This is a genomic window from Nitratidesulfovibrio sp. 1201_IL3209, assembly GCF_036763125.1.
In the GTDB taxonomy this organism is placed as follows: domain Bacteria; phylum Desulfobacterota; class Desulfovibrionia; order Desulfovibrionales; family Desulfovibrionaceae; genus Cupidesulfovibrio.
In genome coordinates, this window is the sequence record NZ_JBAIYT010000030.1 from 1 (window position 1) to 48,981 (window position 48,981).

Annotated in this window: 36 protein-coding genes, 2 tRNA genes and 2 pseudogenes; 25 read left to right on the forward strand and 15 right to left on the reverse strand. The window is 67.6% G+C overall.

Annotated elements, in window-relative coordinates:
- Both V6B97_RS13235 and V6B97_RS13240 read left to right on the forward strand, forming a co-directional pair.
- Positions 1–121 (forward strand): annotated as a pseudogene (locus V6B97_RS13235) (IS1595 family transposase); the annotation flags it as partial.
- A 39-nt stretch (positions 122–160) separates the two neighbouring features.
- Positions 161–709 (forward strand): methylated-DNA--[protein]-cysteine S-methyltransferase, encoded by a 549-nt coding sequence (locus V6B97_RS13240; RefSeq protein WP_333506976.1) that lies wholly within the window; start codon positions 161–163, stop codon positions 707–709.
- 152 nt (positions 710–861) lie between these two features.
- Here V6B97_RS13240 and V6B97_RS13245 read toward each other — a convergent pair whose 3' ends face one another.
- The 4 genes from V6B97_RS13245 to V6B97_RS13260 all read right to left on the reverse strand — a co-directional run bounded on the left by V6B97_RS13245 (position 862) and on the right by V6B97_RS13260 (position 4,617).
- The gene (locus V6B97_RS13245; RefSeq protein ID WP_333506977.1) at positions 862–2,457 is read right to left on the reverse strand and encodes a DEAD/DEAH box helicase; all 1,596 of its coding nucleotides are present in this window, start codon (positions 2,455–2,457) and stop codon (positions 862–864) included.
- Between the two features lie 2 nt (positions 2,458–2,459).
- Positions 2,460–2,777, reverse strand: coding sequence for a GIY-YIG nuclease family protein (locus V6B97_RS13250; RefSeq protein WP_333506978.1), 318 nt, complete (start codon positions 2,775–2,777; stop codon positions 2,460–2,462).
- 283 nt (positions 2,778–3,060) lie between these two features.
- Complete coding sequence (locus tag V6B97_RS13255) at positions 3,061–3,801, reverse strand: metal-dependent hydrolase (RefSeq protein WP_333506979.1); 741 nt, start codon at positions 3,799–3,801, stop codon at positions 3,061–3,063.
- Positions 3,802–4,026: 225 nt separating this feature from the next.
- Positions 4,027–4,617, reverse strand: coding sequence for a UbiX family flavin prenyltransferase (locus V6B97_RS13260; protein WP_333506980.1), 591 nt, complete (start codon positions 4,615–4,617; stop codon positions 4,027–4,029).
- 504 nt (positions 4,618–5,121) lie between these two features.
- Here V6B97_RS13260 and V6B97_RS13265 point away from each other — a divergent pair.
- The 8 genes and pseudogenes from V6B97_RS13265 (at position 5,122) to V6B97_RS13300 (ending at position 14,065) form a co-directional block, all read left to right on the forward strand.
- Positions 5,122–5,198, forward strand: a tRNA-Arg gene (locus tag V6B97_RS13265).
- 895 nt (positions 5,199–6,093) lie between these two features.
- Complete coding sequence (locus V6B97_RS13270) at positions 6,094–7,749, forward strand: L-lactate permease (RefSeq protein ID WP_333506981.1); 1,656 nt, start codon at positions 6,094–6,096, stop codon at positions 7,747–7,749.
- 404 nt (positions 7,750–8,153) lie between these two features.
- Positions 8,154–8,618 (forward strand): annotated as a pseudogene (locus tag V6B97_RS17455) (glycosyltransferase); the annotation flags it as partial.
- Positions 8,619–8,935: 317 nt separating this feature from the next.
- The gene (locus tag V6B97_RS13280) at positions 8,936–9,304 is read left to right on the forward strand and encodes a glycosyltransferase family 4 protein (protein WP_442935491.1); all 369 of its coding nucleotides are present in this window, start codon (positions 8,936–8,938) and stop codon (positions 9,302–9,304) included.
- A gap of 3 nt (positions 9,305–9,307) precedes the next feature.
- The gene (locus tag V6B97_RS13285; RefSeq protein ID WP_333506983.1) at positions 9,308–10,594 is read left to right on the forward strand and encodes a lipopolysaccharide biosynthesis protein; all 1,287 of its coding nucleotides are present in this window, start codon (positions 9,308–9,310) and stop codon (positions 10,592–10,594) included.
- Positions 10,591–11,484: a glycosyltransferase family 2 protein gene (locus V6B97_RS13290; RefSeq protein ID WP_333506984.1), complete on the forward strand. Its 894-nt coding sequence runs from the start codon at positions 10,591–10,593 to the stop codon at positions 11,482–11,484. Before V6B97_RS13285 ends, V6B97_RS13290 begins: the two co-directional genes overlap by 4 nt.
- The gene (locus tag V6B97_RS13295) at positions 11,481–12,935 is read left to right on the forward strand and encodes an O-antigen ligase family protein (protein ID WP_333506985.1); all 1,455 of its coding nucleotides are present in this window, start codon (positions 11,481–11,483) and stop codon (positions 12,933–12,935) included. The genes V6B97_RS13290 and V6B97_RS13295 overlap by 4 nt, the downstream gene beginning before the upstream one ends.
- Positions 12,932–14,065 carry a glycosyltransferase gene (locus V6B97_RS13300; RefSeq protein ID WP_333506986.1) on the forward strand — a complete coding sequence of 378 codons (1,134 nt, stop codon included), beginning with the start codon at positions 12,932–12,934 and terminating at the stop codon, positions 14,063–14,065. The genes V6B97_RS13295 and V6B97_RS13300 overlap by 4 nt, the downstream gene beginning before the upstream one ends.
- A gap of 80 nt (positions 14,066–14,145) precedes the next feature.
- Here the strand turns inward: V6B97_RS13300 and V6B97_RS13305 are convergent, their stop codons facing one another.
- Positions 14,146–14,763 carry a LysE family translocator gene (locus V6B97_RS13305; protein WP_333506987.1) on the reverse strand — a complete coding sequence of 206 codons (618 nt, stop codon included), beginning with the start codon at positions 14,761–14,763 and terminating at the stop codon, positions 14,146–14,148.
- Positions 14,764–14,829: 66 nt separating this feature from the next.
- A tRNA-Ala gene (locus V6B97_RS13310) sits at positions 14,830–14,905 on the reverse strand.
- Between the two features lie 270 nt (positions 14,906–15,175).
- On the opposite strand from V6B97_RS13310, the gene lgt reads away from it, so the two are divergent.
- Positions 15,176–15,973 carry a prolipoprotein diacylglyceryl transferase gene (gene lgt / locus V6B97_RS13315; protein WP_333506988.1) on the forward strand — a complete coding sequence of 266 codons (798 nt, stop codon included), beginning with the start codon at positions 15,176–15,178 and terminating at the stop codon, positions 15,971–15,973.
- 292 nt (positions 15,974–16,265) lie between these two features.
- Positions 16,266–16,484: a translation initiation factor IF-1 gene (gene infA, locus V6B97_RS13320; RefSeq protein WP_007525542.1), complete on the forward strand. Its 219-nt coding sequence runs from the start codon at positions 16,266–16,268 to the stop codon at positions 16,482–16,484.
- Between the two features lie 194 nt (positions 16,485–16,678).
- On the opposite strand, the gene V6B97_RS13325 is transcribed toward infA, so the two are convergent.
- Both V6B97_RS13325 and V6B97_RS13330 read right to left on the reverse strand, forming a co-directional pair.
- A complete protein-coding gene (locus V6B97_RS13325) occupies positions 16,679–18,727 on the reverse strand; it encodes a sensor histidine kinase (RefSeq protein WP_333506989.1) in 2,049 nt (682 codons plus the stop codon).
- Between the two features lie 163 nt (positions 18,728–18,890).
- Positions 18,891–20,117 (reverse strand): MerR family transcriptional regulator, encoded by a 1,227-nt coding sequence (locus V6B97_RS13330; RefSeq protein WP_333506990.1) that lies wholly within the window; start codon positions 20,115–20,117, stop codon positions 18,891–18,893.
- Positions 20,118–20,532: 415 nt separating this feature from the next.
- Here V6B97_RS13330 and V6B97_RS13335 point away from each other — a divergent pair, with 415 nt between their 5' ends.
- Genes V6B97_RS13335 through V6B97_RS13345 form a run of 3 tightly spaced genes read left to right on the forward strand, consistent with a single transcriptional unit; the run spans position 20,533 to position 23,614 of the window.
- Positions 20,533–21,606: a TRAP transporter substrate-binding protein gene (locus tag V6B97_RS13335; protein WP_333506991.1), complete on the forward strand. Its 1,074-nt coding sequence runs from the start codon at positions 20,533–20,535 to the stop codon at positions 21,604–21,606.
- 9 nt (positions 21,607–21,615) lie between these two features.
- A complete protein-coding gene (locus tag V6B97_RS13340; protein ID WP_333506992.1) occupies positions 21,616–22,329 on the forward strand; it encodes a TRAP transporter small permease in 714 nt (237 codons plus the stop codon).
- Position 22,330: 1 nt separating this feature from the next.
- Entirely contained in the window at positions 22,331–23,614 is a 1,284-nt protein-coding gene (locus V6B97_RS13345; RefSeq protein ID WP_333506993.1) for a TRAP transporter large permease, read from the forward strand.
- Between the two features lie 27 nt (positions 23,615–23,641).
- Here V6B97_RS13345 and V6B97_RS13350 read toward each other — a convergent pair whose 3' ends face one another.
- A complete protein-coding gene (locus tag V6B97_RS13350) occupies positions 23,642–24,643 on the reverse strand; it encodes a LysR substrate-binding domain-containing protein (RefSeq protein WP_333506994.1) in 1,002 nt (333 codons plus the stop codon).
- A 191-nt stretch (positions 24,644–24,834) separates the two neighbouring features.
- Here V6B97_RS13350 and V6B97_RS13355 point away from each other — a divergent pair, with 191 nt between their 5' ends.
- The 3 genes from V6B97_RS13355 to V6B97_RS13365 all read left to right on the forward strand — a co-directional run bounded on the left by V6B97_RS13355 (position 24,835) and on the right by V6B97_RS13365 (position 28,880).
- Positions 24,835–24,966 (forward strand): hypothetical protein, encoded by a 132-nt coding sequence (locus tag V6B97_RS13355; RefSeq protein ID WP_333506995.1) that lies wholly within the window; start codon positions 24,835–24,837, stop codon positions 24,964–24,966.
- 415 nt (positions 24,967–25,381) lie between these two features.
- Positions 25,382–26,353: an AAA family ATPase gene (locus tag V6B97_RS13360; RefSeq protein ID WP_333506996.1), complete on the forward strand. Its 972-nt coding sequence runs from the start codon at positions 25,382–25,384 to the stop codon at positions 26,351–26,353.
- 10 nt (positions 26,354–26,363) lie between these two features.
- Positions 26,364–28,880 carry a S8 family peptidase gene (locus tag V6B97_RS13365; protein WP_333506997.1) on the forward strand — a complete coding sequence of 839 codons (2,517 nt, stop codon included), beginning with the start codon at positions 26,364–26,366 and terminating at the stop codon, positions 28,878–28,880.
- 85 nt (positions 28,881–28,965) lie between these two features.
- Here V6B97_RS13365 and V6B97_RS13370 read toward each other — a convergent pair whose 3' ends face one another.
- Entirely contained in the window at positions 28,966–31,158 is a 2,193-nt protein-coding gene (locus V6B97_RS13370; protein ID WP_333507011.1) for a peptidase U32 family protein, read from the reverse strand.
- A gap of 894 nt (positions 31,159–32,052) precedes the next feature.
- Here V6B97_RS13370 and V6B97_RS13375 point away from each other — a divergent pair.
- Together V6B97_RS13375 and V6B97_RS13380 are read left to right on the forward strand one after the other, a co-directional pair.
- Positions 32,053–32,922 (forward strand): dihydroorotate dehydrogenase electron transfer subunit, encoded by an 870-nt coding sequence (locus V6B97_RS13375; RefSeq protein WP_333506998.1) that lies wholly within the window; start codon positions 32,053–32,055, stop codon positions 32,920–32,922.
- 21 nt (positions 32,923–32,943) lie between these two features.
- Positions 32,944–33,870 carry a dihydroorotate dehydrogenase gene (locus tag V6B97_RS13380; RefSeq protein ID WP_333506999.1) on the forward strand — a complete coding sequence of 309 codons (927 nt, stop codon included), beginning with the start codon at positions 32,944–32,946 and terminating at the stop codon, positions 33,868–33,870.
- 102 nt (positions 33,871–33,972) lie between these two features.
- On the opposite strand, the gene V6B97_RS13385 is transcribed toward V6B97_RS13380, so the two are convergent.
- From V6B97_RS13385 to V6B97_RS13400, 4 genes are all read right to left on the reverse strand, one after another.
- Positions 33,973–34,512, reverse strand: a complete 540-nt coding sequence (locus V6B97_RS13385; RefSeq protein WP_333507000.1) for a GNAT family N-acetyltransferase — start codon at positions 34,510–34,512, stop codon at positions 33,973–33,975.
- A complete protein-coding gene (locus tag V6B97_RS13390) occupies positions 34,509–34,781 on the reverse strand; it encodes a type II toxin-antitoxin system TacA family antitoxin (RefSeq protein WP_333507001.1) in 273 nt (90 codons plus the stop codon). Before V6B97_RS13390 ends, V6B97_RS13385 begins: the two co-directional genes overlap by 4 nt.
- 226 nt (positions 34,782–35,007) lie before the next feature.
- A complete protein-coding gene (gene pruA / locus V6B97_RS13395; protein ID WP_333507002.1) occupies positions 35,008–38,049 on the reverse strand; it encodes an L-glutamate gamma-semialdehyde dehydrogenase in 3,042 nt (1,013 codons plus the stop codon).
- Positions 38,050–38,547: 498 nt separating this feature from the next.
- Positions 38,548–39,096: a periplasmic heavy metal sensor gene (locus V6B97_RS13400; protein ID WP_333507003.1), complete on the reverse strand. Its 549-nt coding sequence runs from the start codon at positions 39,094–39,096 to the stop codon at positions 38,548–38,550.
- A 513-nt stretch (positions 39,097–39,609) separates the two neighbouring features.
- Between V6B97_RS13400 and V6B97_RS13405 the strand changes: the two genes are divergently transcribed.
- A complete protein-coding gene (locus tag V6B97_RS13405; protein ID WP_333507004.1) occupies positions 39,610–41,856 on the forward strand; it encodes an ATP-binding protein in 2,247 nt (748 codons plus the stop codon).
- Positions 41,853–43,295 carry a sigma-54-dependent transcriptional regulator gene (locus tag V6B97_RS13410; protein ID WP_333507005.1) on the forward strand — a complete coding sequence of 481 codons (1,443 nt, stop codon included), beginning with the start codon at positions 41,853–41,855 and terminating at the stop codon, positions 43,293–43,295. The genes V6B97_RS13405 and V6B97_RS13410 overlap by 4 nt, the downstream gene beginning before the upstream one ends.
- A gap of 72 nt (positions 43,296–43,367) precedes the next feature.
- On the opposite strand, the gene V6B97_RS13415 is transcribed toward V6B97_RS13410, so the two are convergent.
- Positions 43,368–44,378 (reverse strand): glycosyltransferase family 2 protein, encoded by a 1,011-nt coding sequence (locus V6B97_RS13415; protein ID WP_333507006.1) that lies wholly within the window; start codon positions 44,376–44,378, stop codon positions 43,368–43,370.
- Between the two features lie 399 nt (positions 44,379–44,777).
- Between V6B97_RS13415 and V6B97_RS13420 the strand changes: the two genes are divergently transcribed.
- From V6B97_RS13420 to ald, 3 genes are all read left to right on the forward strand, one after another.
- Positions 44,778–45,350 carry a PaaI family thioesterase gene (locus tag V6B97_RS13420; protein ID WP_333507007.1) on the forward strand — a complete coding sequence of 191 codons (573 nt, stop codon included), beginning with the start codon at positions 44,778–44,780 and terminating at the stop codon, positions 45,348–45,350.
- A 70-nt stretch (positions 45,351–45,420) separates the two neighbouring features.
- The gene (locus V6B97_RS13425) at positions 45,421–47,199 is read left to right on the forward strand and encodes a sigma-54 interaction domain-containing protein (protein ID WP_442935492.1); all 1,779 of its coding nucleotides are present in this window, start codon (positions 45,421–45,423) and stop codon (positions 47,197–47,199) included.
- A 364-nt stretch (positions 47,200–47,563) separates the two neighbouring features.
- Positions 47,564–48,679, forward strand: a complete 1,116-nt coding sequence (ald, locus tag V6B97_RS13430) for an alanine dehydrogenase (RefSeq protein WP_333507009.1) — start codon at positions 47,564–47,566, stop codon at positions 48,677–48,679.
- Positions 48,680–48,981 lie beyond the last annotated feature (302 nt).

Here is a 48,981-nt window from a genome sequence, read left to right on the forward strand (position 1 = left end):
GGTGAAGAGGAACTTCGAATTACACCTCAAAGAATGTGAATGGCGCTACAACAAGCCCCTGCCCCAACTCATTGCCGAAATGAAACGGCTGGTAGCAAAAAACAAAGACCTGATGGTCTAGAGCCTTCCCTGTAACCGGCACGCAGTGCAAGGAGCGGCCATGTTCTATACCACGCGGTATTCGTCTCCCCTCGGGCCCATCCTGCTGGCGAGCGATGGCGACAACCTGGTGGGGCTGTGGCTGGAAGGGCAGAAATATTTCGGCGGCACCGTTGCGGAAGAGCGTGTTCCCAGGGACGACCTGCCCGTGTTTTCCGTGGCCGGGGAATGGCTGGACGAGTATTTCGCAGGCGGGAAGCCGGACATTGCAAGGTTGCCGCTGGCGCCGCGCGGCAGTTCCTTTCGCAGGGCGGTATGGGCGCTGCTGTGCGAGATTCCGTACGGCAAGACCACGACCTACGGCGAACTCGCCCGGATTGTTGCCGCCCAGACCGGCAGGACGGGCAAGGCAAGCATGTCCGGCCAGGCGGTGGGCGGGGCGGTGGGGCATAATCCGATCTCCATCGTCATTCCGTGCCACCGGGTGGTGGGGGCCGACGGCAGCCTGACCGGCTACGCCGGGGGACTGGAAAAGAAGATCCGCCTGCTTGAACTGGAAGGCGCGGACATGGCCCGGTTGTATGTCCCCACGAAAGGGACCGCCCTCTAGCTTGCCGGGCCCGCGCCGGACCTGCGCCGGAATGGCCCGGCTGGCATCGGCCCGACCGGCGACGGGTTCCATGAACGGCGCAAACGAAGGGGAGGACACGTTGCCGTGCCCTCCCCTTTTTGTTGTTCGTGCGGTTGCGTGAACCGGCGTGGCTATTCGCGTTCCCTCGGCGTGGCGGGCTCCACCCCCAGGCGGAAGCCCCGGATCTGGTTGCCGTTCATCACCGAAATGACTTCCTGGGCGTAGTCGGCGGGCACTTCGACAAAGGACACGCGGTCGCGGATGTCGATGGCCCCGATCATCCGGCCGGGGATGCCGGTTTCCCCGGCGATGGCGCCCACGATGTCGCGCGCGGTGACGCGCATCTTGCGGCCCACGTTCAGGAACAGGCGCACCATGCCGGGTTCGGCGCCGGTGCCCGCCGGGGTCTTTTCGCCGCCGGGCACGGCGTCGCCCAGTTCGCGGCGCATCAGCAGCTTGAGCAGCGCGGCGGCCATGTCCACGGTGGTCACGTCCTCGTCCAGGAACGATTCCACGATGTCGGTGTACTTTTCCAGCTCGCCCGCCTCGATGTGGCGGCGCACTTCGGCCAGCAGCTGGTTGGTCTTCACCGTGGCCACGTCGCTGGACGTGGGCACCTGGTGCTGCACGATGTGCGCCTTGGTGAACTTCTTGATGTCGCGCAACTTGTAGAAGTCGCGCCCGGAAACGAAGGTGAACGCCCGGCCGGAACGCCCGGCGCGGCCGGTGCGGCCGATGCGGTGCACGTAGTGCTCGACGGCGTTGGGGATGTCGTAGTTGACCACGGCCTCCACGTCGTCCACGTCGATGCCGCGCGCGGCCACGTCGGTGGCCACCAGGATTTCGATGCCGTTGCTGCGGAAGCGCGCCATCACCCGGTCGCGCTGCGACTGGTTGAGGTTGCCGTGCAGGCCGTCGGCCTGGTAGCCGCGCCCCTGCAGGTGCTGGGTCAGTTCGTCCACCCCGCGCTTGGTCGAGCAGAACACGATGGCGCGCTTGGGGTTGTACAGGTCCAGCACCCGGCACAACGCCTCCAGCTTCTGGAAGGGCCGCACCTCGTAGTAGATCTGCTCGATGCTGGGCACGGTGACCTGCTTCTGGGTCACCTTGAGGAATTCGGGCGTCTTCAGGAAGCGCTGGGCCAGCTCAAGGATGGCCGGGGGCATGGTGGCGGAGAAGAACACCGTCTGCGCCTCGCCCGGCACGTGGCCGAGGATGTGCTCGATGTCGTCGCGAAAGCCCATGTCCAGCATTTCGTCGGCTTCGTCCAGCACGGCCATGCGCACCGTGGAAAGGTTGATGGTGCCGCGTTCCATGTGGTCCATGACGCGGCCGGGGGTGCCCACCACCACCTGCGCGCCGCGGCGCAGGGCCTTGAACTGGCGGTCGATGGGCTGGCCGCCGTACACGGGCAGCACGTACAGGCCGCGCTTGCGCGAGGCCAGTTGGGTGAGTTCTTCCGCCACCTGGATGGCCAGTTCGCGCGTGGGGCACAGGATGATGCCCTGGATGTCCTTTTCGCGCGGGTCCACGCGCTCCAGCAGGGGGATGCCGAAGGCGGCCGTCTTGCCGGTGCCGGTCTGGGCCTGGCCGATGACGTCGCGGCCTTCCATGATGTGCGGGATGGCCAGGGCCTGGATGGGCGAGGCTTCCTCGAAGCCCATCTCTTCGATGGCCTTCAGGATTTCCTTGGAAAGGGACAATTCTTCAAAGCGTAAGGTTTCCATTCTCATTCCTTCGTGCGCGGGGCGCTCGGCCGCGCCGCGACGGGAAGTGCGCCTGCGTATCGTGCCAGCGCTTCCTGCTTCCTGTCGGGGGGCAGCCGTTTGACGTGATGCTCGGCCTTCTGTGCGCTGCCGCGGTCAGGGAACGGGGCGGTGGCGATCAGCGTGACCGGGCGGCGCGAGCGCGTGTAGCGCGCGCCCCTGCCCCGGTTGTGTTCGCCAAGGCGCCGTTCCATGTCCGTGGTGACGCCGCAGTACAGCGTCCCGTCGGCACAGCGCACCAGATAGACAACCCATTTGTATGTTACCGCCGCGTGTTCCATGGAGGTACCGAACCGGGGCGCTCGCCCCGTTCGCTCCGGACCTCCCGCGCACGATGCCAGCCGCACGCGAAACCGGAGGCGATGCCCCGCGCCCGTGGGCCGGAATCCGCATTCCGGCGCGTGGCGCGCGAGGCGTGTTGCAACGTTGACGATGCGGGTCCGTGGCCGCGCGCTCGCGGCCGGTGCCCGGTTTTTGCCTGTTACCCGCTGCGCACATTGGCGCGCGAGGATTTTTTGCGCACCGGCGGGGCTGCCCGCCAGCGGCAAGAAAGACCGCGTGCGGTCAGCAGTACGCGCAGCCCTTGCCCCCCTCGCCCATGTCCAGGGTGACGGTGTCGCCGGGCTTCATGTCGAACAGTCGGCAGTCGGGGGCATGGTTGCGCAACTGCTCGCGGAAGCGCTCGGTGTTCTGTTCCAGCACCGGAAAGGTGCCCCAGTGCATGGGCACCACCGAGCGGGTGCGCAGCATGGCGCTGGCCATGGCCGCCTGCCGCGCGTCCATGGTGAAGGTGCCGCCGATGGGCAGCATGGCAAGGTCGATGGAATGCAGCCGTCCCCACAGTTCCATCGACGAGAAGATGCCCGTGTCCCCGGCGTGGTAGAAGGTGAACCCGCCCGGCATGGTCACGATGTATCCCACGGGCGCGCCCGATTCGGACGAGTGGAAGGCCTGGGTCATGGTGACGCTGACGCCCTTGTGGGTCACCGTGCCGCCGATGTTGAAGCCGATGGAGTTCAGCAGCAGGCCGGGGCGCAGCCCTTCTTCCAGCAGGCGCTGGGCCGTGCCCACGATGCATCCCAGCAGCGCGCCGGTGGTGTTGCAGATCTGCACCGCCTGGCCCACGTGGTCGCCGTGGTCGTGGGTGACCAGCACGAGGTCGGGCGGGGCGATGCTTGTCCACGGGGTGGACGCCGAGGGGTTGCCCTCGAAGAACGGGTCCACCAGCACGTTGGCGAGCCCGTTGGCTCCGTCGCAGGAAATCTGGAAATTGGCGTGGCCGTGCCATGTGAGGCTGTACTGCATGGTATGATCCTGCCTTTCCGCAAAAGGTTTCCGCGTCGCCGTGCCCGGCCCCGGCGCGCATCCGTGTCCGGCACATCCGCATCCGGCACATCCGCGTCCGGGGCGACCGTCCGGCGATGCGGCCATGGGGAACGTGGCCCCGGTTCCCCGGTTCCTTGATACCCTGGTTCCTCCGGTATCGACGCAATACCGGGGGAACCGGCGTTTCCGCCTGACGCCGCGCGGCTATTCCCGTTCGGCGGCCTCGCCCCAGCGGGCGGCAAGGGCGTTGGGCACGCCGATCTGGTCCAGAATGCGCCCGGCAAGGTGGTCCAGGATGTCCTGCACGCTGGCGGGCCGCGCGTAGAAGCCGGGGCAGGGCGGCATGATCACCGCGCCCGCCTCGGCGGCGGCCAGCATGTTGCGCAGGTGCACCCGGCTCACGGGCGTTTCGCGCACCACCAGCACCAGCGGGCGGCGCTCCTTCAGGGTGACGTCGGCGGCGCGGTGCAGCAGGTTGCTGCCGGTGCCGTGGGCGATGGCGGCCAGCGTGCTCATGGAGCAGGGGCAAACCACCATGCCGTGGTGCGGCCACGAACCGCTGGAGGGCGGCGCGCCGAAGTCGCGCGCGTCGTGGACCACGTCGGCCAGGGCCAGCAGGTCCTCCGCGCGCAGGTCCGATTCCAGGGCCAGCACCTGCCGGGCCGCGTCGGACACCACGAGGTGCACCTGTGCGCCGCCGGGCAGGGCGCGCACGGCGTCCCGCAGCCCGCGCAGCAGGGTGACGGCCAGGGGCATGCCGCTGGCGCCGGATATGCCGACTACAAAACGCTTCATGAAATCTCCGGAACCGGGCCCGTCCCCCCCATGCGTCGTGCGCTGACGTCGTGCGCTGTTGTCGCGCGGCGCGCGGAGAACCGGCGCCCCGATGGTGCCCGGTAGCGCCCGATGGTTCGGACCAGACCGATACCGTACCGGCCGGGGCGGAAAAAATCGGACGGACGGCAGTCGGGGCGGGAGGACGACGCGATGGAGGTGGGGTGCGGATGTTTTTATCGAAAATGTGCACGGCGCGCCATGCCTGCAAGGCCGCCCGACACGATTTTTTTCAAGACCGTCACACATTGGCGGCCATGTGACGGCGTGGATGGCCATTCGGAGCGCGCCGGTCGCGTTGCCGCCCCGGCAGGGGAGAGCCATGCGTCCGGCGGACCCGTGGCCCGAGCCCCGGTGCGCGAGCCCGGTGCGCGACCCCCTGCCGGGCCGCCGTGAGCGGGCGTGCCCCGCGAACACATATGTCTTGACAGTGCCGGTGGGCAAGTGATAGTTGTTCCGTTTCGCGGGCAATTAGCTCAGATGGATAGAGCGTTGGCCTCCGGAGCCAAAGGCCACAGGTTCGAATCCTGTATTGCCCACCACGCGACCCTTGGGGGCGTTTCCGCAACATGGCGGAAACGCCCCTTTTGCGTGGCCCGCCCGTTTCTGGCATCGCCCCGTCCATCCTTCCGTTCGGTGCGCTTTCGCGCCCCTTCCCCCTCCTGATTGCCCGGCTTCACAAAAAAATAATGCCTCGGGCAAAAAAACATTTTCCGTTTTTCCGGACAAAAATGACTCGGCACACCTGCATGATGACGTGGCGCATTGTTGAAAAACAGTGATCAGGCACGTCATATTGCGTGGTATGGTTCGCGCCCGCGGAAGCCGCCGCACCTGCAAGCCGCCACGGCGCAAGGCAAATGGAAGGAGTGCCGTTTGCCCGCCGGGGGGAGCAACGCCATTGGCGTCCTCGTTTTCCGCCACGGACAAGCCTCGGAACCGCAGCGGGTTCACGTCCGTGCCGGGAGGATGCCGTACTTCCTGTCGTATTGCGTGAAATGCACCTCATATCTGCGGGTGAAACAAGGAAAAAGTGCATCTGCAAGTTGGTGTACTCCATCATATATAAATATATCATACCATAAAGAGTCAATATATTCATGCATTGATGTAGTTGAAGATGTTCATGAGTTGGCAGAACATGGGTAATGAAGATATATATTGATTATATTTTATGTATATGAATCTGTTTTTTGGCATGATTTTTATGCATGAAAAGTGATACATATTTTGTTTGTATAAACAGTTAGTAAATGTGCGTCCAATATTGCGGAGCAATGGTGATTTTTCCTTGAAAATATACATCAAGTCTGAAAAAAAAGATTCTCTTTCCCTTCTTGAAGTCGTGTATTCCTTGAGCTAATGCGACGATCAAGAACAAGCCCATGGGCTGGGGCCGGTGCAGGCCCTCATCATAATCCGTAAGGGAGGAGTTTCATGAACTGGGTGCAGAACTACGATCCGCTCTCGAACATCCTTTTGTCGGCGCTGGTCGCGGCCGTGCCGCTGTATGTTCTTTTCTACATGCTGGCCGTGCGCCGCGCGAAGGGTCACTTCGCCGCCGCCCTCGGCACCACCGCGGCCGTGCTGCTCGCCATCCTGGTGTGGGGCATGCCCGTGAACCTGGCCGTCAACGCGACCCTGTACGGCGCCGCCTACGGGTTGTTCCCCATCGTCTGGATCGTCATCACGGCGGTGTGGATCTACAACATGACCGTTGAGTCCGGCGAATTCGAAATCATCAAGGATTCGCTGGCCCGCCTCACCGACGACCGCCGCCTGCAGGCCATCTTCATCGCTTTCGCGTTCGGTTCGTTCATCGAAGGCACCGCCGGCTTCGGCACCCCCGTGGCCATCACCGCCGCCATGCTGGTGGGCCTGGGCTTCAACCCGCTGTACGCCGCGGGTATCTGCCTCATCGCCAACACCGCCCCGGTGGCCTTCGGCGCCATCGGTATTCCGATCATCGTGGCCGGCCAGGTGTCCGGTCTCGACACCATGCACATCAGCCAGATCGTCGGCCGTCAGCTGCCGTTCCTGTCGATCATCGTGCCCCTGTGGCTGTGCGTGACCATGTGCGGCTTCAAGCGCTCGCTGGAAGTGCTGCCCGCCGTCCTCGTGGCCGGCGTGTGCTTCGCCGGTTCGCAGTACGCCTTCTCGAACTTCCACGGCCCGACCCTGCCCGACATCATGTCGGCCATCATCACCATCATCGGCATGGTGCTGCTGCTGCGCGTGTGGAAGCCCGCCACCACCTGGCACTTCCCCGACGAAACCCCCTCGGCCCTCACCGGTCCCTCGCCCTACTCCTTCGGTGAGATCCTCCGCGCCTGGACGCCCTACATCATCCTGGCCGTCATGGTGTTCTTCTGGGGCCTGCCGGAAATCAAGCCCTACCTCGACGGCGCCCTGGGCGGCGGGTTCACCCCGCTGGCCGCCAAGGGCTTTGCCTGGCCGGGCCTGCACAACGCCATCGAAAAGACCATGCCCATCGTGGCCGCCAACGCTCCGTACGGCGCCATGTACAAGCTGAACATCATCTCCGCCGCCGGTACCGCGATCCTGTTCACCGGCCTGCTCGCGGTGCCCATGATGCCCAAGTACGGCTACGGCCAGGCCATCCCCTGCCTGTTCCGCACCATGCATCAGCTGCGCTTCCCCATCCTGACCATCGCCATGATCCTTGGCCTGGCCCAGATCATGAACTACTCCGGCATGAGCTCGACCATGGGCCTCGCCTTCACCAAGACCGGCTGGCTGTTCCCGTTCTTCTCGCCGCTGCTGGGCTGGCTGGGCGTGTTCCTGACCGGTTCGGACACCTCGTCCAACGCGCTCTTCAGCGGTCTGCAGCGCACCACCGCCACCAGCGTGGGCATGGATCCGCACCTGGCCGTTGCCGCCAACTCCTCGGGTGGCGTCACCGGCAAGATGATCTCGCCCCAGTCCATCTCGGTCGCCACCGCGGCCACCAAGATGGTGGGCCAGGAAGGCCAGCTGTTCCGCTTCACCCTGTGGCACTCCGTGGGCATGACGCTGTTCATCTGCGTGCTCACCATGCTCCAGGCCTACCCGCTGAAGTGGATGCTGCCGTAGCGTGACGGACTTTCGTCCGAAAGCGCGGGGCGGGCATGAATGCTCCCGCCCGCCCCGCGCCCCGCGTGCACCCGCCGGGCGAAAAAAAGCACCCCCTGGACCTGGTCCGGGGGGTGTCCTTTTTGGGAGCGCCCTGTACCATGCGGGCGCGGGGCTCGGTGCGGTTGGCCGGCGACGTTCCGTCTCGCATGGCGGGCATGTCGTGACGGGCCGCTGTTTCGTCATTGTTGACCAATGCAAGGGGATGTGTTTCTCAAGCGGTGTGTGGCCGTTGCACAAGCATCCGGGCGGATTGTCCGCCAATTCCGGGCCGCTCGGCCCGTCGCCAGGGGAGTCGGTGCGTCGCGGGCATCGCCATTCGTTCCGCCCGAGAATCAGCAGCGGCACGCCGGACACGGTTTGACATGCATATCCTGCACATAGTGGAATCCTTCGCGGCGGGCTGCCTGACGGCCCTCTCCACGCTCTGCCATGCCGTACGGCCGGGGTTTCGCCATTCCGTGGCCTATGCCCCGCGCGAGGAAACCCCCGCCGATTTCGCCTCGCTGTTTCCGGACGACGTGGCCTTCCATCGCGTGCCCATGGGCGTGGGCATCGCCCCCGGGGTGCTGGCCTGCCGGGAACTGCACGCGCTGATCCGGCGCATCCGGCCCGACGTGGTCCACTGCCACTCGTCCAAGGCGGGCGTCTACGGGCGCATCGTCGCCAGATATTGCGGCGTGCCCTCGGCCTATACCCCGCACGGGTATGCGTTCCTGCGCACCGACATTTCCGCTCCGGTCAGGGCGGCCTTCAAGGGCATCGAATGGCTGGTCGCCCGCGCTGGGCAGGCCATCGCCGCCTGCGGCGCCGAGGAATACGTCTTCTCGCGCCAACTGGCGGGTGCCGGACGCACCGTGGTCTTCGTGCGCAACGCCGTGGACCTGTCCGCCCTTGACGCCATGGCGGCACGCGCGCCCGGAAGTCCCGTCGGCACCAGGGTGCTGGCGGGCACCTGCGGCCGCGCCGTGCCGCAACGTGCCCCCGAACTATTCGCCGATATTGCCTGCCGCCTGCGCGACGAGGTGGACTGGACGTGGATCGGCGCTGCGGAAGGGCCGCCGATATTGCCTGCCGCCTGCGCGACGAGGTGGACTGGACGTGGATCGGCGCTGCGGAAGGGCCGCCGACATGCCTGCCGCCCCATGTGCGCCGCACCGGCTGGCTGGATCGGGCCACGGCGCTGGGCCGGCTGGCGGAACTGGACATCTACGTGCAGACTTCGCGCTGGGAAGGGCTGTCCTACAGCATCCTCGAGGCCATGGCCCTGGGCAAGCCGGTGGTAGCCACCCGCATTCCCTCCAACGAGGTGGTCATCGAGGACGGGGTGACCGGCCTGCTCGGGCACGACCCGGATGAACTGGCCGACCACGTGCGCCGACTGGCCGCCGACGCCGACCTGCGCCGCAGGATGGGACAGGCCGCCCGCGCCTGCATTGCCGACCACTACGACGCGCGGCGCACCTACCATGCCTATGCCGACCTGTACCGTCGCCTGGCCCGGGTCAAGGGCTAGCCGGTGAATATCCTGCGGCGTCTGGCGGCCCGGGTGCCGCGCCTGTCCACCCTGGCCTCGTTCGGGGCAATCCAGGCGGCGCAGATGGTGCTGCCCCTGCTGGCCCTGCCATACCTTTCCCGCGTGCTGGGCCCCGGCCCGTTCGGAACGACGCTGTACATGCTCACCGTGTCGGCCGTGGCCGCCATGTGCGTGGAGTGGGGCTTCGCGCTGGGGGCCGTGCGCGAAGTGGCCGTGCTCCGCGAGGATCCGGTGGCCCTCGGCCGCGCCGTGGGGGACATCCTGAGCGCCAAGTGCCTGCTGGCGGTGGCCTGCGCGGTGCTGGCCGTGGCGGGCTGGCTGGCGCTGTCCCCGGCCCGGCAGCATCCGTGGGGCTATGCGTTGGCCGTGGCCAACGGCATCACGCTGGGGTTCAACCCCCTGTGGTTCTACCAGGGCATGGGCGCGGGCGTCGCGCGGGTGGCCGCCTGGGAAGTGGGCGGGGGGCTGGCCGTGCTGCTGCTCATGCTGCCGCTGGTGCGCCAGCCGGAGCACTGGACGCGCTACCTGCTGCTGTTGCTGCTGGTGCGGGCGGGGGGGTATGGGTGGCTGACGGCACGTATTTTCAGGCAATTGGGGCCGCATGCCGGCGGAATGCGCCTTGTCGATGGGTGGCGCGCCCTGCGCGCAACCCGCCATCTGTTTCTCGCGCACCTTGGCGCCATGGCCAAGACGCACGGGGCGCCCCTGCTGCTGGGCGGCGTGCTGCCCGCACGCGACATGGGCATGCTCATCGCCTGCGACAAGATGGCGCGCGGACTGGTGAGCCTGACCATGCCCGTGACGCTGACACTGTTCCCCGAACTGTGCGCGGCCCGGAGCCACGGCTGCGGCGGCAGCCTGTTGCGCCGTACGCTGGCGTGGGCCGCCGTGATCATGGGAGCAGGGGCCGTGGGCGTATGGTGGCTGGCGCCATGGCTGGTCACCCTGGCGTTGGGCCGCGAATACGCGGAGGCCGCGCCGCTGCTGCGCTGGCTGTGCCCCTTGCTGGTGCTGCTGCCCCTCAATTGCGTGCTGGGAACGCTGGGGCTCGTGCCCCGGGGCCGCGAGAGGGTCCTGACCCTGGCCATCGGCATCTCGGCGCTGGCCGGACTCGCCGTGGCCATCCCGTTGGCCGGCATGTTCGGGGCCGTGGCCGGGGCATGGCTTTCGACGGGGATGGAGGGCATCATCTGCGCCATCCTGTTCGTGGTCATGTACAGGGTCGACCCCGGCCTGCTGCGTATTCCCTTCCGCAGGAGCCGTTCATGACCGTGGCCGTCAGCGTCATCGTGCCCGTGCGCAACGCCGCCGCGTATCTTCCGCAGGCCATGGAGCGCCTGCTCGTGCAGACGATGGCCGCTGCGGAGATCGTGCTCGTGGATGACGGCTCTGCGGACGGTTCGGATGCGTTGTGCCGGGCCTATGCCCGGGAGCATCCCGGCCGGGTCAGGCTGGTCGCCAACGCCGTTTCCGTGGGCACGGGCCGGGCGCGACAGCTCGGCATCGCCGCCGCGTCGGGCGAATACGTGGCCTTTGCCGACGCGGACGACATCCCCGCGCCGGACATGCTGGAGAACCTCCACCGGGCGGCGTTGCGGCGGGATGCCGACATGGTCATCGCCAGCTACGTGGTGAGCAGGCGGTCGACAACATTTTCCGTCCTGGCCGATGAACGGCCCGGCATTCCACTGCGCAACCGGACCGACATCCTTGCCCCCGTATGGAACAAGCTGTTCCGCAAAAGCTTCCTGCTGGCCAACGGCATCGCCTTTCCCGCGTCGAGGATGTTCGAGGACGGGGTGTTCGTGTACAAGGCGCTGGGCTGCGGACCGCGCGTGGCGCTCTGCCCCGAGGTGGTCTATACCTACATCCGGCGTGACCACAGTGTTTCGTCGGATGTCATGTTGCGTTGCGACGCCATGGACAGCCTTGCGGACATGCGCGCCTTTCTCGGGGGGCGCGGGGTGTTCCGGGAATTCCTGCCCGTGTACGCCAAGCTGGTGTTCCTGCACTGCGTGTACTATCCGGCCTGCCTCGTGTGCATCGATTCGGTGTGGCACGGGCACCGCCGCCAGGAGAATCTACGTAACGTCCTGCCATACCTTCGGGAGCTGCTGTGCTTCATCATGACGGGAAGGCGCCGTGGGGCAAAGCCATGACGTCTCCCCTTTCCCTGTTCGCCCTCTTGCTCATCCCCGTTGCGCTCTGGCAGCGCTGGATTTTTACGTTCATTCCCAATTACAATATGCAGCATCTGCTGTTCTACGTGGCGCTGCCCATGCTGTGCTGGGCCTGGGTCCGCGGGCTGTGGAGCCCGCGCCGGGCATGGGCGCGGATGGCGCCACTGCTGCCGTGGGTGATGCTGGTGATGGCGGTGCAGGCCGTGGCGGTGTGGAACAGCGCCTTGAGCTTTCCCGTGGAGGGTATGCCTGCCTGGCGGTCTGTGGCTGTTTCGCTTGGCAAGCTGGCGATGCAACTGCCGTTCATCGTGTTTTTCATGGAACTGTGCCACCTGCTGATGGAGCACTCCACCAGCCGTCGCAACGTGGTGCGCGGGGGTATTGCCGGATTCGTCGCGCTGTGCGTGCTGTGCCTGTTGCAAGGCGTGTATGCCTACGGCGTGGGGTTCGGCCTGGCAACGCCGGAGGGGATGGCCTGGTACGGCGACATGTTGCGGCACATTGCCGCCGTGCTTGAATCGCGCTGGGGAGAAGCCGTCCACGATTTCTACGGCAAGGGCAGCTACACGCTGACCATCCGGCGCATCAACGGCGTGTTCGAAGAGGCTTCGGCGCTGGCGGTCATGCTGGGGGTGTTCTTCGTGCCGCTCGGGTTCGGGCTGATGGGCCTTGGCGGAGCGGAGCACCGTGGCGTGCGGCGGATCGGGTTGGCTGTGGTGGTATCCGCCGCCGTGCTGATGGTGCTGGCCCTGACCAGTACGGGCATGGTGCTGGCGCTGGCGGTCATGGGCCTGCTTGCCGCCGTGCTGTTCCAAAGGCATCGGCGTCTTGGCGTGGCCGTGCTGTGCGCGACGCTGGCGTGCGCCGTCGCCATCGCGGTGGCCGTGCCGCGCATGCCGAAGTATTCGAGGATCCTGGTGGAACGGATGGTGCTGACCAACGTGGACCGCCTGCCCCGGTATGTTCTGGGCCGGGAGTTGCTGCGGACGGCGACGGACCACCCCGTCGTGGGAGTGGGGCGTGGCTGGTCCTCTCCCTACGTGCTCGAACGCGAGAGCTACCAGGCGGCCGCGAAAAAAGACAAGGAACTGTCCACGTGGCTGGCGTGGGGCAAGCTGCCCATCCTGTCCGCCCTGCCGGAACTGCTGGCGGAATACGGCGTTCCCCTGGTGCTGGCCGCATGGGTCGGTCTGTGCCTGCTCTGGCGCCGGTTGCGGCACCTGCGCGACCAGGCGCCCGATTCCGCCGCGTTGTCGTTCGCCAGTGCGTTCTGCGGACCCTGGCTGGTCATGCTGCTGGTGGCCTCGCTGGGCTCCTTCGACATCCGCAATCCCCTGATCGCCCTGCCGTTCTACTGCATGCTGGCGCTGGCCAGGGGTGCATCCCGCGGGGGCGTGAAAACGGCACGCACGGAAGGGACATCGCCGTGATCCGCTGCCAGTTGCTCATGCACAGCCATGGCGGCGGAGCCGAGCAACTTGCCCTGCTGCTGGCGCGCCAGTTGGATCGCCGTCGCTTCGCCCCCACCGTGGCCTGCCTGCGCCATCTGCCCGGTCTCGCGGCCGAGGTGCCCGTCGGCGTGCCGCTGCTGATGCCCGATGCCCCTTCGGCGGGAGCGGCCCTGCGCAACCTTGTGCGCATCCGGCAGGATTGCCTGCGCAGCGACGTGGTGGTGGGCACGCTGGAACTGCAAAGCCTGCTGGCCGCCGCGCTGCTGGCCCCGCGCGGGCGCGCCGTGGGCTGGCTGCACAAGGATATCCCCGGCTACCTGAATCAACGCGGCAGGGCTTACGGTCGCCTATACACCGCCCTGCTGGGCCTGGCCGCGTCGCGGTGCCGCAGGCTGGCCTGCGTCAGCGATGGGCTGCGGGCGTCCACGGCCGCGCTGCTGCCGAAGAGCAAGGACATCCTGCGCGTGATGTGGAACCCTGTGGACCTCGACCGGATACGGCGCGGTGCCGAAGAAGCCTTGCCCGAGGCGTTGGCTTCGCATTTTCGCGGCCCCGTGCTGCTGGGGGTGGGACGGCTGGTGGAGCAGAAGGCCTTTCAGGTGCTCATTGCGGCGCACGCGTTGCTGCGGCAGCGCGGCGGACGGCAGATCCTGTGCATCGCCGGGGAAGGACCGGAGCGCCCGTTCCTGGAGGCTGAGGCGCGAAGGCTGGGTGTGGCGGACTCCACGCTGCTGCCGGGTTTTCTGAATCCGTGGCCGCTGATGCGCCATGCCCGGGCGTTGGGCGTGAGTTCGGCGTTCGAGGGGTTTTCGCTGGTGCTCGTGGAGGCATTGGCGCTGGGCCTGCCCGTGGTGTCCACCGGCTGCCCCAGCGGCCCTTTCGAGGTGTTGGAGGGCGGTGCGTTCGGGACGCTGGTGCCCGTGGGCGACTCCGTGGCGTTGGCGGACGCCCTGCACCCCCTGCTGGGCGAGGCGGCTGGGCCGGATGCCGCCGACATCGCCGCCCGTGCCGCCGCCGGGCGGGCACGGGCCGAGGATTTTTCCATGGCCCGCACCGTGGGTGCCTGGGAGGCGATGCTGGAGGAATGCGCGGCGGCAGCACGGCAATGACGTGGGGGCGGGGCGTGTATCCCGCAGCAGGCCGGGGATGGGTGACGGATTGCCCGCCACGGGAGCGTGCGAGCCCCGCCCTAGCGCCTGCTGACCGCCAGCATGCCCGCCGCGCCGAACAGGATGGCGGCCGTGGCCTTGTGCTGGACGTGTTCCAGCGACCGGCGCCGCAGCCAGCGGAACACCCGCGCCCCGAACAGGGCGTAAGTCACCGCGCTGCTGCCCTGGATGACGAAGAAGCTGGCCGCCAGGATGCAGAAGTGCGCGGTGTAGTGGGTGGGCTCGATGAACTGCGGAAAGAGCACGGTGAACACCAGGATGGACTTGGGGTTGGACATGCCCGTGGCGAAGCCCAGGCAGAACTGTCTGCGCGGCGTGGGGGCCGGGCGGGCGTCCCCGTCGTCCCCGGCCATGGGCGCGGCGCGCCAGTTCTTCAGGGCCAGCGCCACCAGGTAGGCCACGCCCACCCACTTGATGCAGTTGAACACCGTCACCGAGCCCTGCACGATGGCCCCCAGTCCGAAATACACCACCACCATCTGCGCGCAGTAGGCGCACGAGCCGCCCAGGATGGCGGGCACGGTCCGCGCGAAGCCGTTGCGCACGCTGGTGGACATGGAGAACATGGTCATGGGCCCCGGCGTGTACGCGATGGCCGTCATGAGCAGGAAGTAGGTGAACCAGACGGTGGGTGCCATGTCGCCTCCCTGTGGAAACGCGAAAAGGCGCAGGGGTTACCCTTTCGGATAACCCCTGCGAAATTCTGGTGGAGCTGAGGAGAATTGAACTCCTGACCTCTTGAATGCCATTCAAGCGCTCTCCCAACTGAGCTACAGCCCCAAGCGGAAGTAGGTTCTTGCCCGAAACCCCCCAGGTTGTCAACAGCCTTGTGTGAAATCGGCGCGGAAGGGCCGGGTTCGTGCGCTTTCCGGCCGGGCGTCCGGTGTTCTCCGGCGCCGCTGCCCGCCGGTTTGCCCGGTCCCGGCCATGTGCCGCACGCGCCCCGGCATTGACGGATGCGGGCGCTGGTCGTACCACAGCCTCGGGTGTTTCGCCCTTGCGCGCGCCGCGCCAGCCTCTTCCGCAACCACAAGCAGTTCCGGAGCCCCGATGCTCGCATTCCCCCGCATGGATCCCGTGGCCATCTCCATCGGCCCGTTGCAGTTCCGCTGGTACGGGCTGATGTACCTGTTCGGCTTCGTCTCCGGGTGGTGGCTGGGCCGCCGCCGCGCCGCCCGGCCCGGCAGCGGCTGGCAGCCGCAGGACGTGGACGACATGGTCACCTGGGCCATCTTCGGCGTGGTGCTGGGGGGACGGCTGGGCTACATCCTGTTCTACGACCTGGCCTATTACGTCAGCCAGCCCGCCGCCATCTTCCAGATCTGGCACGGGGGCATGTCCTTCCACGGCGGCCTGCTGGGCGTGCTGTTCGCGGTGTGGATGTACGCCCGGCGCACCGGGCGCGAATTCATGTCCGTGGTGGACTTCGTGGCGCCGCTGATTCCGCCGGGGCTGTTCTTCGGCCGCATCGGCAACTTCATCAACGGTGAGTTGTGGGGCGCGCCCACCACGCTGCCGTGGGCCATGGAGTTCCCCGACGGCGGCCCCTTTCCCCGGCATCCCTCGCAATTGTACGAAGCCGCGCTGGAAGGCGTGGCGCTGTTCGCGGCGGTGTGGTGGTTCTCCGGCCGCAAACGGCCGGTGGGCGCGGTGTCCGGCCTGTTCGGCGTGCTGTACGCGGTGTTCCGCTTTGCCGTGGAATTCGTGCGCGAGCCCGACCCGCAACTGGGCTACCTGGCCTTCGGCTGGCTGACCATGGGCCAGGTGCTGTGCCTGCCGCTGTTCGGCGTGGGGCTGTGGCTGCTGCTGCGCAACCGTGGCGCGGCGGAGGGCTCCGCAGCCCGGTAGGAGGGCGCTGGTCCGCCGCCCGTCAGCCGCCGCCATCCGTCTTCGTCCGCCCTCGTCTGCCCTCGTCTGCCCTCGTCTGCCCTCGTCTGCATGACGCGCCGTTTCTCCGCCGGGAATGGCGGGAGCGGCCCCCCCTCGGCCACGTGATCGTTCCGTCCGGCTCCGCTGCGGGGAAGGGGCCGCGAACCCTTGTGCGGCGCGGTTTTGTTGACAAAACCGGCGTTATGTGAAATGGCGGTGCAGTTGATTTGCCCCGCTCGCACGGGGTTCGCGAGAACGAGACGGAGGAACCATGGCAAAGGAAGATGCCATCGAGGTTGACGGCGTGGTGCAGGAAGCCCTGCCCAACGCGATGTTCCGCGTGGAGCTCGAGAACGGCCACGAAGTGCTGGCCCACATCTCCGGCAAGATGCGCAAGTTCTACATCCGCATCCTGCCCGGCGACCGCGTGAAGGTGGAACTTTCGCCGTACGACCTGACGCGCGGCCGCATCACCTACCGCATGAAGTAGCCTCCGTCCCCCGCCGCCACCCCGTTCCGCATGCCGGACGGATGGTGCGGCTTCCCCGGTCTTGCCTGCCTTGCCCGTCGTTTCCGCGCCCCGCGCGGCAGTGGCGGGCTCGTTGCGTCTGGAGGCGTGGCCGCCCGGCAGCGGGTGGGGGGTGACGGGCCGTTCCGCCATCTGGCGGCGCGGCGGGCTGTCCGTCACGCCGTGCGCGGTGGCCCGGACGGTCCGTCCGTGTCCCGCTCCGTGTCCCGCCCGTCGGACTCTTCCGGTGCATCGGGATCATCGGGCGTGTTGGCGGGCGCGGCGGCGGTATCCGGCGTAGCGGTACCCGAGGACGGCCCGCCTTCCGGCGCGGCGTCCATGGCAGCCATGGACGCGTCTTCGGCCACGCCGTCGTCGTACGGGGCATGGCCGTCCGGTTCCTCGCCCTCGGCGTCCTCGGCGTCCTCGGCATCGTCGGGGCGGGGCGCGAACAGCATGACGAAGAACGCGGCCCCGGTGCGGGTGGCGGCATCCAGCGGGCTTTCCACCCAGATGTCGCCGCCGTGGCTCATGACGATGCGGCGGCAGATGGCGAGGCCCAGGCCCGCGCTGCCGTTCTTGGCGCCGTCGCCGTCGCGGTCCAGCCGGTAGAACCGCTCGAAGATGCGTTCGCGGCTCTTTTCCGGAATGCCCGGCCCCTGGTCGCTCACGCACAGGGTCACCCGGCCGTCGGCGGCGGTGGCGGAAACCCCCACCCGCGTGCGCGGCGGGCTGTACTTGATGGCGTTGTCCAGCAGGTTGCGGAACACCTCCACCAGCCCGTCGCGGTCGGCCAGCACCGGCAGCGGGGTGGCTCCCACGCCGTTTTCCAGCACGATCTCCTTGCGCGCGGCCACCGGCTCCAGTTCGCGCAGGGTCTGGCGCAACACCTCGGCGGCGTCCACGCCGGTCAGGGCCACCTTGTCGCCCTTGTGCTCCGAGCGGGCCAGCACCAGCAGGCTGTTGACCATCTTGGTCATGTGGTTGGCGTTCTTGAGGATGGTGCGCAGGAAGGCGGACATCTGGCCGGGCGAGGCGGGCGGCCCTTCCAGCAGCGTTTCGGCGTAGCCCTTGATGCTGGTGAGCGGGGTCTTGAGCTCGTGCGAGACGTTGGCCACGAAGTCGCGGCGGATGTGCTCCAGCTTTTCGCGCTCGCTGATGTCGTGGAACACCAGCACCATGCGCTGGCCCGAGGCGTCGCGGAAGGGCACCAGCGAAATCTCGAAGGCGCGCCCCTCGCCCAGGTCGGTCTGCATGCTGGCGCCGCGCGGGTCGGGCGACACCAGCATTTCGTCCACCAGGCGTTGCAGTTCGGGCTTCATGGTGGCCTCCAGCGGGGTGGCCCCCAGCTTGTTGCCGATGCCCGTGAACATGGCGGTGAGCGCGCGGTTCATGGAATCGATGCGCCCGGTGGCGTCCAGCACCATGACCCCTTCGTGCATGCCGTTGAACACGGCCTCCAGCCGCCCCTTCTGCTCGTTGAGCTGGTGCAGGTGCTGCTCGATGTTGTGGGCCATGCCGTTGATGGCGTGGGCCAGCGGCCGCAGCTCGCGGCCGGGTATGTCGCGGATGCGCCGGCCGAACTCGCCCTGCCCGATGGCCTGCGCGGCCATGGCCATGGTCTCCATGCCGCGCAACAGCGGCCGGGTGACCAGCAGGCCCAGCGCGCCGCTGGCCAGCAGCGAGAACAGGAAGGCCCACACCAGCCCCTTTTCCATGCGGTCCAGCCGGTCGTGCACCACGGACAGCGGCAGGGCCAGGCGCAGGGTGCCGGGGTCCAGCCCGGCGATGCCGTCCACCTTGCGGGCGGCGTAGATCAGGTCCTTGCCCAGGGTGGCGCTGAAGCGCACGTCGGTGCCCAGCGTGCCGGACCGGGCCTCCACCACCTCCGGCCGGTTGGCGTGGTCCTCCAGCGTGGACAGGCGCTCGTAGGGCACGTCGGAGTCGGCCGTGACGTGGCCGTCCACGATGTAGGTGATGCGGGTGCCCGTGCGGCGCGAGAGCTCCGTGACCCAGCCGTTGAGATGCCGGTACGAGGGGAAGGGGGGGTGCTCGCGCAGCAGCCAGTAGGTGGTGTCCACGTCCTCGGCGGCGCGGGCCTTGGCCTCCAGCAGCACGTCGCGGCGCAGGGTCTTGTCGAAATAGAGATAGGGCGGCAGCAGCGCCACGATCAGCAGCAGCCAGGTGCCCACGACGAGCCGTTTGCGCAGGGAGTACTGTTTCATCATCCTTGTCTCGCGCCGGTTCGTGTCGCGTCCGTCACGTGGATGTTACAATTCGTCGAACGTGTGTCGGCCCGCGCGGGGGCGGGTGTTCGGCCGCGTGCGCGATATCCCGCCGCGCCGCCCGTGCGCCTTGCCCGCATGGATGTTGCAACGGCGGCAGCCCCTAGCCCTGCACCGCGCGCAGGAACCCGTAAATCTCCGTGGGGTGGCTTTCCACGCCGTTGGCCACGTAACGGCGCACCACGGTCACCTGGTTGCCGCGCGGGGTGACCGATTCGTCCACCAGCAGGACCACGTCGTATGGTTCGGCGGCCTGGGGCTGTTCCAGGGTCAGCCACCATCCGCCGTCTTCGGCCGGTTCGCTGCGCAGGGCGTAGTGGTCCGGAGGCTGGAAGGCGAAGGCCAGCATGGCTTTCAGGTCGTTGATGCAGAAGCGGCCGCGCGCCCGCCCGGCCACGCCCAGGAATTCGCCCTGGGGCGACTGCACCACCAGCGGCAGGGCCAGCAGGTGGCGCGGGGGGTCCTGCGGGGCGGGAAAGGCGGCCTCGGGCATGTCGGGCGCGCCCGGAGCGCCGGACGCGCCGGACGCCGGGGCGGCCATGCCGCCGGGGAAGGGCACCACCCGGCCGCCGGAGGTGGCGGTGTGGGGGAGCTTGGCGGAAGTGGCCGCGTCGTCCCCGTCGATCTCGCCTGCGGAAGCGGCGGGCGCGGATACGGCGGGGGCCTCGGGCTGGGTGGGGGTGGGCGCAGTGGGGGCCGTGGAGTGGGGAGCGCCCACGGGCGCGGGTGCGGCCTGCCCGGCGTCGCCCGCCACGGCACCCAGCAGGGCTTCGAACCGGGCGGCCAGGGCCTGTGCCTCGTCCAGCCAGGCGGGGCGGCCGACTGCGCCGGTCTGGCCGATCTGGCCGGTTTGGGCACCGTCGGCGGGGGCCAGTCCGCCCACCAGTGTTTCGATGTGCTGCACCCGCTTCAGGATGGCGTTCTGCTGCTGGGTAAGCCCCACCATGCTCTTGGCCAGGTTGCTCACGGCCAGGGTGAAGTCCTGCGGCAGTTCCACGCGCGCGGGCTGCGGCGGCGCGGGGGGGGCGGCGTCTTCCGCGCCGTCCCTGGCGTCCCGGGCATCCCTGGCGTCCCTTGACGGGGCCTGCGGCGATATCCACGCGAATTCGGCGGCCAGGCGGGCGCGCACCTCTTCCACCGACATGCCCATCTCGAACAGGTCGCGGATGCGCAGGGACACCGCCGCCGCCTCGGCCGTGAAACGGATGGGCTTGCCCTGGCTGGCCACCGGGATGCAGTCCGGGAACTTGCGGCGGTAGCTCTTGACCGTGGTTTCGGAGACGCCCAGCATGCGGGCGAGGTCGCGGTGGGTGAGGTTGCCTTCGGTCATGGGAAATCCTTTGGTGTGTCTCGGATGGTGCGATGGCGTGCCGGGCGGCGGCAGTTGCGGGTGCGCGTTGCGGCGTTGTGTGGTAGGCTGAATCCGTTCGGAAAATCCTGCCCGACGGCCAGGCGGCCAGCGGAGCGCAACGGGGGTTGAACCCCGCCGCCCAAGCGGCTATGGTGCGCGCCCGCCGCCGGTCCGGGAGATGCCGCGTCCACGGCGCTGCCCGGCGGATGCCCAGGTTCTGTCGAAACCCCGATATCGCATGCTTATCATGCGGCTACCGGTATTTCAACCTGTGATGGCAAGGGGTTCGCGTTCCGTCATCGTGCGCTTTCCGCAGGGTTTCTGATGGTGTCCGGTCCTGTCCTGCCTTGTCCCGGCCATCATGTTTCCTTTCCGCCATCCGGTGAGGACCGCCATGCACCGCCTTTTCCGCTCCATCCGTCCGTTGCCGTCCGCCCTGGCCTGCTTCCGCCGGGGGCGCGTCCTGCGCCATGTCCTTGCGGTGGCCCTGGCCGTGGCCTGCCTGACGGCCATCCTGCCCGGAACGTCCCGCACCGCCCGCTCTGCCGGGGCCGCCATCGAACTGACCCTGGCCGTGGTGACCACGCCCGGCTCGGCCCAGCACGTCTGCGCCGAACGGTTCCGCCAGTTGCTGGAAGAGCGCTCGCACGGGGCGTACCGGGTGGTGGTGCACCATTCCGGCACCCTGGGCACCGAGACCGAAATCCTGCAACAGCTGCAACTGGGCGGCGTGCAACTGGCCATCATCACCCTGGGCGTGCTCGACCCGTTCGTGCCCGAGGTGAAGGTGCTGGACTATCCCTTCCTGTTCCGCGACGCGGCCGAGGCCGACCGCGTGCTGGACGGGCCGGTGGGAAGGGCGCTGCTCGATGCGCTGGAGCGGGTGGGCCTGAAAGGGCTGCACTTTTCCGAGAACGGCTTCCGCCACCTGACCAACAACGTGCGCCCGGTGCGCATCGTGGACGACGTGCGCGGCCTGAAGATCCGCGTGCTGGAATCGACCCTGCACCGCGAACTGTGGCGCGCCCTGGGCGCCAACCCCACGCCCATGGGCTGGCCCGTCTATGCGGAATTGCAGCAGGGCACCATCGACGGGCAGGAGAACCCCCTGTGGGTCATGGCGGAATACCGCATGCCCGAGGTGCAGCGGCATCTTTCGCTGACCGGGCACGTCTATTCCGCCCACGCGGACCTGGCCAACCTGGCCTGGTTCAACGGGCTGCCCCAGGCGGACCGCGCGCTGGTCATGCAGAGCATGGCCGACGCCGCCGCGTACCAGCGGGCGTACAACCGCGAGAAGGACGCCGACTACCTGCGCCGCCTGCGCGAGGCGGGCATGCAGGTGGTGGACGCGCCGGACCTGGCCTCGTTCCGCGCCCGCGCCGACGCGCTGCGCCAAAGCCCCCTGTTTGCCGAACCGCGCACCCGCGACATGCTGGCCCGCGTGCTGGCGGCGGTGGGGCGCTAGGGGCCGGGCATGACGGCCGAACCAATGTCCGCACCGCCCACGCCCGAGTCCGTGACCACGCCCGTGACCTCGGGCAACGGGCCTGGGGGCAACGGGACAGGGGGGAACGAAACCGGGGGCAACGGCGCGGGCGGGCGGGGTCCCGGCCCTGCCGTGGCGCAGGCGCTGCTGGCCGTGGCCGCGCGTTGCGACGCCGTGGCCCGCGTCTGGCTGGCCGGAACCACCCTGGCCATGGCCGGGCTGCTCGCCGTGCAGGTGGTCTTTCGCTACGCGTTCAACCATTCGCTGTTCTGGTCCGAGGAATTGGGCCGCGCCCTGCTGGTGCAACTGACCTTCGTCGGCGCGTCGGTGGCTTGGCGCGGCCGGGCGCACATCGGCATGGACGCGCTGGTGGCGCGTTTTTCCCCGGAGTGGGCATGGCGGGCGCGGCTGCTGGTGCTGTGCGTGTGCGTGGCCTTTTTCGCGGCCGTGGCCTGGCACGGCGCGCGATTCACCCTGTTCCTGCTGCCGCAGCAGACGGCGGCCCTTGGCGTGTCGCGGGCCGTGGTCTTCGTGGCCGTGCCCGTGGGCGGCGGGCTGCTGACCCTGCACGGAGTGGCGGACCTGCTGGCCCACCTGTGGCCCGGAGCGGACGCGGGCGACGGAGATGGCCGGGACACCGGTTCCTCCACCGCGCCGGCTCCATCGCCGCCGCCGGATGCCCCCGCGCGGGAGGGCTGCTGACATGGTGGGCCTGATCCTGTTCGGCGGCATGGTGCTGCTGTTCGCGCTCAATGCGCCGGTGGCCGTGGCCCTGGGCGGTGCCGCCTTTGCCGCCGTGCTGGCCAAGGGGCTGTCCATGCCCGCCGGGCTGGAGCCCATGCTGGCCGTGCAGCGGCTGTACGCCGGGGCGGATTCCTTTCCGCTGCTGGCCGTGCCGCTGTTCATGCTGGCCGGGGAACTGATGTCCGCCGGGGGCATCTCGCGGCGCATCGTGACCCTGGCCGATGCCCTGGTGGGCCACCTGCCGGGCGGACTGGCGGCGGTTTCCGTGGTGTCGGCCATGTTCTTCGCCGGGGTGTCCGGTTCCGCCGCCGCCGACACGGCGGCCGTGGGGTCCATCCTCATCCCGGCCATGATCCGGCGCGGCTACCCGGCCCCGCTGGCGGGCGCGGTGCAGGCCGCCGGGGGGTGCATCGGGGTGATCATTCCGCCCAGCATCCCCATGATCGTGTTCGGCGCGCTGACCGGGGCCTCCATCGGGCGGCTGTTCGCGGGCGGGGTACTGCCGGGGCTGCTCATGGGCGCGTCGCTGGTGGCCCTGTGCGTGGTGGAGGCGCGTCGCTCGGGCCGGGTGCCGGAGCGGCGCTTCGACGCGCGGGCTCTGTGGCCCGCCATCCGCTCCGGCGCGTGGGCGCTGGGCGCGCCCGCCATCATCTTGGGATCCATCATCGGCGGGGTGGCCACCGCCACCGAATCGGCGGCCATGGCCGTGGCCTACGCCCTGCCCGTGGGCCTGTACGCCCACCGCGAGCTGCGCTGGCGCGACCTGCCGCGCCTGGCCCGGTGCGCGGGGGTGACCTCGTCGGTGGTCATGCTGATCATCGCCGCCGCCTCGCTGTTCGGGTGGGTGATGGCGCTGGAACGGCTGCCCCAGTCCATCGCGTCGTGGATGCTCTCCCTGTCCGGCGACCGGGTGGCGCTGTTGCTGCTGGTGAACCTGCTGCTGCTGGTGGTGGGCACCTTTCTGGAAACCACCGCCGCCATCCTGCTTTTCGTGCCGGTGCTGGTGCCCCTGCTGCCCGCGCTGGGCATCGACCTGGTGCACCTGGGGGTCATCGTGGTGGTGAACCTGGCCATCGGCATGCTCACCCCGCCGCTGGGGGTGTGCCTGGTGGTGTCATGCTCCATCGCGCGCATTCCGCTGTCGGCCATCAGCCGGGCCATCGTGCCCATGCTGGTGGTGCTGATCATCGACCTGCTGCTGGTGACCTTTTGCCCGCCGCTGGTGCTCTGGCTGGGCGGGTAATCCGCCCCGCGAGGGCCGCGCGCGGCCCTAGTCCGCCGGGTCTTCGTTTTCCGTGTCCTCTATGGATATTTCTTCACGGCGCGACGGAGCATCGCCGTCGGGCATGTCTCCGCTCCCATCCCCGCTGAAGCCCCCCACCACGTCCAGAAAGCCGCGCAGCAGGGAGTCGTCGCGCCCGGCGCGCCACACCAGGTCCAACCGGATGTCCGGGAGGCCTGGCGTACCTCCCGGAACATGGGCGGTGTGCTCCACGTCGCGGTACACCACCCCTTCGCGCGGCTCGCTGCGGGCGGAGGCGGGCACGATGGCCGCGCCCACCCCCGCGGCCACCAGGGCGCGCTGGGTGTTCAGTCCCACCGCCTCCTGCGCCACCTCGGGCGAGAAGCTCGCCGCGCGGCATGCGGCAATGACGGCGTCGTACGCCGCCGGGAACACCCGGCGCGGATAGAGGATCAGCGGCACCCCGGCCAGCGCGGACAGGGGCACCGTCGTGCGCGCCGCCAGCGGATGACGCGCGGGCAGGGCCACCACCTGCGGCTCGTGCAGGAACGGCGCATGGTCGAAGCCGTCCGGCAGCCCGTCCAGGTTACGCAGCAGGCCCACGTCCAGTTCGCCGGACTCGATGCGCCGCAGTTGCAGCAGGGTGCCCATTTCGCGCAGTTCCAGCCGCACGCCGGGGCAGCGCGCCCGGTAGGCGGCCACCGCCCGTGGAAAGCGCGTGGCCGCCGCGCTGACCACGAAGCCCAGCCGCAGCCGCCCCCGCTCGCCCCGCGCCGTGCCGCGCGCCCGTTCCACCGCCGCGTCCAGCCCGGCCAGCAGGTCGCGCACGTCGTCGCGCAGGGCCTCGCCCGCCGGGGTGGTCCGTACCGTCCGGCTGGTGCGGTCGAACAGGCGCACCCCCAGTTCCTCTTCCAGCGCCTGGATCTGCTGGCTGAGCGGCGGCTGCGAGACGTGCATGCGCCGGGCGGCCCGCCCGAAGTGCAGTTCTTCCGTCACGGCCAGGAAGTAGCGCAGCTGGCGCAGTTCCATGATTGATATCCTTTGCATATTGATTGGCGAGAAAATTCGAATTGGACATATCATTGGGCACGCCGTAGCGTCCAGACCATGGACGCGGCCTTCTGGCCGGTTGGTGCCATACGGACAGGTGGAGCACGACAGGCGGTTCGGGATGTTCCCGGCCGCCCGCTCCATCCACCCGCGCGCCATGGGAGCACGCCATGTTCGCCTTCGCCATCATCCAGCCCCGCCCCGGCAGGCGCCCGCCCGTGCTGGTGCGCCTGGCCCTGGCCGTGTTGATGGGCCTGGTGCTGGGCGTGGCCATGGGGCTCGGCCCCACGCTGGCCCCCTGACGCTCTCTCCGTTCGACCGCCACGCGCCCACGGGTCCGCCTGAAGTCCGGACGCGCGAAACAGGACGCCCCCTACCTGCCGGAGGGGGCGTCTTTTGTCACTGCTGGGGGCCTTCGCCGGTCAACGCAGACTGGCTGCCAAGTGCGGACACAGCCCCAGCCAGCATGCGCCCGTGCTTGGTTACGAACGAGGACAGAGCGGGAGGTGCGACCAGAGGCCTGCTCGTACCCCGCTCGCCGACAAAGAATAATTGCAAACAGATTGACTATACCGACCCGCATGTCATAGCGATAGGGCAGGCGGCTCTTGCCCATTTAGGGTGGTAATGTCAAGAGAGGAAAAAATCGACGTTCCATCCCGCTTTCGTTACGGCTAGACATGTGATGGTCGATGGAATCATAATTGGGAGATAGCCATGGCCACCGCTTCGCAAATCACCGCGCTCATACGTTCTTACAAGGACAATGACAAAGAACGCTTCATAAACACTGCATTGCAACTTGCATCCCACGAAAAGAAGCTTGGACACACTGCAGTGGCCGCAGAACTGCAAATGCTTATTGATGGAATCAAAAAGCAGCCCGCCACATCAACTACCAATGTCGTCCACTTCAAGCACAGCGCCGAACTCTCGGAACTGGCCCTTGCGTCCAAGCCCGACGAACGCCTTGCGCAACTCGTTCTACCCGACCAGACTAAAAGCTGCATAAAAAGAGTTCTGCTCGAAAATCGACAGCAAGCAAAACTTAGAGGCCATGGACTGTCGCCTCGTCGCAAGATTCTACTTGCAGGCCCCCCTGGTACGGGGAAAACCATGACCGCAAGAGTCCTTGCTGGCGAGCTCCACATGCCCCTGTATACGGTCATGATGGACCGCCTCGTAACAAAATACATGGGTGAAACGAGCGCGAAGCTCCGCCAAATTTTCGAGTGCATCGCTGACCATCGTGGCGTCTACCTGTTCGACGAGTTCGATGCCATTGGAGCAGATCGCGGACGAGATAACGATGTCGGTGAGATGCGCAGAGTCCTGAACAGCTTCTTACAGCTTCTGGAGCAAGACGATTCGCTTAGCCTCATTGTTGCAGCGACCAACACATCACGCATACTGGACACCGCACTCTTCCGCCGCTTTGACGACGTGTTACATTTCGAAAAGCCTGACGAGAGCAGCATTATTTCTCTCCTGAGAAATAGGCTCGGTCGCTACTGGAAAAGCGAATTCGACAACAGAACCATATTAGATAAAGCTATAGGGTTAAGCCATGCAGAAATAGTCCAATCGTGCGACGACGCGATAAAAGATACCATTATCAACGACAAGGCGGAACTGGACACAAGCACGCTCATTTCTTCAATCAACTACAGATTAAACGCCTACAAATAATGAGAGCAACATGCCGCAACATCCTTTGATTTTTTTCCAAGGAAGAAACAGAATCCTCCCCTATACAGGACGCGGAGTCCCAATAACCCCACGACAAGCAAACATAGACGACCGCCCTGCCCACATACAGCGAATAATCAACAGTTTTGATGTCGCATGGGCGGAACAAGCGCTCCAGCTAGCACAGCGGAGCGCGCTTTCTTTACCTGCTCGCGACGGAATATACCTTGAGGTCTCCAGCGAGCCTGGCTGCGAACTTGCGTACGGCAGCCTAGAGTCTCTTAAAAGCAATACTCGCCTACTCAACATCAGGACTGCCACGGGGCCTACTGGAGAGCCCATTACATACGCAACAATATTTATTCCCCTCGCATCGCGCGCAACGATAGCTACAAAGCTACGCAACTACGCAGAAACAATTGACAGAGAATCACCAAAAAACAAAAAACTCGTCGAGAGTATCAACGGAATACGGACAGCTATTGTCGAGTCTTTCTGGACAGACGATGAAAATCATATGCCCGGAGATGAAAAGAAGTGGTGCGAAATATGGCTCCAAGGCGGTGACCCTGGAGTGAGCGATGCGCAACTTCGCAACGCAACGACAATTCTTAATATCGAATGCATGCCTGGTATGCTCAATTTCCCCGAGCGAACCGTCACATTATGTAAAGTCAACAAGTCAGACCTTCAGGACTTACTTCTCTCATGCCCACATATTGCAGAATTCAGATTTTCAAGAGAGTCTGCACAGTTCTTTACAGAATTGGAAAACTTTGACCAACAAGAGTGGGCGGAATCACTTCTTGAAAACACAACCTTTACCAACTCTGATATCTTTGTCTGCATCCTCGATACCGGCATCAACGCAAAACACCCACTCCTAGCCCCTGTCCTTCCCGATGAAAATCTTCATACTGCTTTAGCAGACTGGGGAACAGACGACCACAACGGTCATGGGTCACAAATGGCGGGCATAGCAGCATACGGAAATCTCGCAGATGCCCTAGCCTCTGCAGCCCCCGTGGAGGTCAACCATCAGCTTGAATCATGCAAGATACTCCCACGCACCGGAGGAAATCCCTATCAACTCTACGGGTTCATTACAAAGCTCGGCGTAACTGCTGTTGAAAGCGCATCACCAGAACGCACAAGGACGTTCTGCATGCCAGTAACGGCACCCGGCCCGTTCAAGGGGGGATCACCAACGTCATGGTCTGGCGCCATTGACCAATTGGCATCCGGCTTCTTTGATCAACAAAAACGCCTATTCGTCATATCGGCTGGCAACGTCGATCCAAGCATCTTGCATGACTACCCATCTGCAAGCCTCAGCACGCCGATCCCGGAGCCAGCTCAAGCGTGGAATGCAGTAACGGTGGGTGCATATACCGAAATGGTAAACATCACCGACCCTGACTTGAGAGGCTACATTCCCCTTGCCGCCCAAGGAAACCTTTCCCCCTTCTCTGCGACGTCTAGTCCCTGGGGCAGAAAATGGCCATACAAGCCTGACATTGTAATGGAGGGCGGAAACTTGGCCGTCGTCGAAAATGGCGACCGACGCACAACCTGCACGGAATCAGACTGTTTGTCTCTTTTAACGACAACACACACTCCGCAAGAAAACCAGTTCACAAACTTCAATCAAACGAGCGCTGCAACTGCGCTTGCCTCTGAGTTCGCAGCAAAATTGCAATGCACATACCCAGGCGCATGGCCTGAAACCATCAGAGCTCTGATGATTCATTCTGCAGAGTGGACATCAGCCATGCTCGATAATTTTGCTCCCAACAGAAGCAAAACAGAAATAACTACACTCCGACGCATCTGCGGCTACGGGGTGCCATCTCTCTCTCGTGCCGCATGGTGTATGGACAACTCTTTAGTTCTCGTTGCAGAGAGAGAGTTGCAACCGTTTCGCATGGTCGACGGTACCCCCAAGACACACGAAATGCACATCTTCACGCTCCCCTGGCCAACAGAAATCCTCGTGACCCTCGGCGAAACCCCTGTAACCCTGCGCATCACCTTGTCATATTTCATCGAACCTAGCCCTGGCGAAATAGGATGGAAGGATCGCTATCGCTACCCATCGCATGGGCTTCGCTTTGACTTGAACCTACCCAACGAGACCACAGCGATGTTCGCCCAAAGAATTTCGGCGGCAGCTACTGCGGAAGAGAATGCCGATGACGACACAGGTGACGATCAGGCAGATGCACGTCCCGACCATGGGAGCGCACGATGGACGATGGGAAAGAACAGCAGAGCCACGGGCTCAATCCACTCGGACATAATACAGGGCATAGCCACAGAAATGGCAGCCTGCAACATGCTGGCCGTATACCCTCAAATCGGCTGGTGGCGTGAACGCCATCAACTTGGCCGTATCAACAATATCGCTCGCTACAGCCTAATTGTATCCCTCAGAACGCCTGACGAAAACATCGACATATACACACCCGTCGCAACCGAACTAGGCATCATCCCGCAGGTCGAGGTACCGATCCTGATCGAGGTTTAACCCCTCAACACCGGCCCCCACCTAGCTATCGAACCAGGGCTGTCCAATGTGAACAGCCCTGGTTTTGTTAATAAAAACAGATGCGCTACAGCAGCGGAATGTCCCAGTTGAACGGGCTGGTCCGCCGGGGCTCGGGCACGGTCTGCGGCGGGTGCTCGTCGATGCGCACGAACAGGGTGTATCCGGCGGCCTCCAGTTGCGGGCGGCGGTCCTCGATGTCCAGCGGCCAGCCGGGGTAGATCCAGGTGTTCTGGCCGTAGCGGCGGGCCCAGAACACCTCGTTCTTGGGGCTGGAGAAGGGTTCGCCCGGCTTCAGACCTTCCAGGTGATGGCGGGTGACGCCCATGGGCCAGTAGCCGGACAGCACCACGCCCAGCGGCAGGCAGCTCTGGCGCGGCAGGGCCAGGATGTCCTCTCCGGGCAGTTCGGGGCTGACGATGGCGGCGGCGAAGCCCAACCGGCGCAGCACGGCCAGCGCGGCCGGGTTGGAGGTGTTGCAGAAGGGACCGGCGGTCAGCACCAGGTCGCGCCGGGCCTTGTCGTCTCCCGGTTCGCCGAACAGGGCCACCTGCCACGGCGCGTTGAGCACGAAGTGGCGCGCCCCGTCGCGGGCGGCCTGGCGGGCCATGCGCACCCACTGGGCCTCCTCGTCAGGCCAGATCACCGGCGGCAGCCACCACGAGATGCGCGGGTACAGCGTGCGCGACACCTCGCGCAGGGCTTTCGGCGACAGCCACAGGCCCATCACCGTGCCGGGGCGCACCCCGGCCTTGCCCTCGCGGCCGTGCGGCAGCGAGCCGCGCAGGATGACGTCCAGCGGCCGGGCGGGTTTGCCGGGGGCGGGGTATGCCGGGGTGAAGTCCACCGCGCCGCCCTCGCGGCCCCCATTGCGCATGGCTCCCCGATGGCGTTCCAGTCTGGCCTGCCAGGCGCGCACCTCGCGCGTCAGTTCCGGCTCGCGGCGGTCGATGAGGAACACCGGCGTGCCCGATTTCGGGGTCTTGTGGCGCGGCAGGCGCAGGGTGAAGGTGCCCGCCTTGGGCACGTGGCGCGCCACCGGCAGGGTGGAATGCCACGACTCGTCCTCGTAGCCGATACGCAGCAGGTCCTGCGGCAGCAGGTTGAAGCGGGGCTTGAAGAAGATGTCGCCCTCGGGGTTCTGGCCGATCTTGCCCGCCAGCAGGCCGGAACTGGTCTGCTCGCCGGGGGCGGTGGGGTCGTCGCCGCGCTGGGGCAGGAACCGGGAGTGGGTGCCGGGGCGGCCAAGGGCCATTTCCAGAATGTCCTCGGCCTGCTTGCGGGCCTTGGGGTCGTCCGGGTTGTCGCGCAGCAGCCGGTAGGCCGACACCGCGTAGTACACGTAGTGCGGCCCCTTCTTGCGGCCCTCGATCTTCCACGAGGCCATGTGCGGCACCGACAGCAGCGTCTTGGCCAGCACGTCCAGGGAAAGATCGAGGCACGAGAAGAAGCGCCCCTCGCGGCCCTTCTGGCGGTACACCCGGCGGCATGGCTGCACGCAGCGGCCGCGCAGGCCGCTCTTGCCGCCCATGTAGCTGGACCAGTAGCAGCGGCCGGACACGCAGTAGCACAGCGCCCCGTGCACGAAGAATTCAAGGTCCAGGCCGTCGGGGCAGGCGGCCCCGCAGGCGCGGATTTCGTCGATGTTCAGCTCGCGCGGCAGGATTACCCGGCTGGCCCCCAGGTCGCGCGCCACGGCGAGCGCGGCGGGGTGGGTGACGTTGGCCAGGGTGGACAGGTGCAGTTCGCCCGCGAACCCGGCCTGCCGGGCGATGTCCAGCATGCCGAGATCCTGCACGATGAGCGCGTCGGGCCGCACGTCGCGGGCCAGGCGGGCCACAAGGCGTCCTGCGGCGTCCGGGTCGCCGGGCTTGAGCATGGAGTTCATGGCCACGTAGATGCGGCGGCCTTCGGCGTGGGCCAGGTCGGTGAGCGCGGCCAGTTCGCCGGTGGAGAAGTTTTCCGCCTGCATGCGGGCCGAGAAGTGCTTCAGGCCCAGGTACACCGCGTCGGCCCCGGCGGCGAAGGCGGCCAGCGCGGCCTGCATGTCGCCCGCCGGGGCGAGGATTTCGGGCGTGCGCAGGCCGTCGCCCGTCTGGGCGGGCGTGGAGGGGGCGTCGCTGGAAAGGGCCGATGCGCCGGATGCGCCGGATGTGGTGGACGCGGCGGACGCCACGGCCACCGGGGGCAGCAGTTCCGCCAGTTCCGCCTCGGTCAGGCGGGCGCGGCGGTGTTCGCGTTCCGGGGCGCGGTTGTCCACGAAGTCGTCGGCCTTGTTTGCCGGGCGCGCCGGACCGGAAGGACGGGCCGGGCGGCGGTCGGAACGGTCGTCCTGCCGACTGTCGCGGCGGTCCTTGGAACGAGGGTTCGTTGACCAGTCGTTGTCGTGGTCCCGCTTGCCGGGGCGTCTATCGGATTGCTTGCCCGGTTGTCCGCCCTGTTGTCCGTCGGACCGCTTGCCGCCGCGCGGGCCGGTGCCCTTGGGCGCGTCCTGCCCATCTTCACGACGCGGGCGACGGGGGCGGTCTTCGCGTTCGGCCTGCGTGCCGCCGTCTTTACGGGGGGGGCGGGGGGCGCGGGACTGCCGGTCGTCACGCTCGCGCGAGCGGGAGGCGTCGCCCGTTTCGGGCTTGCCGGGCTTTTTCGGACCGGCCGGGCGCTTGCCCGTGGCGGCGGCGCCCTTTGGGCCGGATGCGGGGCGTGAAGGCTTGCTGGACATGGATATGTTTCTCCGCGGGGGATGAACTATGCGTGGGGGCTGCCCGCCGGGCGGCAATGCCGTGGTCTGGCCGCGAAATGGGCGGACCGGCTGGCTGGGGGTGCGTGGCGGCGGGGACGGATGGCGTCGCGGTGGCCGCACGGGGAGCAGTGCATCTAACCATAGAACGCCCGCATGGCAACCGCAATGACCCGCGCGGTTTTCCGGGGATGCGCGCGGCGGCGGAGCGTGACCGCCCACCCGTCATGCCGCCGTCACGCCGCCATCTGGGGACGCCCGCCCCCGGCCGCCCTGCCCCGGAGCGCTTGACCCGGCCCGCGCCGCCGACTACACCCGTATGCACGGGGGGCACGCGCGGTTCCCGTCTCGGGGTGCGTTCGCGCCCCGGCGGCCACACGACGCGGCCACATTTTTTTCGAGGACACCATCACCGCCATGAACACACCCGCCTGCACCGACCTCAAGGTGCTCGACCTCGTTCCCTTCGGACAGACCGGCGGCGAGGCCCGCTTCTTCGCCCTGCGCCTGGAACGCCCCCAGTGGGCCGACTGGAAGCCCGGCCAGTTCGTCATGCTGCGCCCCGCCGGATGGGCGCTGGACATGCTCTGGGCGCGGCCCTTCTCCATCTGCCGCATCAGCGCCCGCGACCTGGTCATCTTCTTCCAGGTGGTGGGGCGCGGCACCGCGCGCCTTGCCCAACTGCGTACCGGCGACGTGGTGCACGTGTGGGGGCCGCTGGGCAACGCCTTCGCCATGGAGCCGGACACCCCCACCCTGATGCTGGCCGGGGGCATCGGCATCGCGCCGTTCATCGGCTATGCCCACACCCACTCCAAGCCGTGGAACCTGTGGATGGACTTCGGCCACCGCATGCCGCTGGGGTGCTACCCCTTCGAGAGCATCAACGAAAAGATCATGGCCGACAGCCACCACGAGGAAGGCCCCGAGGACCTTTCGCGGTTCATCGAGACCATGGGCCGCCGGATGCGCGAGTTCCGCGACCAGAACGGGCTGGTGCTGGCCTGCGGGCCCACTCCCTTCCTGCGCACGGTGCGCTCGTTCGCGCTGGAATACGGCGTGCGCACCCAGCTTTCGCTGGAAACGCGCATGGCCTGCGGCGTGGGCGCGTGCCTGGGCTGCGTGTGCCGCACCACCGAACGGTGGCCCGACCCGGCCAGGGCGGGCGGCAACGTGCAGACCTGCACCCAGGGCCCCGTGTTCTGGGCGGAACAGATCACCTTCGACGACGAAACCGCCGCCCCGCCCACGGCCGCCGATGCGCCGGTGCAGGCTTGTGAACGCTAGGGCCAGGGCCAGGACACAATCATGATCGACATGCACGTTACCCTTCCCGGCGGGCTGCACCCGCTGACCCTGAACAACCCGGTCATGACCGCATCGGGCACCTTCGGGTACGGGGTGGAATTCACCCCCTACGGTGACCTGGCCAAGCTGGGCGGCATCGTGGTCAAGGGCCTGTCCCTGTCCCCGCGCCGGGGCAACCCCATGCCCCGCGTGGCCGAAACGCCCTGCGGCATGCTGAACGCCGTGGGGTTGCAGAACGACGGCGCGGACTACTTCGTGCGCAACACCCTGCCGAAGCTGCCGTGGCGCGAGGTGCCCGTCGTGGCCAACCTGTACGCCTGCGACCCCGGCGAATTCGGCGAACTGGCCGGGGTGCTGGCCGCCGAAGAGGGCGTGGCCGCGCTGGAAGTGAACATCTCGTGCCCCAACGTGAAGGAGGGCGGGGTGATCTTCGGCCAGGATCCGCGCCAGGCCGCCAAGGTGACCGAGGCGGTGAAGCTGCGCGCGGGCAGCAAGCCGGTGATCGTCAAGCTGTCGCCCAACGTCACCGACATCGCCCACATGGCCCGCGCCGTGGAAGACGCCGGGGCCGACGTGCTGTCGTGCATCAACACCCTGACCGGCATGGGCGTGGACATCAACACCCGCAAGCCCCTGCTGGCCAACGTGGTGGGCGGCCTGTCCGGCCCGGCCATCAAGCCCGTGGCCCTGCGCTGCGTGTGGCAGGTGGCCAAGGCCGTGTCCATCCCGGTCATCGGCATCGGCGGCATCACCAGCGCGGAGGACGTGCTGGAATTCCTGCTGGTGGGCGCGCACGCCGTGCAGGTGGGCACCGCCAACTTCATCCGCCCCGACTTCGCCTTCCGCCTCGTGGACGAACTGGCCGCCCTGTGCGAGCGCATGGGCATCGAGCAGTGGGATGATTTCCGAGGCACGCTGAAAGTGTAGCGCTGCGCGCTGCATGGTCCTGAAGCAAAAAGCACGGCAAATCGTTGCCGTGCTTTTTGTTTGGTGGGCATTGCTGTGTGACGGGGAGAAGTCCGTCCGGCATCACCCGCCGTGTCGCGGGCTCAGGTATTGTCGCACCTCTTCCATCCGCAGCATCAGCGTCAGCGGGCTTACGGGAGAAGGCTGAAACCCGCAGCCCGCGTAAAAGGCGGCCGCACGTTCGTGCAGCGCATGCACCAGAATGGCCCGGATGCCCGCGATGTCCGCAGCCTGGGCGGTTCGCAGCAGCGCATCGCGCACCAGCGCCCTGCCGATGCCCCGTCCCTGCATGCCGCGGTCAACGGCAAGGCGGGCCAGGATCATCGCCGGTACGGGGTCGGGCATGTTCCGCCTGATGCCGCCGGGGGCGATTTCGTGGGCCACGCTGCCCACCGCCAGCGAATAGAAGCCGACGACCCGCCTGGTCCGCTCGATCCGCCCTGTCCGCTCGACCAGGCTCGTCACGTAGGTGCGGGTGGCCTTGCCTTCGTTCCTGGCCGCTCTTGTGCGTAGCCAATCATCCAGTGCGGGCTCGCCGCTGCAGAATTCCGTCAGGTCATGCCGTGGGGCCAGCGGTTCCGGGGCGGTAATGCGTCCGCTCATTCGCCGTCATCCCACGGCGCGGGCGTGGCAAGCAGGCGCTTCAGGGCCGGATTGTCACGGACCGGCGCATCCAGTGCGGCCTGAAAGGCGTCCCATTGCGCCGTGGAAAGCTGGAAGTGCGTTTTTTCCAAAAGCAGCGCTTCGGCGGAGCGCACGGCATGCTCCAGGATGAAGGCCGTGCGGTTCTTGCCCGCCAGCGCGGCCGCCAGATCGATGATGGCCTTCTGCTCCGGGGGAACGCGCAGGTTGATGATGTCGGTGCTTGCCATGGCGGCCTCCTTTGCAGAAAGGCTAAAGCGGGGCGACCTATTTGTCAATACAATGTATCTACGCGAAGAGGCGGGGTTGCGGCGTGCGTCCCCATTTGAAAGGCTTTGGGGAAGACAGGAGGACTTCCCCCCCGATTCTTCTTTCAATGTCATGAACAAAACGGGCCGCGCACCATGAGGTGCGCGGCCCTTGTCTTTCATTGCCTTCTTTCGCGGGTTGCGGGGGCTACCCTATCCAGTCGTCGTCTTCCTCGATGGGGGCAAAGCCCCGGCGCATGGTGTTTTCGGTCACGCAGCGCGGGTCCATGAACTGCAAGAGGTAGTCGGGGCTGCCGGTCTTGGAGCCCACGCCGGACATCTTGAACCCGCCGAAGGGCTGGCGTTCCACCATGGCCCCGGTGGAGCCGCGGTTCAGGTACAGGTTGCCCACGCGGAATTCGCGCCGCGCCTTGGCGAGGTTTTCGGGGCTGCGCGAGAACACGCCGCCGGTCAGGGCGAAGCGGGTGCCGTTGGCGATGCCGAGCGCCTCGTCGAAGCTGCCCGCGCGCATCACGGCCAGCACCGGGCCGAAGATTTCCTCCTGCGCGATGCGGTGGTGCGGCTTGATGCCCTCCACGATGGTCAGCGGCACGTAGCAGCCCTCTGCCGGGATGTCGGTGCGCTTCACCAGCACCTTGCCTTCCTGCTCGGCGATCTTCACGTATTCCAGGATGTTCTTTTGCAGGGACGCGTCGGCCACCGGCCCCATGTAGTTGGCCGGGTCTTCCGAGGGGCCGATCTTGATGGCCTGCGCCGCCTTGACCAGCCGCTCCACGAAGCGGTCGTAGATGGGCTCCAGCACGATGACCCGCGAGCAGGCCGAGCACTTCTGGCCCTGGAAGCCGAACGCGGAATACAGCACCTGCAGCACGGCCTCGTCGAGGTCGGCGTCGTCGTCGATGATGATGGCGTTTTTGCCGCCCATTTCCGCGATGACCCGCTTGCACTGCACCTGGCCGGGCTGCACTTTCGCGGCCTTTTCCTGGATGCGCAGCCCCACTTCCATGGAGCCGGTGAAGCAGATCATGCTCACCTGCGGGTGTTCCACAAGGTAGTCGCCCATGACCGAGCTGCGGCCCGGCACATAGTTGAACACGCCCTCGGGCAGGCCCGCCTCGCGGAAGATTTCCGTGAGGTTGTACCCGATGCGCGAGGCGATGGACGACGGCTTGAAGATCACCGGGTTGCCGGTGACCATGGCGGCGGCGGCCATGCCGATGGCGATGGCGAAGGGGAAGTTCCACGGCGCGATGACCGCGGCGATGCCCTTGGGCTGGTAGAACAGGTGGTTCAGTTCGCCGGGGGCGCGGCCCATGCGGCGCGGCGCGCCAAGGCGCAGCATTTCACGGGCGTAGTAGTCCAGGAAGTCGATGCCCTCGCCCACGTCGTGGAAGGCCTGGTCCCACTGCTTGCCCACTTCCAGCACCTGCCAGGCGGACAGCTCGAACATGCGGCGGCGGGCGATGTCCGCCGCGCGGCGCAGGTACATGGCCCGGTCGGCCGGGGAGGTGTCGCGCCAGGCCGGGAAGGCCTTTTCGGCGGCCTCGATGGCGGCGTCCACTTCCGGCTTGCCGCCCTGGCAGACCTTGGCGATGACCTCCGCCGGGCTCGCCGGGTTGGTGGAGGCGATGGTGTCGTCGGTGGTCACGTCCTTGCCGCCGATGAACAGCGGAATCACGCCGCCCGCCTTGCCGCGCACTTCCGCGATGGCCTTCACGAAGCCCTCGCGGTTGGCGGGTATGGTCAGGTCCAGCATGCTTTCGTTGACGAACGGGGGCAGGCCGTCGGGGCTGGGCTGCATGGGGCGCGGCGGCGGGGTGGCGGCCAGTTCGCGTTCAAGCGTGGCCTGCGGGTTTTCCAGCAGCCGTTCCAGTTCCGCGCCGTCCACGAAGCTCTGGCGCAGGAAGGATTCGTTGGCGGTGTTTTCCAGCAGGCGGCGCACCAGGTAGGCCATGCCGGGGATCAGTTCGCCGTAGGGGCAGTACAGGCGCACGCGCCCGGCCACGTTCTTCAGCCCCTTCCGCACCGGTTCGGCCATGCCGTACAGCACCTGGAACTCGTAGCGGTGGGCGGGCACGCTGAGCGCGCGGGCCGTTTCCATCACCGTGGCGATGGTGCGCACGTTGTGCGAGGCGCAGGCGAAGTAGACGAGATCGTTGTTTTCAAGGATGCGGCGGGCCAGCTTTTCGTAGCAGATGTCCGATTCCGGCTTGCGGGTCCACACGGGGATCTCCCAGCCGTTCTGCTTGGCCATCACCGTTTCGTAGTCCCAGTACGCGCCCTTCACCAGGCGGATGCCGAAGGGCAGCTTTTCGGCGCGGCCCCAGGCCAGCAGGTCGTCCAGGTCGTGTTCGGTGCAGCGCAGGTAGGCCTGCAAGACGATGGACAGGTGCGGATAGTCGCGGAATTCGGGCATGGTGCGCAGCCGCTTGAACAGTTCCAGCGTCATTTCGCGGTACTTCAGCTGCTCCATGTCGATGCACAAAAAGCCCCCCATCTCCACGATCTTGCGGTAGATGGGCACCAGGCGCGACAGGATGCCCTGCACGGAGCCTTCCACGTCGCCGGGCTTGGCCTGCGAGTAGAGGGCCGAGGGCTTGATGGACACGTTCACCTTGGGGGTGTGGCCCCAGTCTCCCCCGTTCAGGGCGGCGCCGAGCCCGGCGGTGGCCCCTGTGGAATCGGCCAGCGGAGCCCACTTGGCGTGCTCCCTGGCGATGGCGTCCAGCACTTCAAGGTAGCCGTCGCGGTAGGCGTCGGCTTCTTCCTCGCTCACCGTGGCCTCGCCCAGCAGGTCCACGGTGAAGGCAAAGCCTTCCTTGCGCAGCTTGGCCAGGCCCTTGATGGCTTCCTTGGTGTTTTCGCCGATGATGAAGGTGCGGGCCATGCCCTCGATGTTGGACCGGATGAACTTGCCCATGAGCATGCCGGTGAACGCCCCGCCGAACCCGGCGGCGCCCGCGCCCCATTTCAGCACGGGGGGCACGTCCGCTCCATCGGCCGAGAAATATTCGCGGATGTGGCGGGTGAGCGCCTCGGAAGTGTTCAGGTAGGGCAGGACGTCCACGAAGCGGAACAGCTGGACCTTGAAGCCCTCGTTCTGCATGGCCCAATCCATGACCTTGCCGGTCCAGAAGCCCTTGTTGAAGATGGACGGGGCCTCGCCGCTGATGCTCTTGAAGAATTCCTTGCCGCGCTCGACGATGCGCGCATCAAGATGCTGTTCCATGCGGTTCCTCCTGGGCGTCGCGCGGGTGTGGTCCCGGCGGGTGTGGTGTGGTGCGGGTCGTGCGGTGTGGTGGAAAAGGCTCCTGCTGTGTCGCGCGGCGGCGGTGCGGGCGAACCCCGGATATCCGGGAAGGCCTGTGCCGCCGTGAGGCATGATTTTTCGATATTCGGAACGGTTGTAGGCGCTGGAATGCCAGAAATCAACCCCGTGCCGGGCCGGAGCGGGGCGGTCGGCCCCGCGTCAAGACGGGCCGGGGACTGGCGGGCGGCGGGAGGGAGGAGCGCGGGGGCGTGCGCAACGGGCAGAAGGATGCCGTGCCGCGCGGACGGATGCGGCGGGCGCGTGCGGGATGGAGAAAACGGCGAGGGCCGCCGACACCTCGTGGTGCCGACGGCCCTGTGTTTCGATCATCTGGCTGTTGCATCAAGCGGGGCGCGAGGTGGGAAGTCCTCGTGAAGGCAGCGCGGGTGCGCCCCGTGGAGTCCGTTCGTGGTCAGGCTACTGGTTGGCCTGCGGCGCCTGGCCGTCATGCATGGGGCCGTGGCCGTAGCCCATGCCCTGGCCGCCCATCATGCCGCCCATTCCGCCCATTCCGCCATGACCCATGCCGTGGCCGCCCATCATGCCGCCACCCATGCCCCTGTGGCCCATGCGGCCGTAACCGGGGTTCACGCCCACTTCCTTTTCCAGGCGGGTGTCGAGGGCGGTGTATTCGTTGCGGATCTGGGTGCGCAGGTCGGCCAGTTCGTTCGTCAGCTTGGAAATGGCTTCAGGCTTGGTGTTGGGGTTCACCGACAGGGCGCGCAGTTCGGTGTTCTTGGCCCAGGCCTTGTCCTTCAGCGGCTGGATGCGGGCGTCCGCTTCCTTGTAGATGGCGTCGAACCTGGCCTGCTTTTCCGGGGTCAGGGCGTTGTACACCGCGCCGGTGGCGCAGCCGCCGCCCATGCCCATGCCGCCCATGCGGGCGAAGGCGCTGTCGGTGATGCCGGTGAAGGCGAGCAGGCCCGCGAGGGCGACGGTGCCGAGGACGAGATGCTTGGTCTTCATGATGTGTGCTCCTGTATGGTTGGTTGATTCGTTGCCGCCCCGCCCAGGGGCTGTTTCTAAATGGTCTTTTCGTCCGTTGGCTGCGTCAAACTTCGCCTTCCATTTCGGTCAAATACGATAAGAGTATGCTCCCTCATGGCAGGCTCGTTTTCCTTGCCAACGAACGAAAATCCTCATTTGGAAACAGCCCCTGGCGTCTTCGCTGCATCCTCGATGGATGGCGCGGCCGTGTACTGTGGTGCGGGGCTGGTGCGCTTGTTGCTTGCCCGGATATGAGCAACCGGCGTGCCAAGGCGCGGCATGTTCGCATAACAATAGGTAATTACAGATAAAATAATCTTGCGATACGCCCGGCAGGGCTCCCGGCCGCCTGCACGAAATCCGTGCACATGTATAAAAACTATACGCCACCCCGTGGAAGGCGTATGAAAATCGAACAGGTGTCGCGGCATCGACCAGTTTCGCTCCGGCGGGCGCCGTCACGCCGCAAGGAACATCCCAAAGGACCATCCCATGCCTACCGGCAACGCGGCCAACGCGCCGCATGCGACATATGAAGGCCTCGGCCAATCCGGCCAAACCGGTCAATCGGGCCAGTCCTCCGGGTCCGGTTCTGGAGGGGCTCACGGCCAGCGCGGCCCGTCGGGCTTCCTTGGCCTGTTCGGCCTGTCAGGCCAGTCCGGCCAGTCCGGCCGGGGCGGGACCGGCGGCGGCAGCGGCGGCGCGAACGGGCGGCTGCCCTCGCCATGGCTGATCATCGGGGCCACGGCGGCCCTGGCCCTGGTGCTGGCCGTGCTCACCGTGCTCAACCACGACGGCGAGCAGGAATCCATGCGGCGCATCCTTTCGGAAAAGGGCGCTTCGCTGATCCGGGCCTTCGAGGCCGGTGCGCGCACCGGCCTGCGCGGCCGCGCAGGGGGCGAACTGCGGTTGCAGGTCCTGCTGGAGGAAATGGCCGACCAGCCGGACATCCATTTCATCGCCGTCACCGACAGGCAGGGCGTGGTGCTGGCCCACAGCGACCCGCAATGGATCGGCCGCCCCCTGGCCGATCCGGCCACCATGGAGGCCCTGGCCGTGCCCCCGCCCCCGGCCTCTTCGCCGGGCAATGACGGCGGCGGCCAGCAGGCCCGCGACGAGGTGGGCTGGCGGCTCATGGAGGCGGGCGGCCAACGCGCCTTTCTGGTGTACCGCACCTTCATTCCGTTGCGGCCCACCGCGCGGCATATGGGCATGGGCGGGCACATGATGGGCCACGGCATGGGCGGCATGCCCGGCTGGCTGCGCCGCGAGATGGAGGCGGACATGCAGGCCGAGCGCGACGTCCCGCCGCCGGTGATCGTCGTGGCGCTGGACACGGCCCCCTTCGACGCGGCCCGCGCGGCGGACCGCCAGCACACCCTGATCATGCTGTCCATCCTGGCCCTGCTGGGCGGCGCCGGGGCGCTTTCGCTGCTGTGGTCGCGCCATGCCCGCGCCTCGCGCAGGCTGGTGCGGCAGGCCCAGTCCTTCGCCCTGCACGTGGTCACCAGCCTGCCCGACGGGCTGGTGGTGCTGGACGGCGCGGGCCGCGTGGCCACCTGCAACGCGGCGGCGCGCGACCTGTTGCGCCTGGGCGACGGGGTGCCCGCCGGGGCTCTGCCGGATGCGGTGCTGCCCGCCCCGCTGGCCGAACTGGCCGCCCGGCTGACCGGCGGAACGCACGGCGGCGGGGGCGGGGATGCCGGCGCCGACGCCCCCCCCGCCTTCGGGACGGAGGTGACCCTGGACTGCCCCGTGGCGGGCGGTCCGCCCGTGCCCATGAGCGTGCGCGGGGTGCGCATCGCCGCCGGGGGCAGGGACGAGGCCGGGGCCATCCTGATCCTGCGCGACCTGCGCGAGGTGCGCCGGTTGCAGGACGAGGTGCGCCGCCGCGAAAAGCTGGCCGCCATCGGCAGCCTGGCCGCCGGTGTGGCCCACGAGCTGCGCAACCCGCTCAGTTCCATCAAGGGCTACGCCACCTATTTCGGCAGCCGCTTCGCCGAGGGCAGCGAGGACCGCGAGGCCGCGCGGGTCATGGTGCAGGAGGTGGAACGGCTGAACCGGGTCATTTCCGACCTCATCGGCCTGGCCCGGCCGTCGGACATCGCCCCCCGCCCGGTGGACGCCGGGTTCCTGGTGCGCCACGTGCTGCGGCTGGTGCGCCAGGACGCCGCCCACCGGGGCGTGACCGTGCGCGTGGAGCCTGAGGAGGGCCAGGATTTCGCCGGGCCGGGACAGGTCGGGCCGGGACAACCGGGACCGGGCGAGGGCGCGCCGCGAGGCCTGCCGGAAGGTCCCGTGCCCCGCGCGCTGCTGGACCCGGACCGCTTCTCGCAGGCGCTGCTCAACGTGTTCCTGAACGCGCTGGAGGCCATGCCCCGCGGCGGAGAGCTTTCCGTGCGCCTGGCCGCCGCGCCGGGCAACCGCATCGCGGTCTCGGTGCGCGACACGGGCGCGGGCATCGCGCCGGAACACCTGGCCACCATCTTCGACCCGTACTTCACCACCAAGAGCCAGGGCACGGGCCTGGGCCTCGCCATCGTGCACAAGATCGTGGAGGCCCACGGCGGCGAGGTGTCGCTGCGCTCCGTCCCCGGCCAGGGCACGGAGGTCACCTTCCTGCTGCCCGCCGAGCCGGAGGCGGCGCGGCCCGGCGCGGGTGACGCCGCCCCGGCCGCATCCGGCCAGCCCGATCAGCCTGACCAACCCGGCCGGCCCGCAAAGGACGACGAGATATGACCACCGCCACCATCCTCATCGTGGACGACGACGCGGCGCACCGCTCCATGCTGCGCACCATGCTGCGCGGCTGGGGCTACGCCACCGAAGAGGCCGACGACGGCGAGTCCGCCGTGGAAAAGGTGCGCCAGCGCGCCTGGGACGCCGTGCTCATGGACGTGCGCATGGCCCGCATGGACGGCATCGAGGCGTTGCACCGCATCCTGGACTGGAACCCGGCCACGCCGGTGCTGATCATGACCGCGTTTTCCTCGGTGGACACCGCCGTGGAGGCGTTGCGCACCGGGGCCTACGACTACCTGACCAAGCCGCTGGACTTCGACGTGCTGCGCCACACCCTGGAGCGTGCCCTGGACCACACCCGCCTGGCCAGCGAAAACCGCGAACTGCGCGAACGCCTGACCGCGCAGGCGGGGCAGGGGGCAGCGGGCGCGCTGTACGGCATCATCGGCCGCAGCGCGCCCATGCGCGAACTGGTGGAGATGATCGCCACCGTAGCCCCGTCCGAGGCCACCGTGCTCATCACCGGCGAATCGGGCACCGGCAAGGAACTGGTGGCCCGCGCCCTGCACGCGGCCAGCCACCGCGCCGCGCGGCAGCTGGTGACCGTGAACTGCGCCGCGCTGACCGAAACCCTGCTGGAATCGGAACTGTTCGGCCACGAGCGCGGGGCCTTCACCGGGGCCGACCGGCGGCGCGAGGGCCGCTTCGTGCAGGCCGACGGCGGCACCCTGTTCCTGGACGAGATCGGCGAGATGCCCCTGCCGTTGCAGGCCAAGCTGCTGCGCGCCCTGCAACAGGGCGAGGTGCAGCGGGTGGGCAGCGACACCCCGCTCACCGTGGACGTGCGGGTCATCGCCGCCACCAACCGCGACCTGCGCGAGGAGGCGGCGGCCGGGCGGTTTCGCGAAGACCTGTACTACCGGCTCAACGTCATCACCGTGCACGTGCCCGCCCTGCGCGAGCGCGCGGGCGACGTGCCCCTGCTGGCCGCGTTCTTCCTGGACCGGTACACCGAAAAGAACCGCAAGCACCTCAAGGGGTTCTCTCCCCAGGCCATGGACCTTCTGCTGCGCCACGACTGGCCCGGCAACGTGCGCGAACTGGAGAACGCCATCGAGCGCGCCGTCATTCTGGCCACCGGCGACTACGTGACCGAGCGCGAACTGCCGCTGCATCTCGGGACCGGAGGGATCGGGGGCAACGGCGGAAACGCCGGGGCCGGTGGTGCGGCGGGCAGCGACGCGGGCGCGGGAAACGCCCCGGCTGACGGCGACGGGCTGGCCCCCTACGCCGGGCTGTCGCTGGAAGACCTGGAACGCCGGGCCATCATCGCCACCCTGCGCGAGACCGGCGACAACAAGAGCGAGGCCGCCCGGCGGCTGGGCATCACCCGCGCCACCCTGCACAACAAGCTGAAGAAGTACGATCTGGAGTAGGCGTCCGGAACGCGGCACCGTGGGTGCCGGTCAGAGGTGGGTGGGGCCGTAGATGTCCTTCAGGGGTTGTTCCTACAACCCCGCACGGGCGAATATCTCCCCCGCCCGCGCCGCGCCCATGCGGGCCACGAACAGTTCGCGCAGGGCGCGGATGTCGGCGGCGCGGGGAATGATGCCCCGGCCGAACGGGGCGGCCCACGGTTCGCCGCGCAAGAGGGCGCGCGCCCAGGCCCGCACCTCGGACTCGAAGAAGGCCGGGTTGTCGCGCACGATGCGCGCCTTGGCCCTGCCGTCGTCGGCGCGGGCCGCCAGCGAGTAGTTGGCGTCATGGAACACGTAGTGCAGCAGCGGTTCCGCCACGCGCGCCACCCCGAATCCGGCCATGGCCGCCTGCACCCAGAAGTCCCAGTCCTCGTAGGCCGTGGCGGCGCGAAAGCCCCGGCTGGCCAGCCACACCTCGCGCCGCATCAGCGAGGTGGTGTGGAACAGGTTCTGGGTGCGCAAGAGGTCCGGATGAAAGTCCGGCACCCGCACCACCCGCGAGCCGGTGGGCGATTCCTCGACGTAGTCGGTGCAGGCGATATGCGGACGGACGACGCCTGGCGAGGGGATGACGGTGGGCAGGTCGTCGGGGAGCGAGCCGTCTTCTGCCCCGGCGGCCAGCAGGGCCGCGTGGGCCAGATCGCGCAGGGCGTGGGGACCGGGGGGAGCGCTGGCGATGCCGTCCGGCTCATCCGGCTCCGTCAGGGCCGCGTGGGTGCGGCGCAGAAAGTCCGGGGCCAGATAGTCGTCCGGGTCGCAGAACAGCAGGAAGGGACCGCGCGCTACCTCGGCCCCGGCGTTGCGCACCGGGCCGGGCCTGCCCACGCGGGGCAGGGCCAGCACGCGGAACGCCGCCCACGGGCCGTCCGCCTGCCAGCGCAGGGCGCGCTCGCGCGAATCGTCGCTGCTGGCGTCGTCCACGAAAACCACTTCCACCGCGTCGGGCGGAAAGGTCTGTGCGGCCAGCGCGCCGAAGAAGCGGTCGAGAAAGCGGCCGTAGTCGTGGTTGGCCACCACCACGGAAATGCGCGGCGTGCGCATGTGCTGCCCTCCCCCCCTGACGATTTGACGATGACGATTGCGTCGTTCCGGCCGGAGCACGCACGCATGGGGCCGCCCTTCTCCACGAAGGATGGTTGCCCGGCGCGCGTGCCCGTGCAACGCCACGCCGCGAGACCCCGCGATCGGGTGCGGGGTGTGGCGCATCCGGCGTTCGCCATTCTTTTCGGCATATCGGGGGGAAGGTTTAGCGCTCCCGCGCCGCGATGCAGCAGGCGGGTGGCGCGCGGGGTGGACGGCATGTGCCGGGCGCGCGGCGTTGCCTCTCGACAAGTCGGGGGTCCAGCCGCTACGGTGCGCCTTGCGGCCCGTCCGTTTTACCCTTTTGTGAACCGGGCCTTTCCCGCACACGCCGGATGCGCGCGCCCGCGCGGAGACGCCATGCCAGCCACACCGTCCGCCCCGACTTCCGAAGATTCCCCCCCGTCCGGCCCTTCCGTGCAGGACGGCGACATGGAGCACGTCCGCCGGTTCATCGCCGAGCGCGACACCTTCGCCAGACACCTCGGCATCGAGATCGCCGAGGCCGCGCGCGGCTACGCCCGCGCGGTGATGCCCCTGGACGCGCACCACCGCAACGGCGTGGGCATGGCCCACGGCGGGGCCATCTTCGCCGTGGCCGACCTGGCCTTTGCCGTGGCCTGCAACACGCGCGGCAAGGTGAGCGTGAACCTGAACACCGCCATTTCGTTCCTGGCGCCCGGCAGGCGCGGGCCGCTGACGGCCGAGGCGCGCGAGATCAGCGCCGCCAGCCGGGTGGCCACCTACGAGATACGCGTCACCGACGGCGAGGGCACGCTCATCGCCATCTGCCAAGCCACGGCCTACAGCAGGAACCAGCCCGTGCCCGGACTGGCCGCCGAGGGCGCTGTCGAAGCCGCCGACGCCCCCGTTTCCGCAACCGGTCCCGCATCCGCTCCGGCCTCTTCCGCCAACGCGCGGAGCGCGGACTGAGCCGCACGAAACACCACAGGGAAGCCGCCACGCCCACCCCGTACCGGAAGACGCACGCATGAAACTACGAATGGAATGCATCTTTCGCGACAGGGTGGGCATCGTTTCCGACCTGTCCTCGCTGCTGGCCGGGCAGGCCCTGTCCATCGTCTCCATGGAAGTGGAGCGCCGCGCGGGCGGCGTCACGCCAGCCCTGTCAACTTCGCCAAATCCGGCGGACCCGGCTCCCGGCCCAGTTTTCGGCATGGACCGCGCCTTCGTGTACCTGGAGGCGGACAGCCCCAGCGACGTGGACCGCGCCGCCCTGTTCGAAACCCTGGGCCGCATCCCCGACCTGCTGGAATTCCGCATCGTGGATACCCTGCCCGCCGAGGAGCGCGCCAACCGCTTCCTGGTGCTGCTGGACAACCTGCGCGACGGGGTGCTGTCCATCGACGCGCAGGGGCGGCTGACCTCCATCAACAAGGTGGCCCGCGAGGCGTACGGCTGTACCGCGGTGGCTGGCACGTCGGGCACATCAGGCTCGACTGGCGCAACTGGCGCGACCGGCCCAACGGGCCGCGCCGCCGACCTGTCCGGCCTGCCGCTGGACGCGCTGGGCCTGCCCGACCGGGGCATCCTGGACTGCCTGTCCGGCCGCGAACTGGTGGACGCCAAGCGCGAGGTGGCCACCCCCGGCGGCGGGCGGCTGCAATTCTTCGTCACCCGCAGGCCCATCCGCGACGGCGAGGGCCGCATCATCGGCGCGGTGGAAGTGGCCCGCGACATGCGCGAGATCCGCAAGCTGGCGCGCTCCATCACCGAGCCCGCGCAGGTCACCTTCGGCGACATCGTGGGCCAGCACCCGGCCATCGGGTTCGCCATCGCCTTTGCCCGGCGCGTGGCCGCCACGGATTCCATCATCGCCATCCGGGGCGAGAGCGGCACCGGCAAGGAACTGTTCGCGCGGGCCATCCATACCGCCAGCGGGCGGCAGGGGCCGTTCGTGCCGGTCAACTGCGCGGCCCTGCCGGAACAGCTGCTGGAAAGCGAACTGTTCGGGTACGAGGCCGGGGCCTTCACCGGCGGGCGGCGCGAGGGCAAGCCCGGCCTGTTCGAGACGGCGCGCGGCGGCACCGTGCTGCTGGACGAGATCGGCGACATGCCGCTGGCCTCGCAGGCCAAGATGCTGCGGGTGATGCAGGAAGGCAGCGTGCGCCGGGTGGGCGGCACGGCCGAGGTGCCCGTGGACGTGCGCATCGTCACGGCCACCAACCGCACTTTGGAACGGCTGGTGGAGGAAGGGCGCTTCCGCCAGGACCTGTACTACCGCATCAACGTGCTGCCCATTCACATTCCGCCGCTGAAGGAACGGCCCGAGGACATCGCCGTGCTGGCCGAGCACTTCCTGCTGGGGCTGGCGGCGCGGCTGGGCGGCCCGGTGCGCGCGCTGTCGCCGGGGGCGCTGGCGCGCCTTGCGGCGCACCACTGGCCGGGCAACGTGCGCGAACTGAAGAACGTGGTGGAGCGCGCGGCCATCCTGTGTCCGGACGAGGTGGTGGGGGCGCGGTTCATCCTTTTCGCGCACGAACTGGAGGGCGGGCTGTTCGGCGAATCGGCCCGGCTGGCCGACGGCGTGGCCGACACCGTGGCCGACGCGGCGGCCCTGGCGTCCGGCCACGAGCACCGCCATGAGCTCCGTCATGACGGGGAAGGGCGGCTCAAGGACATGATTGCCGTTTTTGAAAAACGGATCGTCTCCGATGCCGTCTCTGCTGCGGGCAGTGTGCGCAAGGCGGCAAGAAAACTTGGAATTTCTCATACTGCCCTGCTCGCCAAGCTGCGTCGGCACGGCCTGAAGGCGGTCTGAAAACTTTCCAGTGGTCTGAAAAATTTCCAATTGTCCGGCGACGTGATTTCGGGTCTTCTGCGCTGTTTATCCGAACAGTGGTGTGAATTATTTCCACTTTGCCCTTCGCCCCTTGTGGCGCCATTCCAATTTTCCGCCCCTCTTCGCTGCTTCCCTCCTCTTTTTTGCTCGTGCAACTCACTGGTCCGATTTGCGTTTTTGTGACTCGTCCGGGAATTTCGGCGTTTCGTCCGATTTTCCGGCAAGTTGGCAAGGTGTTTGCTCTGGGAAAACCGCGCCCGCGCGGGCGCGCCCTGTCCGGGGTTTTCATGCGCGCCGAAACGCACCGCAACACGCCGCACCACCGGCGTATCTGGAGGCTCAGATGATCGTTGGCATCCTGAAGGAGATCAAGAAGGAAGAAAACCGCGTCGCCATGACCCCCGCCGGGGTCGAGGTGATGGTGCACGCCGGGCACACCCTGCTGGTGGAAAAGAACGCCGGCGCGGGCAGCGGCTTTGCCGACGAAGCCTACGCGGAAGCGGGCGCGGCCATCGTGGCCACCCCGGCCGAAATCTACGCCAAGTCCGACATGGTCATGCACGTCAAGGAGCCGCAGGCGTCCGAATACGGCCTGATCCGCCCCGGCCAGATCGTGTTCACCTACCTGCACCTGGCCGCCGACGAGCCGCAGACCCAGGCCCTGATCAAGAGCGGCGCGGTGTGCATCGCCTACGAAACCATCCAGAAGGCCGACGGCAGCCTGCCCCTGCTTACCCCCATGAGCGAAGTGGCCGGACGCATGGCCATCCAGCAGGGCGCCAAGTACCTGGAAATGGCCCAGGGCGGCAACGGCGTGCTGCTGGGCGGCGTGCCCGGCGTGGACCCGGCCACCGTCGTGGTCATCGGCGGCGGCGTGGTGGGCACCCACGCGGCCCGCATGGCCTGCGGCCTGGGCGCCAAGGTGTACATCCTGGACATGAACCTGGACCGCCTGCGCCACCTCAGCGAAGTGATGCCCTCCAACTGCTTCCCGCTCATGTCGTCCCCGGCCACCCTGCGCAGGCTGGTGCGCGAGGCCGACGTGGTGGTGGGCGCGGTGCTGGTCACCGGCGCCAAGGCCCCCAAGCTGGTCACCCGCGACATGCTGAAGACCATGAAGAAGGGCGCGGTGCTGGTGGACGTGGCCATCGACCAGGGCGGCTGCTTCGAAACCTCCAAGGCCACCACCCACACCGACCCCACCTTCGTGGTGGACGGCGTGGTGCACTACTGCGTGGCCAACATGCCCGGCGCCGTGGCCAAGACTTCCACCCTGGCCCTGACCAACGCCACCCTGCCCTACGCGCTGACCATCGCCAACAAGGGCTGGAAGCGCGCCATGCAGGACAGCTGCGAAATCGCCAAGGGCGCCAACGTCATCGACGGCAAGATCACCTACAAGGGCGTGGCCGAAGCCTTCGGGCTGGACTACGTGTCCGTGGATACGTTCCTGAACTAGGTTTCACCTCTCCGGGCGCACTGCACTCTGCACCTCCGCGCGGGGCCGGGCGGACCGCCCGCCGCCCGGCCCGCGCACCGCATTTCCCCGACCCTGCCTTTGCATTCCCGGCCCGCCGCGGGCGTTCGTCGCGTCCGCGGCCAAAGGCCCGCCCTACGGGAGGCGGGCCTTTTTTTTATGGCTTTAGCCAGTTGAGGGAGCGAAGCGACCGAAACAGAAAACCACCCGCTATGCGGGTGGAGTCAATCGGTTATACCAAAAAACACCTTTCCGGTTACGCTATAGGTGTTCAAGCCAGTCGC

What these genes read in the sequence shown, in the direction of transcription:
- V6B97_RS13240 (WP_333506976.1), top strand. Translation starts at nt 161, where the DNA reads ATGTTCTATACCACGCGGTATTCGTCTCCCCTCGGGCCCATCCTGCTG.
- V6B97_RS13245 (WP_333506977.1), bottom strand. Translation starts at nt 2,457, where the DNA reads ATGGAAACCTTACGCTTTGAAGAATTGTCCCTTTCCAAGGAAATCCTG.
- V6B97_RS13250 (WP_333506978.1), bottom strand. Translation starts at nt 2,777, where the DNA reads ATGGAACACGCGGCGGTAACATACAAATGGGTTGTCTATCTGGTGCGC.
- V6B97_RS13255 (WP_333506979.1), bottom strand. Translation starts at nt 3,801, where the DNA reads ATGCAGTACAGCCTCACATGGCACGGCCACGCCAATTTCCAGATTTCC.
- V6B97_RS13260 (WP_333506980.1), bottom strand. Translation starts at nt 4,617, where the DNA reads ATGAAGCGTTTTGTAGTCGGCATATCCGGCGCCAGCGGCATGCCCCTG.
- V6B97_RS13270 (WP_333506981.1), top strand. Translation starts at nt 6,094, where the DNA reads ATGAACTGGGTGCAGAACTACGATCCGCTCTCGAACATCCTTTTGTCG.
- V6B97_RS13290 (WP_333506984.1), top strand. Translation starts at nt 10,591, where the DNA reads ATGACCGTGGCCGTCAGCGTCATCGTGCCCGTGCGCAACGCCGCCGCG.
- V6B97_RS13295 (WP_333506985.1), top strand. Translation starts at nt 11,481, where the DNA reads ATGACGTCTCCCCTTTCCCTGTTCGCCCTCTTGCTCATCCCCGTTGCG.
- V6B97_RS13305 (WP_333506987.1), bottom strand. Translation starts at nt 14,763, where the DNA reads ATGGCACCCACCGTCTGGTTCACCTACTTCCTGCTCATGACGGCCATC.
- lgt (WP_333506988.1), top strand. Translation starts at nt 15,176, where the DNA reads ATGCTCGCATTCCCCCGCATGGATCCCGTGGCCATCTCCATCGGCCCG.
- infA (WP_007525542.1), top strand. Translation starts at nt 16,266, where the DNA reads ATGGCAAAGGAAGATGCCATCGAGGTTGACGGCGTGGTGCAGGAAGCC.
- V6B97_RS13325 (WP_333506989.1), bottom strand. Translation starts at nt 18,727, where the DNA reads ATGAAACAGTACTCCCTGCGCAAACGGCTCGTCGTGGGCACCTGGCTG.
- V6B97_RS13330 (WP_333506990.1), bottom strand. Translation starts at nt 20,117, where the DNA reads ATGACCGAAGGCAACCTCACCCACCGCGACCTCGCCCGCATGCTGGGC.
- V6B97_RS13335 (WP_333506991.1), top strand. Translation starts at nt 20,533, where the DNA reads ATGCACCGCCTTTTCCGCTCCATCCGTCCGTTGCCGTCCGCCCTGGCC.
- V6B97_RS13340 (WP_333506992.1), top strand. Translation starts at nt 21,616, where the DNA reads ATGACGGCCGAACCAATGTCCGCACCGCCCACGCCCGAGTCCGTGACC.
- V6B97_RS13345 (WP_333506993.1), top strand. Translation starts at nt 22,331, where the DNA reads ATGGTGGGCCTGATCCTGTTCGGCGGCATGGTGCTGCTGTTCGCGCTC.
- V6B97_RS13350 (WP_333506994.1), bottom strand. Translation starts at nt 24,643, where the DNA reads ATGGAACTGCGCCAGCTGCGCTACTTCCTGGCCGTGACGGAAGAACTG.
- V6B97_RS13355 (WP_333506995.1), top strand. Translation starts at nt 24,835, where the DNA reads ATGTTCGCCTTCGCCATCATCCAGCCCCGCCCCGGCAGGCGCCCGCCC.
- V6B97_RS13360 (WP_333506996.1), top strand. Translation starts at nt 25,382, where the DNA reads ATGGCCACCGCTTCGCAAATCACCGCGCTCATACGTTCTTACAAGGAC.
- V6B97_RS13365 (WP_333506997.1), top strand. Translation starts at nt 26,364, where the DNA reads ATGCCGCAACATCCTTTGATTTTTTTCCAAGGAAGAAACAGAATCCTC.
- V6B97_RS13375 (WP_333506998.1), top strand. Translation starts at nt 32,053, where the DNA reads ATGAACACACCCGCCTGCACCGACCTCAAGGTGCTCGACCTCGTTCCC.
- V6B97_RS13380 (WP_333506999.1), top strand. Translation starts at nt 32,944, where the DNA reads ATGATCGACATGCACGTTACCCTTCCCGGCGGGCTGCACCCGCTGACC.
- V6B97_RS13385 (WP_333507000.1), bottom strand. Translation starts at nt 34,512, where the DNA reads ATGAGCGGACGCATTACCGCCCCGGAACCGCTGGCCCCACGGCATGAC.
- V6B97_RS13390 (WP_333507001.1), bottom strand. Translation starts at nt 34,781, where the DNA reads ATGGCAAGCACCGACATCATCAACCTGCGCGTTCCCCCGGAGCAGAAG.
- pruA (WP_333507002.1), bottom strand. Translation starts at nt 38,049, where the DNA reads ATGGAACAGCATCTTGATGCGCGCATCGTCGAGCGCGGCAAGGAATTC.
- V6B97_RS13400 (WP_333507003.1), bottom strand. Translation starts at nt 39,096, where the DNA reads ATGAAGACCAAGCATCTCGTCCTCGGCACCGTCGCCCTCGCGGGCCTG.
- V6B97_RS13405 (WP_333507004.1), top strand. Translation starts at nt 39,610, where the DNA reads ATGCCTACCGGCAACGCGGCCAACGCGCCGCATGCGACATATGAAGGC.
- V6B97_RS13410 (WP_333507005.1), top strand. Translation starts at nt 41,853, where the DNA reads ATGACCACCGCCACCATCCTCATCGTGGACGACGACGCGGCGCACCGC.
- V6B97_RS13415 (WP_333507006.1), bottom strand. Translation starts at nt 44,378, where the DNA reads ATGCGCACGCCGCGCATTTCCGTGGTGGTGGCCAACCACGACTACGGC.
- V6B97_RS13420 (WP_333507007.1), top strand. Translation starts at nt 44,778, where the DNA reads ATGCCAGCCACACCGTCCGCCCCGACTTCCGAAGATTCCCCCCCGTCC.
- V6B97_RS13425 (WP_442935492.1), top strand. Translation starts at nt 45,421, where the DNA reads ATGGAATGCATCTTTCGCGACAGGGTGGGCATCGTTTCCGACCTGTCC.
- ald (WP_333507009.1), top strand. Translation starts at nt 47,564, where the DNA reads ATGATCGTTGGCATCCTGAAGGAGATCAAGAAGGAAGAAAACCGCGTC.